This is a genomic window from Rhizobium sp. P38BS-XIX (assembly GCF_012641435.1).
Classification (GTDB): Bacteria; Pseudomonadota; Alphaproteobacteria; order Rhizobiales; family Rhizobiaceae; genus Rhizobium.
This window is the reverse complement of record NZ_JABAIJ010000007.1, coordinates 227857-283599: the sequence shown is the minus strand read 5'-3', so window position 1 is coordinate 283599 and position 55743 is coordinate 227857. Positions and strand designations below refer to the sequence as shown.

General features: G+C 60.4%; 58 protein-coding genes, 1 other RNA gene and 1 pseudogene (1 of these 60 only partly in view). 35 read left to right on the top strand and 25 right to left on the bottom strand.

From position 1 onward, the window contains the following. The first annotated feature begins 113 nt into the window (after positions 1-113). Positions 114-1913: a chloride channel protein gene (locus HGP17_RS22970; RefSeq protein ID WP_168812765.1), complete on the top strand. Its 1800-nt coding sequence runs from the start codon at positions 114-116 to the stop codon at positions 1911-1913. 86 nt (positions 1914-1999) lie between these two features. On the opposite strand, the gene ssrS is transcribed toward HGP17_RS22970, so the two are convergent. From ssrS to HGP17_RS22955, 3 genes are all read right to left on the bottom strand, one after another. Next, positions 2000-2158: non-coding RNA, 6S RNA (gene ssrS / locus HGP17_RS22965), on the bottom strand. Positions 2159-2224: 66 nt separating this feature from the next. Further along, positions 2225-2602 carry a cell division protein ZapA gene (locus HGP17_RS22960; protein ID WP_168812764.1) on the bottom strand — a complete coding sequence of 126 codons (378 nt, stop codon included), beginning with the start codon at positions 2600-2602 and terminating at the stop codon, positions 2225-2227. 46 nt (positions 2603-2648) lie between these two features. Beyond that, entirely contained in the window at positions 2649-2924 is a 276-nt protein-coding gene (locus HGP17_RS22955) for a DUF4164 domain-containing protein (RefSeq protein ID WP_168812763.1), read from the bottom strand. A 401-nt stretch (positions 2925-3325) separates the two neighbouring features. On the opposite strand from HGP17_RS22955, the gene tkt reads away from it, so the two are divergent. The 6 genes from tkt (at position 3326) to HGP17_RS22925 (ending at position 11506) form a co-directional block, all read left to right on the top strand. After that, positions 3326-5308, top strand: coding sequence for a transketolase (gene tkt, locus HGP17_RS22950; RefSeq protein ID WP_168812762.1), 1983 nt, complete (start codon positions 3326-3328; stop codon positions 5306-5308). 65 nt (positions 5309-5373) lie between these two features. Next, positions 5374-6384 (top strand): type I glyceraldehyde-3-phosphate dehydrogenase, encoded by a 1011-nt coding sequence (gene gap, locus HGP17_RS22945; protein WP_168812761.1) that lies wholly within the window; start codon positions 5374-5376, stop codon positions 6382-6384. A gap of 2 nt (positions 6385-6386) precedes the next feature. Then, the gene (locus HGP17_RS22940; RefSeq protein WP_168812760.1) at positions 6387-6971 is read left to right on the top strand and encodes a putative glycolipid-binding domain-containing protein; all 585 of its coding nucleotides are present in this window, start codon (positions 6387-6389) and stop codon (positions 6969-6971) included. Positions 6972-7291: 320 nt separating this feature from the next. After that, the gene (locus HGP17_RS22935) at positions 7292-9142 is read left to right on the top strand and encodes a potassium/proton antiporter (RefSeq protein WP_168812759.1); all 1851 of its coding nucleotides are present in this window, start codon (positions 7292-7294) and stop codon (positions 9140-9142) included. A 71-nt stretch (positions 9143-9213) separates the two neighbouring features. After that, entirely contained in the window at positions 9214-10416 is a 1203-nt protein-coding gene (locus HGP17_RS22930) for a phosphoglycerate kinase (RefSeq protein ID WP_168812758.1), read from the top strand. 172 nt (positions 10417-10588) lie between these two features. Then, positions 10589-11506 (top strand): PhzF family phenazine biosynthesis protein, encoded by a 918-nt coding sequence (locus tag HGP17_RS22925; protein WP_168812757.1) that lies wholly within the window; start codon positions 10589-10591, stop codon positions 11504-11506. A gap of 37 nt (positions 11507-11543) precedes the next feature. On the opposite strand, the gene HGP17_RS22920 is transcribed toward HGP17_RS22925, so the two are convergent. Then, on the bottom strand, positions 11544-11705 hold the full coding sequence (locus tag HGP17_RS22920; protein ID WP_168812756.1) for a hypothetical protein: 162 nt from the start codon (positions 11703-11705) through the stop codon (positions 11544-11546). 226 nt (positions 11706-11931) lie between these two features. Here HGP17_RS22920 and HGP17_RS22915 point away from each other — a divergent pair, with 226 nt between their 5' ends. The 4 genes from HGP17_RS22915 (at position 11932) to HGP17_RS22900 (ending at position 16511) form a co-directional block, all read left to right on the top strand. After that, positions 11932-13206, top strand: a complete 1275-nt coding sequence (locus HGP17_RS22915) for an MFS transporter (RefSeq protein ID WP_168812755.1) — start codon at positions 11932-11934, stop codon at positions 13204-13206. A 30-nt stretch (positions 13207-13236) separates the two neighbouring features. After that, entirely contained in the window at positions 13237-13428 is a 192-nt protein-coding gene (locus HGP17_RS22910) for a DUF1192 domain-containing protein (protein ID WP_168812754.1), read from the top strand. A gap of 371 nt (positions 13429-13799) precedes the next feature. Continuing rightward, entirely contained in the window at positions 13800-14315 is a 516-nt protein-coding gene (locus HGP17_RS22905; protein ID WP_168812753.1) for a DUF1465 family protein, read from the top strand. Between the two features lie 258 nt (positions 14316-14573). Next, entirely contained in the window at positions 14574-16511 is a 1938-nt protein-coding gene (locus tag HGP17_RS22900) for a TetM/TetW/TetO/TetS family tetracycline resistance ribosomal protection protein (protein ID WP_168812752.1), read from the top strand. Positions 16512-16639: 128 nt separating this feature from the next. Here the strand turns inward: HGP17_RS22900 and rpmE are convergent, their stop codons facing one another. Then, positions 16640-16861, bottom strand: a complete 222-nt coding sequence (gene rpmE, locus HGP17_RS22895) for a 50S ribosomal protein L31 (protein ID WP_168812751.1) — start codon at positions 16859-16861, stop codon at positions 16640-16642. A 192-nt stretch (positions 16862-17053) separates the two neighbouring features. Here rpmE and HGP17_RS22890 point away from each other — a divergent pair, with 192 nt between their 5' ends. The 4 genes from HGP17_RS22890 (at position 17054) to HGP17_RS22875 (ending at position 20987) form a co-directional block, all read left to right on the top strand. Continuing rightward, positions 17054-18853 carry an ABC transporter transmembrane domain-containing protein gene (locus HGP17_RS22890; RefSeq protein ID WP_168812750.1) on the top strand — a complete coding sequence of 600 codons (1800 nt, stop codon included), beginning with the start codon at positions 17054-17056 and terminating at the stop codon, positions 18851-18853. Positions 18854-18962: 109 nt separating this feature from the next. After that, positions 18963-19151 carry a YegP family protein gene (locus tag HGP17_RS22885; protein ID WP_168812749.1) on the top strand — a complete coding sequence of 63 codons (189 nt, stop codon included), beginning with the start codon at positions 18963-18965 and terminating at the stop codon, positions 19149-19151. Between the two features lie 244 nt (positions 19152-19395). Then, positions 19396-19734 carry a YciI family protein gene (locus HGP17_RS22880; protein ID WP_168812748.1) on the top strand — a complete coding sequence of 113 codons (339 nt, stop codon included), beginning with the start codon at positions 19396-19398 and terminating at the stop codon, positions 19732-19734. A 5-nt stretch (positions 19735-19739) separates the two neighbouring features. After that, positions 19740-20987: a DUF6596 domain-containing protein gene (locus HGP17_RS22875; protein ID WP_168812747.1), complete on the top strand. Its 1248-nt coding sequence runs from the start codon at positions 19740-19742 to the stop codon at positions 20985-20987. A 4-nt stretch (positions 20988-20991) separates the two neighbouring features. Here HGP17_RS22875 and HGP17_RS22870 read toward each other — a convergent pair whose 3' ends face one another. The 5 genes from HGP17_RS22870 to HGP17_RS22850 form a co-directional block, all read right to left on the bottom strand. Next, the gene (locus tag HGP17_RS22870; RefSeq protein WP_168812746.1) at positions 20992-22023 is read right to left on the bottom strand and encodes a peptidoglycan -binding protein; all 1032 of its coding nucleotides are present in this window, start codon (positions 22021-22023) and stop codon (positions 20992-20994) included. A gap of 3 nt (positions 22024-22026) precedes the next feature. Continuing rightward, positions 22027-23070 carry a flagellar motor protein MotA gene (locus HGP17_RS22865; protein WP_168812745.1) on the bottom strand — a complete coding sequence of 348 codons (1044 nt, stop codon included), beginning with the start codon at positions 23068-23070 and terminating at the stop codon, positions 22027-22029. Between the two features lie 135 nt (positions 23071-23205). Next, positions 23206-24006, bottom strand: coding sequence for an inositol monophosphatase family protein (locus tag HGP17_RS22860; protein WP_168812744.1), 801 nt, complete (start codon positions 24004-24006; stop codon positions 23206-23208). A gap of 192 nt (positions 24007-24198) precedes the next feature. Then, entirely contained in the window at positions 24199-25425 is a 1227-nt protein-coding gene (locus tag HGP17_RS22855) for a tetratricopeptide repeat protein (RefSeq protein WP_168812743.1), read from the bottom strand. A 9-nt stretch (positions 25426-25434) separates the two neighbouring features. After that, on the bottom strand, positions 25435-26088 hold the full coding sequence (locus HGP17_RS22850; RefSeq protein ID WP_168812893.1) for a thiamine phosphate synthase: 654 nt from the start codon (positions 26086-26088) through the stop codon (positions 25435-25437). Between the two features lie 220 nt (positions 26089-26308). Between HGP17_RS22850 and HGP17_RS22845 the strand changes: the two genes are divergently transcribed. Then, a complete protein-coding gene (locus HGP17_RS22845; protein WP_168812742.1) occupies positions 26309-26569 on the top strand; it encodes a metalloregulator ArsR/SmtB family transcription factor in 261 nt (86 codons plus the stop codon). Positions 26570-26755: 186 nt separating this feature from the next. On the opposite strand, the gene HGP17_RS22840 is transcribed toward HGP17_RS22845, so the two are convergent. Further along, entirely contained in the window at positions 26756-26929 is a 174-nt protein-coding gene (locus tag HGP17_RS22840) for a DUF465 domain-containing protein (protein ID WP_168812741.1), read from the bottom strand. A 231-nt stretch (positions 26930-27160) separates the two neighbouring features. On the opposite strand from HGP17_RS22840, the gene HGP17_RS22835 reads away from it, so the two are divergent. From HGP17_RS22835 to HGP17_RS22810, 6 genes are all read left to right on the top strand, one after another. Further along, complete coding sequence (locus HGP17_RS22835; protein ID WP_015341042.1) at positions 27161-27364, top strand: DUF465 domain-containing protein; 204 nt, start codon at positions 27161-27163, stop codon at positions 27362-27364. A 19-nt stretch (positions 27365-27383) separates the two neighbouring features. Beyond that, positions 27384-27878 carry a 5-(carboxyamino)imidazole ribonucleotide mutase gene (gene purE / locus HGP17_RS22830; protein ID WP_168812892.1) on the top strand — a complete coding sequence of 165 codons (495 nt, stop codon included), beginning with the start codon at positions 27384-27386 and terminating at the stop codon, positions 27876-27878. After that, on the top strand, positions 27875-28933 hold the full coding sequence (locus HGP17_RS22825; RefSeq protein WP_168812740.1) for a 5-(carboxyamino)imidazole ribonucleotide synthase: 1059 nt from the start codon (positions 27875-27877) through the stop codon (positions 28931-28933). Before purE ends, HGP17_RS22825 begins: the two co-directional genes overlap by 4 nt. A 153-nt stretch (positions 28934-29086) precedes the next feature. Further along, positions 29087-29212, top strand: coding sequence for a type B 50S ribosomal protein L36 (gene ykgO / locus HGP17_RS22820; protein WP_003582204.1), 126 nt, complete (start codon positions 29087-29089; stop codon positions 29210-29212). 91 nt (positions 29213-29303) lie between these two features. Further along, positions 29304-29936 carry a hypothetical protein gene (locus tag HGP17_RS22815; protein WP_168812739.1) on the top strand — a complete coding sequence of 211 codons (633 nt, stop codon included), beginning with the start codon at positions 29304-29306 and terminating at the stop codon, positions 29934-29936. A gap of 106 nt (positions 29937-30042) precedes the next feature. Then, positions 30043-31092 (top strand): alpha/beta hydrolase, encoded by a 1050-nt coding sequence (locus HGP17_RS22810; protein WP_168812738.1) that lies wholly within the window; start codon positions 30043-30045, stop codon positions 31090-31092. Here the strand turns inward: HGP17_RS22810 and HGP17_RS22805 are convergent. Continuing rightward, complete coding sequence (locus HGP17_RS22805; RefSeq protein WP_168812737.1) at positions 31071-32012, bottom strand: LysR substrate-binding domain-containing protein; 942 nt, start codon at positions 32010-32012, stop codon at positions 31071-31073. The two genes, HGP17_RS22810 and HGP17_RS22805, sit on opposite strands and share 22 nt — an antisense overlap. Before the next feature lie 110 nt (positions 32013-32122). Here HGP17_RS22805 and HGP17_RS22800 point away from each other — a divergent pair, with 110 nt between their 5' ends. From HGP17_RS22800 to HGP17_RS22785, 4 genes are all read left to right on the top strand, one after another. Next, positions 32123-32515, top strand: coding sequence for a tautomerase family protein (locus tag HGP17_RS22800; RefSeq protein ID WP_168812736.1), 393 nt, complete (start codon positions 32123-32125; stop codon positions 32513-32515). Between the two features lie 5 nt (positions 32516-32520). Further along, on the top strand, positions 32521-32916 hold the full coding sequence (locus HGP17_RS22795) for a cupin domain-containing protein (RefSeq protein WP_168812735.1): 396 nt from the start codon (positions 32521-32523) through the stop codon (positions 32914-32916). A 4-nt stretch (positions 32917-32920) separates the two neighbouring features. Further along, on the top strand, positions 32921-33493 hold the full coding sequence (locus HGP17_RS22790; protein WP_168812734.1) for a DUF4865 family protein: 573 nt from the start codon (positions 32921-32923) through the stop codon (positions 33491-33493). A gap of 89 nt (positions 33494-33582) precedes the next feature. Next, positions 33583-34563 (top strand): threonine/serine dehydratase, encoded by a 981-nt coding sequence (locus HGP17_RS22785; RefSeq protein ID WP_168812733.1) that lies wholly within the window; start codon positions 33583-33585, stop codon positions 34561-34563. Here HGP17_RS22785 and HGP17_RS22780 read toward each other — a convergent pair. From HGP17_RS22780 to HGP17_RS22765, 4 genes are all read right to left on the bottom strand, one after another. Next, the gene (locus HGP17_RS22780; protein ID WP_168812732.1) at positions 34556-35191 is read right to left on the bottom strand and encodes a LysE family translocator; all 636 of its coding nucleotides are present in this window, start codon (positions 35189-35191) and stop codon (positions 34556-34558) included. The two genes, HGP17_RS22785 and HGP17_RS22780, sit on opposite strands and share 8 nt — an antisense overlap. A gap of 100 nt (positions 35192-35291) precedes the next feature. Beyond that, positions 35292-36173, bottom strand: a complete 882-nt coding sequence (locus HGP17_RS22775; protein WP_168812731.1) for an NAD(P)-dependent oxidoreductase — start codon at positions 36171-36173, stop codon at positions 35292-35294. A 132-nt stretch (positions 36174-36305) separates the two neighbouring features. After that, complete coding sequence (pyk, locus tag HGP17_RS22770) at positions 36306-37745, bottom strand: pyruvate kinase (RefSeq protein WP_168812730.1); 1440 nt, start codon at positions 37743-37745, stop codon at positions 36306-36308. Further along, the gene (locus tag HGP17_RS22765; RefSeq protein ID WP_168812891.1) at positions 37745-38233 is read right to left on the bottom strand and encodes a DUF1036 domain-containing protein; all 489 of its coding nucleotides are present in this window, start codon (positions 38231-38233) and stop codon (positions 37745-37747) included. The genes pyk and HGP17_RS22765 overlap by 1 nt, the downstream gene beginning before the upstream one ends. A 163-nt stretch (positions 38234-38396) precedes the next feature. Here HGP17_RS22765 and HGP17_RS22760 point away from each other — a divergent pair. The 3 genes and pseudogenes from HGP17_RS22760 to HGP17_RS22750 all read left to right on the top strand — a co-directional run bounded on the left by HGP17_RS22760 (position 38397) and on the right by HGP17_RS22750 (position 39988). Continuing rightward, positions 38397-39231: pseudogene (locus HGP17_RS22760) on the top strand (N-formylglutamate amidohydrolase). 28 nt (positions 39232-39259) lie between these two features. Further along, positions 39260-39565 (top strand): DUF1244 domain-containing protein, encoded by a 306-nt coding sequence (locus tag HGP17_RS22755; protein ID WP_168812728.1) that lies wholly within the window; start codon positions 39260-39262, stop codon positions 39563-39565. 171 nt (positions 39566-39736) lie between these two features. Continuing rightward, positions 39737-39988 carry a DUF2312 domain-containing protein gene (locus tag HGP17_RS22750; protein WP_015341059.1) on the top strand — a complete coding sequence of 84 codons (252 nt, stop codon included), beginning with the start codon at positions 39737-39739 and terminating at the stop codon, positions 39986-39988. A gap of 67 nt (positions 39989-40055) precedes the next feature. Here HGP17_RS22750 and HGP17_RS22745 read toward each other — a convergent pair whose 3' ends face one another. The 4 genes from HGP17_RS22745 to HGP17_RS22730 form a co-directional block, all read right to left on the bottom strand. After that, positions 40056-41108, bottom strand: coding sequence for a nitronate monooxygenase (locus HGP17_RS22745; protein WP_168812727.1), 1053 nt, complete (start codon positions 41106-41108; stop codon positions 40056-40058). 66 nt (positions 41109-41174) lie between these two features. Next, complete coding sequence (locus tag HGP17_RS22740) at positions 41175-42101, bottom strand: NAD(P)-dependent oxidoreductase (protein WP_246704176.1); 927 nt, start codon at positions 42099-42101, stop codon at positions 41175-41177. A gap of 130 nt (positions 42102-42231) precedes the next feature. After that, complete coding sequence (locus tag HGP17_RS22735; protein ID WP_168812725.1) at positions 42232-43329, bottom strand: branched-chain amino acid aminotransferase; 1098 nt, start codon at positions 43327-43329, stop codon at positions 42232-42234. Between the two features lie 192 nt (positions 43330-43521). Beyond that, positions 43522-44784 (bottom strand): NAD(P)/FAD-dependent oxidoreductase, encoded by a 1263-nt coding sequence (locus HGP17_RS22730; RefSeq protein ID WP_168812724.1) that lies wholly within the window; start codon positions 44782-44784, stop codon positions 43522-43524. A gap of 212 nt (positions 44785-44996) precedes the next feature. Here HGP17_RS22730 and HGP17_RS22725 point away from each other — a divergent pair, with 212 nt between their 5' ends. The 5 genes from HGP17_RS22725 to copC all read left to right on the top strand — a co-directional run bounded on the left by HGP17_RS22725 (position 44997) and on the right by copC (position 48628). Next, positions 44997-45401 (top strand): hypothetical protein, encoded by a 405-nt coding sequence (locus HGP17_RS22725; RefSeq protein ID WP_168812723.1) that lies wholly within the window; start codon positions 44997-44999, stop codon positions 45399-45401. A 169-nt stretch (positions 45402-45570) separates the two neighbouring features. Further along, on the top strand, positions 45571-46938 hold the full coding sequence (locus HGP17_RS22720; protein WP_168812722.1) for a PepSY domain-containing protein: 1368 nt from the start codon (positions 45571-45573) through the stop codon (positions 46936-46938). A 55-nt stretch (positions 46939-46993) separates the two neighbouring features. Continuing rightward, a complete protein-coding gene (locus HGP17_RS22715; protein WP_168812721.1) occupies positions 46994-47491 on the top strand; it encodes a copper chaperone PCu(A)C in 498 nt (165 codons plus the stop codon). A gap of 49 nt (positions 47492-47540) precedes the next feature. Then, positions 47541-48134, top strand: coding sequence for an SCO family protein (locus HGP17_RS22710; RefSeq protein WP_168812890.1), 594 nt, complete (start codon positions 47541-47543; stop codon positions 48132-48134). Positions 48135-48259: 125 nt separating this feature from the next. Continuing rightward, positions 48260-48628, top strand: coding sequence for a copper homeostasis periplasmic binding protein CopC (gene copC, locus HGP17_RS22705; RefSeq protein ID WP_168812720.1), 369 nt, complete (start codon positions 48260-48262; stop codon positions 48626-48628). A gap of 75 nt (positions 48629-48703) precedes the next feature. On the opposite strand, the gene HGP17_RS22700 is transcribed toward copC, so the two are convergent. The 5 genes from HGP17_RS22700 to HGP17_RS22680 form a co-directional block, all read right to left on the bottom strand. Next, entirely contained in the window at positions 48704-49405 is a 702-nt protein-coding gene (locus HGP17_RS22700) for a polysaccharide deacetylase family protein (protein WP_168812719.1), read from the bottom strand. Between the two features lie 10 nt (positions 49406-49415). Next, positions 49416-50183: a glycosyltransferase family 25 protein gene (locus tag HGP17_RS22695; RefSeq protein ID WP_246704175.1), complete on the bottom strand. Its 768-nt coding sequence runs from the start codon at positions 50181-50183 to the stop codon at positions 49416-49418. A 200-nt stretch (positions 50184-50383) separates the two neighbouring features. Then, positions 50384-51019, bottom strand: coding sequence for a hypothetical protein (locus tag HGP17_RS22690; protein ID WP_168812717.1), 636 nt, complete (start codon positions 51017-51019; stop codon positions 50384-50386). A 158-nt stretch (positions 51020-51177) separates the two neighbouring features. Further along, positions 51178-53127 (bottom strand): DUF882 domain-containing protein, encoded by a 1950-nt coding sequence (locus tag HGP17_RS22685; RefSeq protein ID WP_168812716.1) that lies wholly within the window; start codon positions 53125-53127, stop codon positions 51178-51180. Between the two features lie 175 nt (positions 53128-53302). After that, the gene (locus tag HGP17_RS22680) at positions 53303-54883 is read right to left on the bottom strand and encodes a sigma-54 dependent transcriptional regulator (RefSeq protein WP_168812715.1); all 1581 of its coding nucleotides are present in this window, start codon (positions 54881-54883) and stop codon (positions 53303-53305) included. 218 nt (positions 54884-55101) lie between these two features. On the opposite strand from HGP17_RS22680, the gene HGP17_RS22675 reads away from it, so the two are divergent. Continuing rightward, positions 55102-55743, top strand: partial view of a M3 family oligoendopeptidase gene (locus tag HGP17_RS22675; RefSeq protein WP_168812714.1) — the 5' end (the start) only. 1206 nt of this gene lie beyond the right edge of the window; only the first 642 of its 1848 coding nucleotides appear in the window; its start codon is at positions 55102-55104; the stop codon falls past the right edge of the window.

Genomic DNA, 55743 nt, shown 5'->3' with positions numbered 1-55743 from the left:
TTATCGCTGTCATCGATGTCGGTTGATTTATATCGCATTACGATATATTTGCCATCTCGACGCCGAAAACAGTCAAATGACAAGGCGCACACGCTTACCACAGAAGGTCGCCAATGCAGGACACCCCCAACCCACAAAGTCACAGCCATGATTTCTCCGGCGGAGCGTCTCGAAAGGACAACGGCGATTTCACCACCGACAAACGCGTCCTACTGCTGATGGCCATGGCCCTTGTGGTCGGCACGGGCGGCGCCTTTGCCGCATGGGTGCTGATCAATCTCATCGCTCTGGTCAGCAACGCCATCTGGTTGTTCAAGATCAGCACCGAGCCGCTCTCCTTCGCAGTCGTAGCGCGCTCGCCATGGATGGTGGCGGCCCCCATTCTCGGTGGTCTCGTCATCGGCTTCATGGCCCGCTACGGCTCCGAAAAAATCCGCGGCCACGGCATTCCCGAAGCCATCGAGGCGATCCTCATCGGCGGCAGCCGCATGTCGCCGAAAGTCGCCGTGCTGAAGCCCCTGTCCTCGGCCATCTCGATCGGCTCGGGCGGCCCTTTCGGTGCGGAAGGCCCGATCATCATGACCGGCGGCGCTATCGGCTCGCTCTTTGCCCAGCTCTTCCACATGAGTGCAGCCGAACGCAAAACCCTGCTGGTCGCCGGCGCCGCAGCCGGCATGACGGCCGTGTTCGGGACGCCGATTGCGGCAGTGATGCTCGCCGTCGAATTGCTGCTGTTCGAATGGAAGCCGCGCAGCTTTATCCCCGTCGCGGTCGCAGCCTGCGTCTCCGTCGTATGGCGCCCGCTTCTGATCGGCAGCGGCGCACTATTTCCCGTGCATTTCGAAAGCACGCTCTCGTGGTGGGGCATCCTGCTCGCCGTCGGGCTTGGTATCATCTCCGGCCTGCAATCGGGCCTGCTGACGACGCTGCTCTATCGCATCGAGGACGCGTTCGAAAAACTGCCGATCCACTGGATGTGGTGGCCGGCCCTCGGCGGCCTCGTCGTCGGCCTTGGCGGCCTGATCGAACCTCGCGCGCTCGGCGTCGGTTACGATATCATCGCCGACCTGTTGCATAGCCGTGTTGCCTTCGGTGCTGTCTTGGCAATCCTGTTGGTCAAGGCGGGCATCTGGCTGGTCGCCCTGTCCTCGGGCACTTCGGGTGGTGTGCTTGCACCGCTGCTGATTCTCGGCGGCGCTCTCGGCTGGCTGGTCGGGCTCGTCCTACCCGGCGATCCCGGCTTCTGGGCTCTCCTGGGCATGGCCGCGATGATGGGCGGCACGATGCGCGCGCCGCTGACCGGCACCTTCTTCGCGGTCGAGCTGACGGGAGACATGGGCGCGATCGTGCCATTGCTCGCCGCCACTGTCGCGGCCTACGCCGTCACTGTGCTGCTGCTGCGCCGCTCGATCCTGACCGAAAAGATCGCCCGACGCGGCCAGCATATCACCCGCGAATACGGCATCGATCCCTTCGAGCTCACCCGCGCCGCCGATATCATGATCGCCAAGGTCGACACCCTGCCGGGCGACATGCGCCTCTCGGAAGCCTTGGCGCTTATGACTGAACGGATGGACGCACATCGCTTCTATCCCGTCGTCGAAGGCAACGGACGCCTGGTCGGCATGATATCCCGCGCCGATGCACTGCGTTGGCAGAGCAATTCCGACCTGATGGATCAGACGCTCTATGATGTCATTTCGGACACGGCCATTCCGGTCGCCCATCCGGAAGATACCGTCGGTCGCGTGGCTGACATCATGATCCAGGGCGATACTGGGCGTGTTCCCGTGGTCGAGGTGCAAAGCGGGCGGCTCGTCGGCCTGATTGCCCGCAAGGACCTGCTGCGCCTGCGCAGCGCGATCAATCGCTCCGAGCTGGAACGGGGCGCCTACCTGCGCACGAAAGGTTGAGGGAGGAGGAATGGCGTCAGCGCGGCAAAGAACCGCGCGGCGCCTTCCTCGCAGAAGGCAAAAAGCAACAATCGGGAGAGATGTGAGAGCGATCCACGGCGACCGATGGATGTTTACGATCCTGGGTGCCTACAAACGTAGGTGGGCACCGTGTGTCCAGGTCCAAGGACCTAGCCAGGGACAGCTCCCTTTGGATCGAGTATGGCCCCAGGGATTGTGGTTCCTGTCGGGAAGCGCAGACCGCTTGAACTATATAAGTCGGATTTTGCCGCCGCACCAGAGGGCGTCAGCCGGCATCCGCAGAAATAAACTTATGCCTGCTCCGGGGTTGGCCGGGCGATCAGCTTCTCGGTGATCCCGTGAATGCGCATCGTCACCTCGTCGATGACGCTGGCCAGCGTCTCCTCGGCACGCGCATTGGCCGCAACCGTTGTGTCGCGAGTGCTCGTCAGAGCCTCCAGTTCCGCTTCGAGCGAGGCGACCCGGCGCGTCAGTTCCGACACCTCGTCCATGATCATGATGCCGGACATGACGGTCAACCGGAGATCACCGATCTCGCCGAACTGGCTCTTGAGATGCAGCACATACTGGTCGAAACGATTGGCGAGATCCGTCAGATGATCTTCCTGCCCTTCTTCGCAGGCCATCCGGTAGGCTTTGCCGTCGATCGTTACCGTTACTTGTGCCATTCGACTTTCCGATCATTGCCGGCCGCGACGGCTGCCTCCCGAGGGATCAGCGGTCCAGCACGGCTCTTATGGTTTCCATCGCCGTGACGAGCCGACGCGACACCTCGCGATTGACTTCCTCGAGCCGGTTCGCACGGAATTCGGCCTGATCAAGTTCCTGAGCCAAGCGCGAGCGATCGGCATGAACCCGCCGGACTTCGCCTTCTATGTCGCTATGCGCACGTTCGCGCTCGAACCGTCCGTCAACCGCGCTCTCCAAAGTCGAAAGCGCCTGGCGCAACTGAGCAAGCGACGCGTCCACCGTTTTGCCTGAAGGTGTCATGGCCCTCGATACTCCGCGCAAGGCCCGAATCAAAACATCCGGCCACTTGTCTGATTTCGCAACAATATTCAACTTGGCAACTGCACGTCAATAAAGGCAGGCCTGCGGCAGGTAGCCTATTCTGTGGATGAAGCTTGCCTTTCCCCGCCTTTACAGTGTTGTCGCATGATTGTCGTCTTTTGTAAAAGTGAACGGGCAAATGTTAAAAAATTGCCGCAGCAGGCCCCGATTGGCCTGTCGATTTGTTGACTTGCTCGCCCCAACTGCTATGTCTCAGCCGCCTGAGGCGACGTTGAAAATGGAGTTCGGAGAACCGTCTCCATCTAGACTGCCTTTCAACCGATGGCTCTCCCTCCCAAGCGTGGCCATCCCCCCGAACCCGGAACACTGCGGAAAAACCCATGATCTCTCGCGAACAACACGACCGGATGGCAAATGCGATCCGTTTCCTTGCCATGGATGCTGTCGAGAAGGCCAATTCCGGTCACCCCGGTCTGCCGATGGGGATGGCTGATGTCGCCACCGTTCTCTTTAGCAAATATCTGCGCTTCGACCCGAAGAACCCGCTCTGGCCTGACCGCGACCGTTTCGTCCTGTCCGCCGGCCACGGCTCGATGCTGCTTTACTCGGTTCTCTACCTGACCGGCTATCCGGACATGACGGTCGATGAGCTCACGCGCTTCCGCCAGCTCGGCTCCAAGACCGCCGGCCATCCGGAATACGGCCATGCCACCGGCATCGAAACCACCACCGGCCCGCTGGGTCAGGGCATTGCCAATGCCGTCGGCATGGCTATCGCCGAGCGCAAGCTGCGCGAGGAATTCGGCGCCGAACTGCAGGATCACTACACCTACGCCATGTGCGGCGACGGCTGCCTCATGGAAGGCATCAGCCATGAAGCCATCGCGCTGGCCGGCCACCTCAAGCTCAACAAGCTGATCCTCTTCTGGGACAACAACTCCATCACCATCGATGGCGCCGTCTCGCTTTCGGACTCCACCGACCAGGTCGCGCGCTTCAAGGCCGTTCACTGGAACACCATCGAAGTCGACGGTCACGACCAGGCAGCCATCAGCGCCGCCATCGAAGCCGCTCACAAGTCCGACCGCCCGACGCTCATCGCCTGCAAGACGATCATCGGCTTTGGCGCTCCGAACAAGCAGGGCACGCACAAGGTCCACGGTTCGCCGCTCGGCGCCGAGGAAATCGCCGCAACCCGCGTTGCGCTGAACTGGCCCTACGAGCCCTTCGTCATCCCGAACGACATCCTCGGTGAATGGCGCGCCGCCGGCGAACGCTCCATCGCCACGCGCGAAGCCTGGGAAGGCCGCCTCGCCGGTGCGGACGCTGCAAAGAAGGCTGAGTTTACCCGCCGCTTCGATCACAAGCTGCCGGCCGGCTTCGACGCCGCCATCAGCGACTACAAGAAGAAGCTTGCTGAAACCAAGCCGACCGTCGCTACCCGCAAGGCATCGGAAGATGCGCTCGAAGTCATCAACGGCTTCCTGCCGGAAACGCTCGGCGGCTCCGCCGACCTGACTCCGTCGAACAACACCAAGACCAGCCAGATGAAGTCGATCACCCCGACCGATTTCTCCGGCCGTTACATGCACTGGGGCATCCGCGAACACGGCATGGCTGCTGCCATGAACGGTATCGCGCTGCACGGCGGTCTCATCCCCTACTCGGGCGGCTTCCTTATCTTCTCGGATTATTGCCGTCCGCCGCTGCGCCTCGCCGCTCTGATGGGCATCCGCGCCATCCACGTCCTGACGCACGATTCCATCGGCGTCGGCGAAGACGGCCCGACCCACCAGCCGGTCGAACAGGTTGCCAGCCTGCGCGCCATCCCGAACTTCCAGCTCTTCCGCCCGGCAGACGCCACCGAAACGGCTGAGTGCTGGCAGATCGCCATCAAGACGACCAATCGTCCGTCCGGCCTTGCTCTGACCCGTCAGAACCTGCTGGCCGCCCGTACGGAATACAGCGAAAAGAACCTTTGCGAACTCGGCGCCTACACGCTGGCTGGCAATGCCGACGCCAAGGTGACGATCTTCGCTGCCGGTTCGGAAGTCGAACTCGCTGTCGCAGCCCGCACGGCTCTTGAAGGCAAGGGCATCTCCACGCGCGTCGTCTCCGTTCCCTGCACCGAACTCTTCTTCGAGCAGCCGGACGCCTACCGCAAGGAAATCATCGGCAACTCGCCCGTCAAGGTCGCTGTCGAAGCCGGCGTTCGCGAAGGCTGGGATGCGTTCATCGGTCCGGAAGGCGCCTTCATCGGCATGAAGAGCTTCGGCGCTTCGGCTCCGTACAAGGACGTCTACAAGCATTTCGGCATCACGACGGAAGCCGTCGTTGCCGCTGCTGAGGCAAAGCTTTCCTGAGGGCGCTGACAAGCGCTCTCAAATCCAATAGATAGAACACCCTGAATGAAAGGGAGTGACATTCAATGACTGTAAAAGTTGCCATCAACGGCTTCGGCCGCATCGGTCGTAACGTTCTGCGCGCGATCGTCGAATCCGGCCGCACCGACATCGAAGTCGTTGCCATCAACGATCTCGGCCCGGTCGAAACCAACGCCCACCTGCTGCGCTACGATTCCATCCACGGCAAGTTCCCGGCCGATGTGAAGGTCGAGGGTGACACGATCATCGTTGGCGGCGGCAAGCCGATCAAGGTCACGGCGATCAAGGATCCGGCAACGCTGCCGCACCGCGATCTCGGCGTTGATATCGCCATGGAATGCACGGGCATCTTCACCGCCCGCGACAAGGCCGCCGCTCACCTGACGGCCGGCGCCAAGCGCGTCATCGTTTCGGCTCCCGCCGACGGTGCGGACCTCACCGTCGTTTTCGGCGTCAATCACGACCAGCTCACCAAGGAGCACCTGGTCATCTCCAACGCGTCCTGCACCACGAACTGCCTGGTGCCGGTCGTGAAGGTTCTCGATGACGCCGTCGGTATCGACCATGGCTTCATGACGACCATCCACTCCTACACCGGTGACCAGCCGACGCTCGACACCATGCACAAGGACCTGTACCGCGCCCGCGCTGCAGCCCTGTCCATGATCCCGACGTCCACAGGCGCCGCCAAGGCCGTCGGCCTCGTCATGCCGCACCTCAAGGGCAAACTCGACGGCACGTCGATCCGCGTCCCGACCCCGAACGTTTCGGTCGTCGACTTCAAGTTCGTGTCCAAGAAGGCAACCACGGTCGGCGAAATCAACGAAGCCATCAAGGCTGCATCGAACGGCAAGCTGAAGGGCATCCTCGGCTACACCGACGAGCCGCTGGTTTCCCGCGACTTCAACCATGACAGCCACTCGTCGATCTTCGCGACCGACCAGACCAAGGTCATGGAAGGCAACTTCGTGCGCGTTCTGTCCTGGTACGACAACGAATGGGGCTTCTCGAGCCGCATGTCGGACACGGCAGTCGCCTTCGCAAAGCTGATCTGATCATGGCCTTCCGCCCGCTCCTTCCGACGACAGTCCGCTGGCGTCCCATGGAAGGAGACGGGCTGGAGCACCTGACGATCGCTCCCATCCACAATGCCGGCGCCGCGGCCATCCGCGCCGCCGGCATTATCATTGGTGGCCGCGGCGGCATTCCCTATGGGGTCACCTACCGGATCGACTGCACCGCCGATTGGGCGGTTATCGCCTTCTCTGTCGAAACCACCGATGGCCGCCGCCTGGCGCTGACCTCGGACGGAAACGGGCATTGGCGCAGCGAAGACGACAAGCCCCTGCCGCAGTTCGATGGCTGCATCGATATCGATCTCTACGGCTCGCCCTTCACCAACAGCCTGCCGATCCGCCGGCTTGAGATGACACCCGAAAGCGGGACAGCGCGGCTCTCCATGCTTTATATCCCGTTCGATACGTTCAAACCGGTGCGCGACGGCCAGCTCTATACCTGCATCGTGCCTGGGAAACTGTATCGCTACGCCGCCGAGGACCGGGATTTCACCGTGGATCTTCCTGTCGATGATGATGGTTTGGTGATCGACTACCCGATCTATTTCAGGCGCGCTGCCGTCTGAACGGCCGGGCTGGCGCGCTCGCGCATCCTCTTAAAAACATTTCGATTTCTTTCGGCGCTGCCCTGCTATGGTCCAGATTTACCTATAAATTTTTAATCAGGAAGTTTCCAAGGGCATTTCCAGACCGCCTCGCCGTTCTGGCAAGGCGCATCACACCATGACGGGACAATCGTCGGAGCAGGATTCGATCTTGGAACCACCTCCGAGCGATATCTGCATTTGCCAATCTCCTTGGCGCAGCGGCATGATGGGAAGCACGGGGATTTCCGATATTCCGGGCTTTTGGCCCCAGAAGCGGCGCACGGAAAAGGGAAGACAAGGTGGAGGCATTTTACGTCATCGTGCTCGTCAGCACGGTTCTCATTCTCATCGCGGCTTTCTCCAGCCTGATTGCCTTCCGTTTTGGCGCTCCTCTCCTATTGCTTTTCCTGATGATCGGCCTTGCCGCCGGCACGGATGGACTGGGCATCGAATTCTCCAACAATTACCTTGCCTACATCCTCGGCTCGCTGGCGCTTGCCGTCATCCTCTTCGACTCGGGTTATGGCACCCCCATTCAGGCATTCAAGCTTGCGGCGGCGCCGGCCTTGACCATCGCCTCCATCGGCGTCGTCGTCACGGCGGGGCTATTTGGCCTTGCCGCCACCTGGTTGCTCGGCTTCACATGGCTGCAAGGGTTGCTTCTGGGTTCGATCGTCGCCTCGACGGATGCGGCAGCCGTCTTCTTCCTGCTCCGCATCGGCGGCATCAATATTCGTGACAAGGTGCGCTCGACCCTGGAGGTCGAATCCGGCACCAACGACCCCATGGCGATTTTCCTAACGCTCGCCCTCGTCGAGCTGCTGGCAAGTGGCGAAGGCTATGCCGGCATCAACCTTGCCATGCTCGCGACCTTCGTCCAGCAGATGGGGCTTGGCGTCATCCTCGGCCTGCTCGGCGGCATGATGATCGTTCTCATCGTCAGCCGCCTGGAGACCGATCGCGGCCTGACGCCCATCTTCGTGCTGGCACTGGCGCTACTCGTCTTCTCGTTTACCGGCGCCGTCGGCGGAAGTGGCTTCCTCGCGGTCTATGTTGCGGGCATCTATGCCGGCAATCGCAAGATGCCGGCCTCTGCCTCCATCAAGCGCTTCCAGGACGGCATGACCTGGCTCGCCCAGATCATCATGTTCCTCGTTCTCGGCCTGCTCGCCACGCCATCGCAATTCCCGGCGATCGCCATTCCGGCGGTCGCGCTCGCGCTGTTCCTGATTTTCGTCGCCCGCCCGATCGCCGTCTGGCTCTGCCTGCTCCCCTTCGACTACACCCAGCGCGAGACGGGCTTCGTCGCCTGGGTCGGCCTTCGCGGTGCAGTCTCCATTCTGCTCGCCATCATGCCGATCCTTGGCGGCCTGCAGTCGGGCCAGATCTATTTCAATGTCGCCTTCATTGTCGTGCTGGTGTCCCTGCTCGTTCAGGGTTGGACCATCAAACCAATGGCGCGGCGACTTGGCCTCATCGTTCCCCCGCGCATGGGCGCGATCGACAAGGTGGAGGTCGACCTGCCAGGCACGGTCAATCACGAGCTCCTCTCCTATCGCGTCGTGAAGGACAGCCCGGTGCTGCGCGGCGAACGCATCCCGCGCTGGGCCATGCCTTCGCTGGTCGTGCGCGACGGCAAATCGATGCGCTATCAATATGCCGGGCGCCTGCGTGAAAACGATGTCGTCTATCTCTTCATTTCGCCGCACTACTCCAGGCTGCTCGACCGCCTTTTCGCCAGCCGCGCGCCTGTCGATCCGGATGATGCCGAGTTCTTCGGCGCTTTCTCGATCTCGCCCTTGCGCCCTGCTGCGGATCTCGATGCGGCTTACGGCCCCGGCCTGCTCAGCGAACAGGAAAAAGGCCTGACCATCGCCGAACTGATGCGCCATCGCCTGGGCGGCAAGGCCGACTATGCCGATCGCGTTCGTCTCGGTGAGATCATCCTGATTGTCCGCGATCTCGATGAGAACGATCACATCGAGTCCGTCGGCATGTCGCTCGAAGCGGTGGAGCCGCCGGTTCTCATGCCGATCTTCATCAATCTTCACGATATCTTCAAGAGCATCCGCAGCCACATGCAGAAGCGCCGAGACCGCTCGGAAGAGGTGGTTTCAAACGATTCAAGTCCGGGTAAAAACGACGCTTGAACGCCTTGCGTCTCTGATCATCCGTAGTATGGTCTGCGCGATTTTCGCCACCAACAATATTGGATCCTCCCATGGCAACCTTCAAAACCCTTGACGATCTCAACGACATCACCGGCAAGCGCATCCTCGTGCGTGTTGACCTCAACGTGCCGGTCAAGGACGGTAAAGTCACCGACGCGACCCGTATCGAACGTGTCGCTCCGACGATTCTCGAATTGTCCGAAAAAGGTGCCAAGGTCATCCTGCTTGCTCACTTCGGCCGCCCGAAAGATGGCCCCTCGCCGGACCTCTCGCTCGGCCTGATCATTCCGGCCGTGGAAGAAGTGCTGGATCATGCCGTTCTCTTCGCCTCAGACAGCATCGGCGCCCCGGCAGCAGACGCCGTTGCCAAGATGAACAACGGCGATATCCTGCTGCTTGAAAACACCCGCTTCCACAAGGAAGAGGAAAAGAACGACGCCACCTTCACCAAGGCGCTGGCCGCCAATGGCGATATCTACGTCAACGACGCTTTCTCGGCCGCTCATCGCGCCCACTCCTCCACCGAGGGCCTCGCGCATCTTCTGCCTGCCTATGCCGGCCGCACGATGCAGGCTGAACTCGAAGCCCTGGAAAAGGGCCTTGGCAACCCGGTCCGTCCGGTCGTCGCCATCGTCGGCGGCGCCAAGGTTTCCACCAAGATCGATCTGCTGACGAACCTCGTCAAGAAGGTCGATGCGCTTGTCATCGGCGGCGGCATGGCCAACACCTTCCTTGCCGCGCGTGGCACGAACGTCGGAAAGTCGCTTTGCGAGCATGATCTCGCCGAAACCGCCAAGCAGATCATGATCGAGGCTGCAGCCTCCGGCTGCGCGATCGTCCTGCCGGAAGACGGCGTCATCGCCCGCGAATTCAAGGCTGGCGCCGCCAACGAGGTCGTCGCCATTGAAGCCATCCCTGCCGATGCCATGGTGCTCGACGTCGGGCCGAAGTCCGTCGAAGCTGTCAACAGCTGGATCGGCCGTGCAACGACGCTCGTCTGGAACGGCCCGCTCGGCGCTTTCGAAATTACGCCCTTCGACGCGGCGACCGTCGCCGTTGCCAAGTACGCCGCCGAATGCACCAAGGCCGGCAAGCTGACGTCGGTCGCCGGTGGCGGTGACACGGTGTCCGCACTCAACCATGCCGGCGTCGCCGACGACTTCACCTACGTTTCGACGGCAGGCGGTGCATTCCTCGAATGGATGGAAGGCAAGGTCCTTCCGGGCGTCGCCGTTCTGCAGGCCAACAAGTAAGCCAACCCTTTGGCGTGAATGATCAAAGCCGCGAGAGCTCAGCTTTCGCGGCTTTTGCGTGAGCACCGGCATGCAACCACGATGAACTTGTCACCCGCACAAGTTCCCACTTCCGATCGTGACGACGCGACGGCTAAATCCCCTTGCAATTCCATCGAAGATTGGGGTCATCATGAATACCGTCGCTTATGTTACCGTCGATGTCTTCACCTCGGAACGCTACGTCGGCAATCCGCTTGCGGTCATCCCCGACGCTCGCGGCCTCAGCAGCGACGCCATGCAGAGGATCGCCGCCGAGTTCGGATATTCGGAAACCACCTTCGTGCTGCCGCCGGAAAACCCCGATCATACGGCCCGGGTTCGCATCTTCACGCCGACGGCCGAAATCCCATTCGCCGGCCATCCCAATGTCGGCACGGCATTCGTGCTTGGACAGCAACGAGACAATTTCGGCAAGCCGGTCGGCGAAAGGCTGATCTTCGAGGAAGATGCCGGGCTGGTGGAGGTTGTACTGACACGCAAGGGCGATGACATCTCGTCCGCAAGCATCCGCGCGCCCGGCAAGCTCACCGTCGGAGGCACAATCGCCGATGATCTGATTGTCCGCTGCGTTCAGATCGATCCGCATTCGATCCGCAAGACAACTCACGCTCCGGGCTTTGCCTCCGTCGGCCTGCCATTCGCGTTTGCGGAACTGGATGGTCTCGAAACACTCGGCAAGGCATGGCCGAATGCAGCCGTCTTTGCTGAAGCAGCCCTTCGCCACAAAGAAGACAAGACCGGCTTTTCGCTCTTTCTTTATGTGCGCTCCGCCGACAACCCCTGGCATTTCCGCGCCCGCATGTTCGCGCCGCTCGACAACGTAACGGAAGATCCGGCGACCGGCAGCGCGTCGGCCGCTCTTGGCGCCTATCTGACATCCCTGCTGCCAGCGTCGGATGCGGAGGTCAAAATCACTATCGAACAGGGTGTGGAGATGGGCAGGCGCAGCGTCATTGGCATCGATGTCCGGAAATCATCCGGCGTGGTAAATGAAGTGTTACTGTCCGGCAGCAGCGTCCGGGTCATGCACGGCGAGATCCTGCTTTAAGCAGGTCGCGAGACCTGAACTCGGGCCTGAAAACGCCCTAAAACGCCTCGTTGATGATCAGCGCCACCGTCCAGATCGCAAAAGCGAAGATCGCGATCTTCCAGAAATCGGCCCGGCGCCTCAGTCCCGGCAAGCCCAATGGCTTGATGAGATGCACTGCCATGGCGAGCAGGAGCAGCAACGCTATGGCTTTTGTCACGCTATTTTTCCCTGTTTATGCAAGTGTGAGAGCAGCCGCGACCAAAAACCGCTGCACAGCTTTCGTGATCATGCTCTAAATGTCATAGGACGGACATTTTTCCGCGCCAACAGACTGTTTCTACAGGCCGATAGCGGCAATCCGGGACACAATCAATAGCGAAAACAGGCAGGGCGGGATCCTGCTGTATAGGTTCCTTAAGTGGATCCGCATGAAGGTGGGGAGCATGAAAAGAAACATTTTGCCCGTACTCGCTCTGCTGTTCGGCACGCTTTTCCTGTTTACGGGAAACGGCCTGCATAGCCTGCTGCTGCCGGTACGCGGTACGGCGGAAGGTTATGCGACGACGACGCTCGGCCTGCTCGGCACGACATGGGCCACCGGCTTCGTGCTCGGCTGCCTGACCGCGCCGAAACTGGTCAGACGCATCGGCCATGTGCGTGCCTTTTCGGGCTTCATATCCGTCATCGCCATCATCGCGCTTCTGACCGGCATCATCGTCGACCCGATCTGGTGGGTGGCGCTGCGCGCCGTTACCGGCTTCTGCACGGCCGGCACGTCGATGATCATCGAAAGCTGGCTGAACGAGCGTGCCACCAACGAGAGCCGCGGTGCGATCTTCTCACTTTATATCGGCATCACGCTGATCGGCGCCGTCGCCGGGCAGATGATGGTGCCGTTTGCCGACATTCACACCCCTATCCTCTTCATGATGTGCGGCATCTGCTACTGCGTCGCCATGCTGCCGACGACGCTGTCGACTGCCGCATCACCGCAGCCGCTGAAAGCCGTCAGCCTCGATCTGAAGGCGCTCTACCGCAACTCGCCTGTCGCCTCGATCGGCATCCTGCTCGTCGGTATTGCCAATGGTGCCTACGGCACGCTCGGTGCCGTCTTCGGCGCCAAGGCCGGCCTTTCCCAGAGCGATATCGCGCTGATGATGAGCATGACCATCTTTGCCGGCGCCGTCATGCAGTTGCCGGCCGGACGCCTGTCGGATCGCATCGACCGCCGTTATGTGCTCGCCGGCATGGCCGCAGTTGCGGCGCTCGACGGCCTGCTGCTGTTCCTGCTGCAGCCCGGCAGCCCCTATTTCCTGATCGGCATGGTGGTGATCTATGGCGCGGTCGCCAATACGCTCTATCCGATCGCCGTCGCCCATGCCAACGACTTCGCCGCACCGGAGGACTTCGTTAAGGTGTCGGGCGGTCTGCTGCTGCTTTACGGCATCGGCACGATCATCGGCCCCACCCTCGGCGGACCTGTCATGTCCTCGGTCGGCCCCTATTCTCTTTTCTTCCTGACGGCCATCGCGCATGTGTTGATCACCGCCTATTCAATCTTCCGCAGCCGTCGCCGCGCCGCAAAACCGGCGGGAGATCGCGACTCCTATACGACCATGCCTTCGGCCAATGCTCAGATGATCACCCCCGAGAGCATGTCGCTGGCGCGCAGTGAGGCTTCAAAAAAGGAAGATATATCTGTAAATTACGGCACCTGATCCCCTCGAGGAGGGAAAGGAGGAGCCGAAATGAGCATATTTGACGATGATCGCCCGCAAAAGCCTTCCGCGCATGAGATCGGCAGCGACCTGTCGCTGCTATCCGTCGAAGAGCTGAAGAATCGCGTGGACTTGCTCAAGAGCGAGATTGCGAGGCTGGAAGAGGAAATCGCCGCCAAGGCGTCAGGCCGCAAGGCGGCGGAAAGCCTTTTTCGCTTCTGACGCGGCCTCTATCGAAAGGTCAAGCGGTCTGACAAGCTTAAGATTGAGACATGCTCAACAAAATATTAAGCTTTACGACATATTACTATGAGCATCCAGATTCGCTCTGGACTCAGACAATTCCTCCACTTGGCGAATTGGTCTGATTTTTCTCCCTGTTTTACCTTGAGAGCCGCTTTTGCGGCTCTTCTTTTTTGCCATGTATCGTCATTTCCGACGAAACTGTGGAGATTAACCCTTTCTTAAGAATCGCCTTGCGAATTTCAGTTAAAAACACCATCTTAAAGTCATAAAAGCGGATGCCGAAAGCTCTTAGGGACTTGACCGGCTTTTCCTGAACAAAAGTGTTGCGTGAAGCAGGGATTTATTCGATGTCGGAACTTGGGTTGAACACGATCAGCTTTGCTGGCCATGCCGCATCGTCGGCACAGTTCAGGGCACTTTATTCTGAAGGTATGTCGCTGGTCGAAGAAACCGCCGGCTACCTCGACGGTCAGGGCCGCGCAGCTTCCAAGGTTCTCCCGCGCATGGCATCCGTGCTGTACGCAGCCGAGTCCATGCGACTGACGACCCGCCTCATGCAGATGGCCTCCTGGCTGCTGCTGCAGCGCGCCGTGAACAACGGCGAGATGTCCCGCGATCAGGTGCTTGCGGAAAAGAACAAGGTTCGCCTCGACGGCTTCAATGTCGATCGCGCCGCTCCCGGCTGGAACGACCTGCCCGAATCCTTCCGCGACCTGGTCGAACGTTCGCTGCGCCTGCAGAACCGCGTCGCCCTGCTGGATCGCGAGATTTACCGCCCGATGGAGGCCGCGATCGTTCCCGACAACCAGAACAGCGTCAAGGCTCAGCTCACCCTGCTTCAGACGGCTTTCGGCAACAGCTAAGCCAGGAACTGCATCGCGCAAGGTTTCAACCGGTCGTGTCCTGCACGGCCGGTTTTGCTTTATGGGGCCGGCAGATCCTCGTTCACATCCAAACGGCGACATGCTTGACGAGTTTCGCCGGAAACTTGTAGAAGTACGGATGTGAGCCACCGGATATCCCGACGCTCACGCTCCGATATGAAATACGCGTGGAGGTCCCAATGCGCCGACTCACTTCTCACGAAAATCAAATCCGAAATTCTGAGAAGTTGATGGATCATGCGCACATTGAATTTGGGCATCCTGGCCCACGTAGATGCAGGCAAAACTAGCCTTACGGAGAGACTCCTTTTTGATCTCGGCGTCATCGCCAAACTCGGCAGCGTCGATAGCGGCAACACACAGACCGACAGCCTCGAACTCGAGCGACAGCGCGGCATCACCATCGCGGCTGCGGTTGTATCGTTTACAATCAACGATCTGATCGTAAACCTCATCGACACGCCCGGACATCCGGACTTCATCGCCGAGGTCGAGCGGGTGCTGCAATTGCTTGACGCCGCCGTGGTGGTGGTCTCGGCCGTCGAAGGCATCCAGCCGCAAACCCGCATTCTGGTGCGGGCGCTGCGGCAATTGGGTGTCCCATTTCTGTTCTTCGTCAATAAGGTCGATCGCCTCGGCGCCCGCTATGAGGAACTCCTCGACGACTTTGCTAGCCAACTATCGGTCAATCCCGTCGCCATGTCCGTGGTTGCTCATGCCGGCAGCAGGCATGCCGAGGTCGATGCCATCGATATCGCGAGGGAACCGCAATTGTCGGCCTTTTGCGAAGCCCTTGCGGCCGGCGATGACGGCATCATGAGCGATTATGTCCTGTCACCAGGCCGGCTTGATCGCCCAAGACTTGAGACGGTCCTCGCCGATCAGGTCGCAAAGGGTTTGGTGCATCCTGCCTTTGCCGGGGTCGCCATGAGCGGCGCTGGCGTCGCACAGTTGATCTGCGCGATCGAAAGCTTGCTCCCCAGCCGCTGCCCGGATCCGAAAGGGCCGATCGGCGGCAGGATCTTCAAGATCGAGCGAGGTTGGGGCGGAGAGAAGCTTGCCTACGTCAACGTGACCTCGGGCACGATTGCGCTCAAGGATCATCTCGATCTGCCGAAGGGCACGGCAAAGGCAAACGGCATCCAGCTTTTCACCGAAGGGCGGATCGAGAAAGTTACCCATGTCGGCGCCGGGCATATCGCGAAAATTGGCGGCCTCACCGGTGCGCGGATCGGCGACGGCATCGGCGGCGAAAGCTCATCGCATGGCAGGCTGCACTTCTCACCCCCTACCCTCGAGACACGCGTTCGTGCGATGCGACCGGCCGAGAACGCGGCTCTTTGGCTGGCCCTGAGCCAGCTGGCCGATCAGGACCCGCTGATCAATCTGCGCACCAATGAAGATGCGAGCGAAATACATGTCTCGCTGTACGGCGAAGTGCAAAAGGAGGTCATCCAGGCAACATTGGCCAGCGACTTCGGTCTGGATGCCGTGTTCGACGAGAGCACCATCATCTATGCCGAACGGCTCGTCGGCACCGGAAGCGCGATTGAAATCATCTTCAGGGAGCCAAATCCGTTCCTTGCTACGGTCGGATTGCGCGTCGACCCGAGACCGCACGGGAGCGGCAACAGTTTTGCCCTGGAGGTCGATGTCGGACAAATGCCCGCAAGCTTCTATCGAGCCGTCGAGGAAACGGTTGTCGAAACGCTCAAGGAGGGGATTTTCGGCTGGCAGATCATTGACTGCCACGTCGCCATGACAGCAGCGCGGCAAACGTCACCGGCGACGACGGCTGCCGATTTCCGCAATCTGACGCCGTTGGTGCTGGCAGCAGCGCTCATCGGCGCGCAAACCGTCGTATGCGAACCGTTCGACCACTTCCAGCTTGAAGCTTCGGCATCGGCGCTAAGCGGGATCCTCGCCCTCTTGGCAAAATCCGGCGCATCGACAAAGGAAACCATGATCGCCAATGGCACGGCCAGGCTCGAGGGCACGGTAGCGACAGCCCTGGTCCAGGGCATTCAGAGGCAACTTCCGGGATTGTCGAGCGGAACTGGCGTCTTCACACACGCCTTCGATCACTATGCCCCGATTACAGGAGCAGCAACGATACGCCAGCGATCCGGCGCCAATCCGTTCGATCGGGCCGACTATCTTCAGCGGATACGCTGAACATGAAACAGCGCCAAGATCGGCGGCGGACAGACAAAGACATCCGCCGTCGACTGCAACCGCATTTTATTGCAACAAAAAAGCCCGGCAAAACCGGGCTTTTCCCAAAACAACTGATCGCGAGGCGATTAGATGCCCAGACCGCCGAAGCGCTTGTTGAACTTCGAAACGCGGCCGGCACGGTCCATCAACTGCTGGTTGCCGCCTGTCCAAGCCGGATGGGACTTGCTGTCGATTTCGAGGTTCATGACAGCGCCTTCAGAACCCCAGGTCGAGCGGGTTTCATATTCGGTGCCGTCGGTCATGACTACCTTGATGACGTGGTAGTCGGGATGGATGTTCGCCTTCATAACAATCTTCCTGTCATGGCAGGGTCCATTTGTCGCAAGGCATTGCGGCAACCGAACCGATTGAATAAATGAAGCCGCAGTCCGGTTAGGCCACGGCTTCCAATTAAGATGGCGTGCCTATACATGAAGGCGAAAGGGATAACAAGGGGCGAAAACGTCGAGTCCCTTGCTGATATGGGGATTGGAGACGACTTGTCGGAAATTGGCCAGGCAGATGCGAAAACAAACAGGTCCATCCGACCCCTTGGACGACTGACACCCTATTTGAGGCGCTATCGCGGAATGGTAACCGGCGCGATCATCGCGCTCGTGATTGCCGCCGTCACCTCGCTCGCCCTGCCGATTGCCGTGCGCCGCATGATCGACCACGGCTTCGACGAGGCCGACCGCGGTCTGATCGACAGCTATTTCATTGCGATCATGGCCATGGCGCTGGTTTTGGCGGCCGCGAGCGCTTTGCGCTATTACTTCGTCATCACGATCGGCGAGCGCATCGTCTCCGACATGCGTCGCGAAGTCTTCGATCACGTCACCCGCCTTTCGCCATCCTTTTTCGACGTCAACCAATCCGGCGAGATCGTTTCGCGCCTGACCGCCGATACGACGCAGATCAAATCGGCGGTTGGCGCTACGGCCTCCGTCGCATTGCGCAATCTGATCCTCTGTTTCGGCGCCATGGTGATGATGATCTTCACCAGCCCCAAGCTTTCGAGCATCGTGCTGATCGCCATCCCGGTCATCGTCTTGCCGCTTGTCAGTTTCGGCCGCTCCGTTCGCAAGCGCTCTCGCGCCGCGCAGGATACGCTTGCCAACGCATCGGCGTATGCCAACGAGACCATAGCGGCCAACCGCACCATACAGGCCTATAACGGTGAGAACGCCGCCTCCCGTCAGTATGGCGCTGCCGTCGAGGATGCCTATCAGGCGGCGCGCGCAGCGATCAAATCGCGCTCGCTGTTGACGGGCTTTGCAATCGCCATGGTTTTCGGCAGCATCGTTGCCGTTCTGTGGGTAGGCGCGCAAAACGTCCTCGCCGGCACGATGTCGGCCGGCACGCTCGGTCAGTTCCTGCTCTATTCGGTCATCGCCGGCTCTTCTCTCGGCTCCCTGTCGGAAGTGTGGGGCGAGCTGTCGCAAGCGGCGGGCGCGGCTGACAGGCTGGGCGAGTTGCTCGCCGAAGTTTCCCCCATCTCGATCCCGGCCGATCCCCAACCCCTGCCCCAGCCGCAAGGGCGCGTAGATTTCTCCGACGTTCATTTCTTCTACCCCTCGCGCCCCGGCAGATCGGCATTGCACGGACTGTCCTTCTCCGTCATTCCCGGCGAGACCGTCGCGATCGTCGGCGCCTCGGGAGCCGGCAAGAGCACCATCTTTTCCTTGCTGCTGCGCTTCTACGATCCACAACAGGGCAGCGTCGCCGTTGACGGCCTGGATGCCCGCCGCGTCCTGCCGGATGCCTTGCGCGAACGCATTGCCATTGTCCCCCAGGAAACGACGATCTTCGCAAGCTCCATTCACGACAACATTGCCTTTGGCCGTCCTGGTGCCTCCCGCGAGGAAGTGCGCGCCGCAGCCATGGCTGCGCAGGCGGACGAGTTCATTTCACGTCTGGAGCAGGGTTATGACACGCAGGTCGGCGAACGCGGCGTCACGCTCTCCGGCGGCCAGCGCCAGCGCATCGCCATTGCCCGCGCTATCCTCAAGAACGCGCCGATCCTTCTCCTCGACGAAGCGACATCGGCGCTCGACGCCGAAAGCGAAACCCTTGTGCAGAAAGCACTCGAGGGCCTCATGGAGACCCGCACCACGCTCGTGATCGCCCATCGTCTGGCAACCGTTCTGAAAGCCGATCGCATCCTCGTGGTGGATCAGGGCCGTATTGTCGAGGAAGGCACGCATCAAAGCCTGATCCGTCACGGCGGCATCTATGCGAAGCTTGCGCGCCTGCAATTCGACGCTGGCATTGAAGAACGCATGCTCGCCGTCAAGTAACGCCTACCGGGTTAGACCTGCTCTCCTACAACCGTCTGGAAATAGCTTCGAAGTTGGGCTAGATTTTCAGCGTTATCCCGCGCTGACGCGATTCTAGGAGACCGGAAACATGTATAAATTTGAAGTCTACAAGGACAAGGCCGGAGAATTCCGCTTCCGCTTCAAAGCCTCGAACGGCGAAACCATGTTCGGGTCCGAAGGTTACAAGGCAAAGGCCTCTGCCATGCACGCGATCGAATCGATCAAGGCTCACGTCGGTGGCGCCGTCATCGACGACCAGACCACCGCGACGGCCTGAGACTTCGCGTCAGGCTTTTACTGTGAAGACCGGCCGGTCGCCTTCAGGCGTGCCGGCCGTTTTGTTTTGCTTGGCCAACAATTGCGAAATCTCGCGGCGTCTGTCGAATTGGATGCAGCTCGCGGCTCATTGTACTGAAGCGGCAAGACGCCGTTTCGCCAAAGCCGTCGTATAGTCCGGAATTCAGGCATCGGATGCAGCGTGGCTTAGGTCATCGTCAAACAGCAAGTGGGAGAACCGTCTCATGCAATATGCTCTGATTATCCGCGAATCCGCCGGGGATTTTAAGCGCCGCGAGGATCCAACCTACAGGAATGGCTGGACCGCCTATACGCAGGCGCTGATCCAGGCCGGCATCATGACCGGCGGTGCCGGATTGACTGCGCCTGAAACGGCAACCGTCGTGCGCCGCCGTGGCGACGAGCACGATGTTCAGGACGGCCCGTTTCCCGAAGGCAAGGAACAGCTCGGCGGCATCTACCTGATCGATGTCCCGGATCTCGATGCCGCGCTGGAATGGGCCGTGCGGGTGCCGATCTCCCATGAGGGTTCGGTAGAGGTACGGCCGCGATTGCAGATGTAGCCGCCATGGTACTGGACGCCCGACGCGCTGCCGAACAGGCGGCGCGTCAATCCTACGGCAAGCTGATTGCCTTTCTCGCCGTGCGCTTCCGGGATATGCCGGCGGCCGAGGATGCCTTGTCGGACGCGATTGCCGCAGCGCTGACGACCTGGCCGGAGCGCGGCATTCCAGACAATCCAGAAGCATGGCTGCTGGTCGCAGCGAGGCGCAACCTCCTGCGCCGGGCCAGGCACGAAAATGTGAAAGCCCTGGCGCGTGACCGGCTCGTCATGGCCTTCGAGGAAGCCGAGGAGCACATGAATGCCGGCAACCCTACCTTCCCGGACGAGCGGCTGAAGCTCCTTTTCGTTTGCACCCATCCGGCTCTGGACCGATCAGCCCATACACCGCTGATGCTGCAAACCGTGCTTGCCATTGACGCGGCAACCATCGCCAGAGCCTTCCTCGTCTCGCCGCAGGCCATGAGCCAGCGGCTCGTCAGGGCAAAAATCAAGATCCGTGACGCTCATATCCCCTTTGTCATTCCGGACCGGTCTGCCTTGCCGGATCGATTGGAAAGCGTGCTCTCGGCAATCTATGCCGCTTACGGCCTCGGTTGGGATGGAGCCGAAGGTGAAATCGGCAAACAGGGCTCGCTTGCGGATGAAGCCATCTGGCTCGGACGGGCGCTGCACGCCACTCTGCCCCAGGAGCCGGAAGCAATGGGCCTTTTGTCGCTCATGCTCTACAGCCAATCACGCCAGGGCGCTCGCCGCGGTGCGAGCGGAGAGTACGTCCCCCTCGACGAGCAGAACCACATGCTATGGGACGCCGAAATGATTGCCGAGGCCGATGACCTACTACGGCAGGCGGGTGTCTATGGCCGCTTTGGCCCGTTTCAATGCCAGGCGGCCATTCAGTCCGTCCATGCCGAGCGACGCCGCTCCGGTAGCACCGACTGGCAGGCGCTTGCCAAGCTTTACGAGGCGCTTCTGATGATGAAGCCGACGACCGGAGCGCGCGTCAGCCAGGTCGCAGTGATCGCAAGGGTCCGTGGTGCCGGTGCCGGGCTGGACTTGCTGAACCGGATGGCGGAACGCGATATCCTCAACTACCAGCCTTATTGGGCCGTTCGCGCCCATCTGCTGGCCGAAGCGGGTGAGCTGGAAAAGGCGGTAAACGCTTATCGCTCGGCGATCGGCTTAAGCAGCAACGAGACGGTGCGGCAATTTCTACAACAACGTCTCGACCGCATTTCGCCGAAAAACGATTGAGCGACTACTTCTCGGTCAATTTCAGCTCGATGCGTCGATTGGTGGCGCGAGCCTCCGGCGTATCGCCAGGCGCAATCGGCTGGAACTCGCCAAAGCCGGCGGCCACGAGCCTGTCGGCCGGAACGCCCTGGGAGATCAGGAACTTGACGACGGCGATGGCGCGGGCCGAAGAGAGCGCCCAGTTGTCCGCATAGCGGCCATTGCCCGAGAGCGGCACGTTGTCGGTGTGACCGTCGACGCGCAACACCCAATTGATCTCGGGCGGAATTTCCTTGGCGACATCGATCAGTGCTGCTGCAAGCTTGGTCATCTCAGCCTGACCGGCCGGATTAAGGTCGGCAGCACCCGACGGGAACAGCACTTCGGACTGGAACACGAAACGGTCGCCGACGATACGGATGTTGTCGCGGTCGGAGAGAATTTCACGCAGGCGTCCGAAGAAGTCGGAGCGATAACGGTTCAGCTCCTGCACACGCTGCGCCAGCGCCACATTCAGCCGCCGTCCGAGATCGGCGATCTTGACCTGCGATGACTGGTCCTTGGATTCGGATGCCTGGAGCGCTGCCTCCACGGCCGCGATCTGGCTGCGCAGAGCGGCAATCTGCTGGTTGAGAAGATCGACCTGGCTCAAAGCCCGGGCGCTGGCCTGCTTCTGCTCATCGAGTTGCTGCGTAAGCTCGCCGGCTTTCGCCTCCGCCGCCTGACTGTTACCGGATCCGGCAGAGAGCAAGGCCTGCAAACGGGAGCGCTCGCCTTCTACCGAAGAAAGCGAGGCCTGAAGATTGGCGACCGTATCCTCGAGATCCTGCTTGCCGTTCTTTTCCAGGGCCAGCTGCTCGACCAGATCGTTGATGCGGCTGTTGAGACGGTTCAACACCTCGTCACGCCCGGAAATCTCGCGGCTTAGAATAAACTGACCGACGACAAACACCGTCAGCAGGAACATGATGGCCATCAAAAGCGTCGAAAGCGCATCGACGAAGCCGGGCCAATAGTCGACACTTCGCTGATGACGTCGGTTGCGGGCGAGCGCCATGGCTTACTTGCTCCCGGTCTTCTCGATGTGACCGATGCGGTCGGCAAGACGATCGAGCGTGCGGCGCATCGATTTCGCTTCCTCCTGCTGCGCCTCAATCCAGTCGCGCAGCATCTGCTGCTCGTTGCGCATATTCTTGACCAGGCCCTGAATGCCTTCGGCAAGGTTGGCCATAGCCGTCACGGAGCGCTGACCACCGCCTTCGTCGGCAATCTTGCGCAGATAGTCCGATAGCGCCCGCACATCTTCCGAAGACGCGCCGGCGGCGTTCTCGATGACCGGGGCAAGATCGGAGCCGACATCGGTCACGGAGGAAAGCCAGTTTTCAAGCTCGGTATAGAACCGGTTCTGCGCGCGGCCAGCCTGCAGATCAAGGAAGCCGAGGATCAGCGAGCCGGACAGACCGAGCAGCGAGGACGAAAACGCCGTGCCCATGCCGACCAGCGGGCCGGAGAGACCGGACTTCAAGGCGCTGAGAATATCGCCGCTGTCGCCGGTGCCGGCATCGAGACCCTGGATAACGTCGTTGATCGAGCCGATCGTGCCGATCAGGCCCCAGAAGGTGCCGAGAAGACCGAGGAAGACGAGAAGGCCGATAAGGTAGCGCGATGTATCGCGCGACTCATCGAGGCGAGTCGCGATCGAATCAAGAATGGAGCGGAGCGTCGCCGTGGAAAGCTGCATGGCGCGGCGGTTGCCGAGCAGTGCGCGCATCGGCGCCAGAAGCCGCGGGTTGCGGCCGACCTTGTCGGCATTGCCGACGGCGCGAAAGTGATTGAACCAACGAACCTCCGGCCTCAGCATCAACACATGGTTGAAGACCAGGATGATGCCGACCACGAGAACGCCGACGATCAGGCCGTTAAGGCCGGGATTGTGCAGGAAGGCGACCTGAGCCTGCCGGAACAGGATCGCCACGATGAAGCCGACAATGACGAGGAACAGGATCATCGTCCAGAGGAAGGCCATCGGGCTTGAGAGCTTGTAGGTATAATTTCCCGATACGTTGTCGGTCGATCCCAGATCCGACAGATTTACATTTTCCATCACGCGCTCCGCCACCGCATTTTCCGCAGGCGGAGACTAGAGCAACATTGTGCCGAATTGAAGAGACGGAAAGCACAAAACAGCCTGTTGGCAACAGACTGTTTTGTCATTCGAAAAAGCGAACGGGGGAATGGTTTACTTCGTCGGGATCGGACGTCTAACCACTTCGGCGAGCGCCTTCTGGATGTGCTCGTTGCCGCAGATGATCGAATTGGTGCCGAGCATATCGTTGCCGCCGTTGAAATCCGAGACGAAACCGCCGGCTTCGCGGATCAGCAGAATGCCGGCTGCGATGTCCCACGGGGAAAGACCGGTCTCCCAGAAACCGTCGAATCGCCCGGCGGCGACATAGGCGAGATCGAGCGATGCGGAGCCGAGACGGCGCATGCCGGCAACTTCGCCCATGACGTGGCGCAGTTCGACAAGAAACTTCCCATGGTTGCCGCGACCGAGATGCGGAACGCCGCAACCAATGACGCTATCCGACAACGTGCGGCGCGACGCAACGCGCAGGCGACGATCGTTGAGGAATGCGCCACCGCCACGCTCGGTGGTGTAGAGTTCGTCAGTCGCGGGATTGAAGACGACGCCGGCGACGATCTCGCCGTTGCGCTCAAGCGCGATCGAGACGGCGAACATCGGAATACCGTGCAGGAAGTTCGTGGTGCCATCGAGCGGATCGACGATCCAGCGATGCGCGCCGTCGGTGCCTTTTACCTCTTCGTCTTCCTCGCCGAGGAAGCCGTAGGTCGGACGGGCCTTCATCAGTTCGTCGCGAATGATCTTCTGAGCCTTGAGGTCGGCCTGGCTGACGAAATCGCCCGGCCCCTTCACGGAAACCTGCAGGTTCTGCACTTCGCCGAAATCGCGGCTGAGCGACTTGCCTGCCTTGAGGGCAGCCTGAACCATGACATTGAGAAGAGCAGAACGGGCCATCGGGTTTCCTTGGGTAATACAGAAGGTGCTGACCGGGCCTGAATTCAGACCCCGGCGGAGCGGTAGCGTCAGCGCACATAAAAGATTGGCGGCCTCAAGACCATAAAATCGGGCGAATTTCAAGTGGCGAGGCGCGAAGGGCGATAAACTGACGTCGCGCCGCGCTCGATACACGCGATTCGAGGCCTGTTCTTACTGCGCTCGCCGATATTTATTGGCAGCATCGATCGCCGCCTTCTGCTGATAATCCTCGATGCCCTGATAGAAATCCTCAAGCTCGGGATCTTTCAGGCCCGCGCGACGGGAAATGACATACCAGGTCGCGGCGGCGACCGGATCCTGCTTCGTGCCGATGGCATTGATGTAGAGATGAGCGAGCTTGTTCTGGGCAACGACATTGCCGCGATAGGCTGCCACCCGCATCCAGTTGAAACCGTTTTCAAGGTCCTGCTTGCCGCCGGTGCCGTTGATCAGCCAGATGCCCATATCGAGCTGAGCGGTATCGTAGCCCGCATTGGCGGCACGCGACAACCATTCCCGTGCCCGCGATTTCTTCTCCGGCGGCAGGTCAGGCAGGTTGAGATAGAGCTGTGCCACCGCATACTGGGCGTCGGCAATGCCCTGTTCGGCAGACTTTTCGTAATAGGGAAGCGCCAGCTTCAGACCCTTCGGCCCCGGGTTTTCGGCCGTCAGCATCTGCGCCACGTTGAATTCGGCGGAAGCCTGGCCGGCCTCTGCCGCCTTCTTCATCCATTCATCCGCCTTCTTCTGATCGCGGGGCACGTCACGCCCCTCTATCAAAATCAGCGCATATTTGAACATCGAGGTCGGATCGCCGCCTTCCGCCGCCTTGCTGTACCAGAACGCCGCATCCTTGGTATCGCGCTTGACGCCGAGGCCCTGGCTCATCAGCTCGGCAATCAGCGTCTGCGCGGCGGGATCACCTAGCTGCGCGCGCGGCAGGGCTCGCTGAAACGCAGTCAGATAATAGCCGCGCTGAAAAGCGCCATAAGCGTCGTCCACCTTGCCCTTGAATGGCTTCTCCGGCGGCAGGTCAGGCAGTTTCGCGCCCATACGCTCGAAAACGCCGACACCCGCCGATGGCTTGACATCGCTGTCAGCGCGAGGCTCGACACTCGGCTGGATCTTCTCGTTTTTAAAGGTGCCAGCATCCGCACCCAAAGGCCGCGTCACAACACTCCGCTTCGGAAGCGGTGTCGTATCATCGGGAACCGTCGTCGAATCGTCGGGCTGACTGTCGTCGGCGGGCCGAGCGCCCTTTTCAGCTGGCGCGGAGACGCCGGGCAACGAGTTGTCGCCACCCGTCGATTGCGCGACAGCCAGCAACGGGCATGCCGCAAGCCCTATTGCGAGCGCGGCAGCAAAGGATTGATGGCGGAATCGAGGCTTCAACGACATGAATCGCTATCAATCCTCAAACCGTGGCGCTTTTTCGTCCAGAATCGCATTCACCTCGGCGACCACGGACGCAGCGTTTGCAGGCTCGGCAAAAACCGCCGCGCGCAGCGCCACGAACTCGGCGCCCGTCAAAGCCACTTCCAACGCCGACTTGGCATCCGTGCCGCCCATAACGATGCACGGAATCTCGATCATCGAGGCCCACCATTCGCCCAGTGCAAGGTTCTTCGGGTGCGCTTCCGGCTTGATATCGCCGTCCAGCTTGCCGAAGAAAATATAGTCCGGTCGAAGTTCACCAACCTCCAGGGCGCTATGCCGCTCCGTGGCGCTGCCGCCGCCGACGATCAGTTTCGGAACGAATTTCTCAACCGCGTCGGAAAATTCCGAAAGATTACCGGTGATATGCAATCCATCGGCCTTGGCGCGTCCGGCCACGCGGCTGTCGCCTGCGATCAGGGCCGCGGCGCCAACGGACTGAATGATCGGCACCAGTTTTTCCGCATGCTTCTGGAAGGTGCCGTCATCAAGGCTGTGCTGAGGAATAATGACTGAGGCCACATCGCCGCCCCTCAGAGCATCGGCAACGACCTTTGCTTGCTCCTCGATATCGGCGATATCGGGAACGATGAGAACGAGGCGGCAACGATCTTCAGGCACGGTCATACGAGCTTCCATGGTTTCGGTCTCCATCGTCAGCGATGACGCACCGGTTCGATATTTGTGAGTAAATCCGTTAGTCCGCTCTGACAAGGGGCAGTTGCCGAAACTGCCCTCGCGAGGATGAGGCATGTCCCATTGTGAGACCATCTTTGGACAGGCGGCAATATATCATGCAGCGCACAATTAACTTGCCGCACTCTGACGTTTGACGTAGCCTTTTCCCATGTCGACCATGGACCCCTTCGCAGCCATCGCGGATCCGAACCGGCGCCATCTGCTGGAAGAGTTGCGACGCGCCCCCAAAACGGTCAATGAACTCGCGCAGGGCCTGCCGATCAGCCGCCCGGCTGTTTCGCAGCATCTCAAGGCCTTGCTCGACAGCAATCTCGTTTCCGTGACCAACGAAGGCACGAAACGCATTTACGCTGTCAACAGCCGCGGCTTCGACAAGCTGAATTTATGGCTGGATCAATTCTGGAATTGAGATGAGAACCGGCGCTCCTGCACCGCGCCTTTCCTGAGGGAAAGTTGCGCCAACTTCGACTGCTAACGCTCTGAAGCTGGCGCATCCGTTGTTTAACGGAAATGCTCATCGACCCTGTCAAGGCAACAGCCTAAAGACCTTTTCATGCCCGCCAGGATCGATGGCTTTTGATCTTTGGATTATTCGTCAGTGAACAGACGAACGAAGACGTTGGATTTCGTCCTTGACGCGAAGTTTCCTGCGTTTGATTTCAGCAATCGCGGTATCATTGATAGAGGGAGATGTCTGTGCAACATGCAGCTCCTCCTCGAGAGCAACATGTTTCTTTTCGAGCGATTCAAGATGAGCTTGAACTGTCATATGACCCTTCCTTCCTCTTTGAGAGCCCTGACCATCCATTCGCCAGCGCTCTAGGTGTCAACCCTCCCAGTGTGCCATAAGAACCGACCCTTGTCGAAGGCGAAAACGTGGCCTATAGGCGGCAAATTCGTGATGAAGGAAAACTTCCCGTTATCGTTATTTGGTGATAGGAGCTTGCGGGATTCAAAAGGCGGAGCGAAGACGATTCCGCAAGACGCTGGGGAAATGGGTATGGCCGATCAGGAGCAGGCGGAAATCAGGCTGATCGTGGCGCGGTTGCGTCAGGAACACGAGGATTATGATGCCGCGATCAATGCCATGATCGAGACGGGCTGCGACGCCCTTCGCATCCAGCGCATGAAAAAGAAGAAGCTCGTCATCAAGGACAAGCTGACCAAGCTGGAAGACCAGATCATCCCCGATATCATTGCCTGAGGAGCACACCGGAACGATGATGACCGAAAGACCGCCTGTCGCCATCATCATGGGAAGCCAGTCCGACTGGGAGACCATGAAGAATGCCGCGGATACTTTGGAAGCGCTTGAGATCACCTATGATGCGCGCATCATTTCCGCACACCGCACGCCGGACAGGTTGGTGAATTTCGCCAAGGGCGCAAGGGAAGAAGGCTTCAAGGTCATTATCGCTGGCGCCGGCGGCGCGGCACATCTGCCGGGCATGGCCGCATCGATGACACCTCTGCCTGTGTTCGGGGTCCCCGTGCAGTCGCGGGCCCTTTCGGGGCAGGACAGCCTGCTCTCCATCGTGCAGATGCCCGCAGGCATTCCGGTCGGCACGCTTGCGATCGGCAAGGCCGGCGCCGTCAATGCCGCTCTTCTCGCCGCCGCAGTCCTCGCGCTTGGCGACGAAGAGATCGCCGATCGGCTCGACGAGTGGCGCGCGCGCCAGAGCGCTGCCGTCGCCGAATATCCGATGGACGACCTATGAGCGCGAAAACGATCGGCATCATCGGCGGCGGTCAGCTTGGCCGCATGCTGGCCATGGCAGCCGCGCGGCTCAATTTCCGGACTGTTGTCCTTGAGCCCCAGGAGGATTGCCCGGCAGCGCAGGTCGCCAACGAGCAGATCGTCGCCTCCTATGACGACCCGTCTGCCCTTGCTGAGCTGGCCAGGCGCTGCGACGTCGTCACCTATGAATTCGAAAACGTGCCGGTGTCGGCCGCCGAAGAGCTTGCCTCGCAGGTAACCGTCTATCCTCCGCCGAAGGCATTGGAAATGGCGCAGGATCGGCTGATCGAGAAGCAGTTCATCAACGGCTGCGGAATCCCCACTGCGCGGTTCCACGCCGTCGACAGCCAGGCGGACCTTGACAAGGCGCTCATCGATTTCGACGGCCAGGGCGTATTGAAGACGCGCCGTCTCGGGTATGACGGAAAAGGCCAGCGTGTTTATCGCTCGGCTACTGACAGCGCCACAGACGGATATGTCGCGTTGGGCAATGTGCCGCTGATTCTCGAAAGTTTCGTGTCCTTCGAGCGCGAAGTGTCGATCATCGCCGCGCGCAGCCCCGATGGCACGGTCGCCTGCTACGATCCGGCGGAGAATATTCACATCAACGGCATCCTGCATACATCGACCGTGCCCGCGAGCATTTCGGAGCAGACGGCCAATGATGCCATGGAAGCTGCGGAAAAGATTTTGACGGCGCTCGGCTATGTCGGCGTCATCGGCATCGAATTCTTCGTGCTCGCCGATGGCAGCCTGATCGCCAATGAAATGGCGCCGCGCGTCCACAACTCCGGCCACTGGACGGAGGCCGCCTGCGTCATCTCGCAATTCGAGCAGCATATCCGCGCCGTCGCCGGCTTGCCGCTCGGAAATCCCCTGCGTCATTCGGATTGTGTCATGACCAATCTGATCGGGGATGATATCGAGGCTCTGCCGGAATGGCTGCGCCGCGACGACACGCTGGTGCATCTCTATGGCAAGACCGAAGCACGGCCAGGCCGCAAGATGGGGCACGTTACCCAGCTTCTCCACTGAGACTGGTGGGAAAATGGCCCTGACATGGTTGACAGGGCCCAGGTGACAGGGTATTTGCTCCCCACCCTAAAGAGCGCGCCCTGAGCGCGCTTTTGATTGTTAAAAGACCCGGGCGAATGTGACATTCCCCCTCAGAGATCGCGGATCAGAAAAATGAAGATCAAGAATTCGCTCAAGTCGCTCAAGGCGCGCCATCGTGACAACCGTCTCGTCCGCCGCAAGGGCCGTATCTACATCATCAACAAGCTGAACCCGCGCTACAAGGCTCGTCAGGGCTGATATCGCGCGCAGCTCCGATCGCATGGATCGGCGCTCAGTTTTAGTTGGTCGCATCAAATTTGGTTTTGATCTTCGACATTGGCGGGCTACTATGCCCGCCATGCGCGTTTTAGCTTTGTCATATTTTGCCCTACCGATTCTGGTTGCCTTGAGTGTCGTTGCGCCGCAAGTCGCGATGGCGGATGATGCGAACAGCATTGTCAAGCAACAAGAGCCTGGCGATTCCTCTGGCAGCCTTTCGCCCAAGCAGCAGCTCGACAATCTGTTTACCGCGCTGAAGCGTCAGCGCGATCCCGATCAGGCAAACCTGATTGCGGAGCAGATCAACAGCCAGCTCAGCGATTCCGGCAGCGCCACGATCAATCTCCTGATGCAATGGGCCGACAAGGCCATTCAGGAGAAGCACAATGCCGCTGCCATGGATTATCTGGACCAGGTGATTTCCCTGAAGCCAGATTATCCGGAAGGCTGGAACCGGCGTGCCACGCTTAATTACGCCATCGGCGACTACCGCAAATCGATGGAGGACATCAACCAGGTCCTGCGCATCGAGCCGCGCCATTTCGGCGCGCTGGCCGGAATGGCCGCCATCCTGACCGACCGTGGCAACGATCAGCTTGCGATGAAGGCCTGGGAACGTTTCCTGGACATCTATCCTGCAAACCGCTCGGCGCAGGAAGAAGAAGGCAAGCTTTTGGAGAAGGTCGCCGGCAGCCGCACCTGATCAACCTGCTTCAATCCAGTTGAAGCAGGGAACCCTCAATAGAGGGGGATGAAAAGCGGCAATATCGCACTAGATTAGCGCTTTACGATATTTACTCCGTGCTGCAATGATTGATCTTCTGTTCGCCCTCATCCTCCTGGTACTTGTCGCCGCTGCCGCTTTTTCGATCTACAAGACCGGCGCGATCGAGCGCGCCTATCCCAATATCGGCGAGCTGACCGATATCGGTGGTTACCGCATCAACGCGCTGCACCTGCCACGCCCGGCAACATCAGATCTTCCACCGCTCGTTTTTATCCACGGCGCGAGCGGCAATCTGCGCGATCAGTTCGAGGCATTTGCCGGACCTTTGAGCGGCCGCGCCGAAATGCTGTTCGTCGACCGGCCCGGTCATGGCTACTCCGAACGTGGGACCACGGAAAACGCTTTCCCCTCCGGCCAGGCCGACGCGATCGCAAAGCTCATGGACAAGCGCGGCATCGAGAGTGCCATCATTATCGGGCACTCCTTTGGCGGCGCGATCGCTGCTGCCTTCGGCATGAGGCACCCTGAAAAAACCGAGGGGTTGCTCTTTCTCTCACCGGCGACTCACCCGTGGACCGGCGGCGTCGACTGGTATTATACCCTCGCGGCCATGCCGGTTCTGGGATGGCTCTTCACACATCTGCTCGTCATGCCGATCGGGTTGCGGAGGGTCGAGCGCAGCACGCTCAGCATCTTCCACCCGAACAAGCGGCCAGCCGACTACATAGCGAAGACGGCGCCGGAACTGGTGCTGCGGCCGCACACTTTCCGCAACAACGCCGCCGATGTGGTAAATTTGCTTGCCTACGTCTCGGCGCAAGCGCCGCGCTATCGCGAGATCACGGCTCCTACCATCATCATCACCGGCGACAGCGATGATATCGTACTGGAAGAACTGCATTCCCGTGGTCTGGCGCGGGATATCGCCGGCGCCGAACTCGTGACCATCCACAACCTTGGTCACAAGCCGGATTATGTCACGACCGATGTGGTGATCGCCGCGATGGAGCGACTGGCAGGAGAGCCGCGCGACTTGCAGATGCTTGCCGCCAGCGCCGAAATCCGCATCGCCGACCTTGGAAGTGCTGTGTCACAGCCGGTCTCGACGTCTCACGCCGTGACGACGTCGTAAGCCGGTGCATCCTCGAACGTCCGACCCTGCGGAATGCCATCGACGGTTTGCCGCACGGCCTGCAGGATGATCGAGGCAAGCCTCGCCGTTGCCGGGCTTCCCTCTGCCTCGGCGCGATGAAGCACCAGATCGAGTGTCGGCAGGGCAGGCAAACCCGCTTCTCCTGGCGTCAATTGCCGCACCTTGTCGGGCAGGCCGATGGGCGTTCGGATCGCAAGCCCGAGGCCCGCAGCAGTCGCCGCCCATAGACCGCCCAAACTCGGGCTGACGAACGAGATACGCCAGCCGATGCCGGAACGATCAAGTATCCTTGTCGCGATCGTTCGCAGGAGACAGGGCGCCTCGAGCGAGGCCATCGGCAAGGCTTCCCCGCTGTCGGCGTGCCAATGCACCGCGCCATTTGCCGGCCCGACCCAGCACATCGGAACTTCGGCAACGCGCTCGCAATAGGCGGTGCGAAAGCCATCGCTCCAGGCCAGCGCCAGATCCAGCTTGCCGGACGTGATACGCTCCACAAGCTCGGCATTGCGAACAACGCGAGCCTCGATGCGCACTTTGGGATGCGCACGCGCAAAACGACCGAGTACCTCCGGCAAAAGCGTCTCGCCGAAATCCTCCTGCAGGCCCAGGCGCACCCAGCCCTCCAGTTCGGTCCCATGCAGCGCCGTGGCCGCTTCGTCGTTCAACTCCAGCAGCCGACGCGCATAACCGAGCATCGTCTCACCGGCCTCGGTGAGCGCCAATCCGCGACCGGACTTGCGGAAGATCGGCGTGCCGGCCTGCTCCTCCAGCTTCTTGAGCTGGGCACTGATCGCAGAGGTCGAACGACCGAGCCTGTCGGCTGCCTTGGCATAACTGCCCAGGTCCATTCCGGTGACGAAGCTGCGCAGTACATCAAGATCGAAGATAATTTTCCGCACGGATAACCATCCACATTTTTTGAACTATTGATCCAGAATTATCTGATTTTCAGGATGATTATCGGCTGGCATTCTGTCCTCGTCAAGTCAAACACGAACAGGAGCATGCAATGCCATTCACCCGGATCACACTGTTGCACGGCAAGTCGCCTGAATACCTGAAGGCCCTGTCGGACAATTTCCACCGCGCTCTGGTCGAAACCTTTGACGTTCCGCCGACCGATCGCTTTCAGGCCATTCATCAGCTGGAGCCGCATGAGCTCGTCTTCGATCGCACCTATTTCACGAGCACCCCGCGCTCGGATGATTATGTCTTTTTCGATGTGACGATCGGCAAGCCCCGTAGCACCGAGGTCAAGAAGGCTTTCTATCGCCGCGCCGTCGAGCTTCTTGCCGATGCGCCCGGTCTGCGCCCCGAAGACGTCATGATCACCATCACGACGGCAGCCCGCGAAGACTGGTCCTTCGCCGATGGTCGTGCGCAAATGATCGAGCAGGCCTGAGAGCGATGCCTCAGACCACATCTTTACAATCGCCGGGCATCCATCGCGCCGGAGCCAATACGCAGCAATCGCCGGCCGGCATCGCCACCGCGTCCTTCTGGGTTGAACCGCTCGTCGAAAACAACGACGACGGCGGCCTCAACGCGATGCGCTGCGTTCTCGAGCCCGGCGTCATGACACGCTGGCACACGCATCCGCACGGACAGATCCTCTACGTTCTGTCCGGCGTCGGACTTGCCGAACGTTTCGGCGGATCGGCCGAGGAGTTGCGGGCGGGCGATTGCATCAGCTTTGCGCCGAACGAACGTCATCGGCATGGCGCGACGGCGGAAAGCACCTTTTCCTATATCAGCATCCAGGCGGCGCAGGACGGCAGCGTCGCAACGTGGATCGAGGAGTGACCCCATGATCGCCATGCAGTATAATTTCCCCCTGCCCGCGGATTACGACATGGCGATCATCGACCGCCGCATCCGCGACAAGGGTCCGTTGCTCGACAATCTCCCAGGCTTGAAGGTCAAGGCCTATCTGACGGCCAGAAAAGGCGACCCGGTGACGGGGAGCAGCCAGAACCTCTATGCGCCATTCTACGTCTGGCATGATGAGGAGGGCCTCAGCGACTTCGTCTGCGGTCCCGGCTTTGCCGCGCTGACTGAAAACTTTGGTCGCCCCCAGGTCAACACATGGGTCGCCTGGCATGCCGAGACATCGGCGGATATCCGCAGCGCCAAATTCGCAGCGCGCGAGGTCGTCGCGATCGATATCAACGCATCGTTGACCGAGCTTCGCGCTAAGGAAAGCGATGCCGCCGCCAAAGCCATATCTCGCGGCGACGCGCTCGCCTCCATCGTCGCATTCGAACCGACCCATTGGACCTTCGTGCGTTTTCGTCTCTTGGCCGAGGCGCCGGAAGATCCCACACGTTCCGGCCTTCAGATCTACAATGTCGGGCATCTTTCACTGCCCGGCCCGGCCTGAAGTGTCATGGAGACAATCTCCTTGTTTTAAAGGTGCCACGCGCGCTTTATGGATGGAAAGTCTTTCTGAATCAAAAGAGTGATCCCTCCATGGTCGATATCGCAATGATCGAAGCCGCCCGCGCTCGCCTCGGCGGTCGGGCGCGCCGCACGCCGCTTCTCTCCTCCCCTTTTCTTGATGAGATTGCCGGGCGTCGTCTGTTCGTGAAGGCCGAGTGCCTGCAGCATTCCGGTTCCTTCAAGTTTCGCGGCGGCTGGTCGGCGGTTTCGGCATTGGAACCGGATGTGCGTGCCAAGGGCGTCATCGCCTTCTCGTCCGGCAACCATGCGCAGGGCGTGGCTTTGGCCGCAAAGCTGCACGGCATCCCCTCGGTCATCGTCATGCCGACGGACGCGCCGAAGCTGAAAGTCGCCAACACGCGTGCCTTCGGCGCGGAGGTCGTGCTCTACGACCGCGGGAAGGAAGATCGCGATGAAATCGGCGCGCGCCTTTCCAAAGAGCGCGGCCTGACGCTGATCAAGCCATTCGACGAACCACAGGTGATTGCCGGCCAGGGAACAACGGGCCTCGAAATCGCCGAGCAGGCTGCCGAGGAAGGCATTGAATCCGCGAGCGTGCTCGTGCCCTGTGGTGGCGGCGGCCTTTCTTCGGGTATCGCACTTGCGCTGGAATCCCGCGCGCCGGGCCTTAAAGTGCGCCCATGCGAGCCCAAGGATTTCGACGACGCCACACGCTCTCTTGCCTCCGGCAAGATCGAACGCAATGCTGCCCTGCAGGGCTCGATCTGCGACGCCATCATCACGCCGCAACCGGGTAACATCACCTTCCCGATCATGAAGCGCCTCTGCGGCCCCGGTCTCGTCGTTTCCGACGAGGAGGCACAGAAGGCCATGGCGCTTGCCTTCAGTCGATTGAAGATCGTCGTCGAGCCGGGTGGCGCCGTTGCCTTGGCTGCAGCGCTCTTCCAAGGAAAGGACATCGACGGCGATAGCGTGATCGTCGTTACCTCGGGCGGCAATGTCGACCAGGACGTCTTTGAGGCGGCTCTGACCCGCAGTTCATTCAATTGACGGCGCGGCGGTAAAACGCCAACGAGCCGGCAAGAGCCAAAAGCGCGCCGCCACAGGCGCGCTCGAGCCATTTGGCGCCTTCCGATTTCAGCACACGAACGGCCTGCGAACCGAAGACCGCATAACCAAGCATGATCATGAAATCGAGCGAAGCGAAGATCGCGCCGAGAACGACATATTGTTGCAGCTGCGGCGCGGCCGGTTCGAGGAACTGCGGCAAGAAAGCCGAAAAGAAAAGATAGCCCTTGGGATTGGTGACCGCGACCATGAAGCTCTTGAGGCCGATGGAAAAGGCGGTTCCTTGGGGCTGATTTCCGCTCGCCTGCAAGACGCTGTCGATCGTCCCCTTCGACCGCAGCATCATGATGCCCAGAAAAGCGAGATAGGCAGCGCCCACCCATTTGAGCGCCGAGAACCAGAATTCGGAAGCGGCCAGCAGCGCGCCGAGACCGATGGCAACCGCGCTGATCAGAACCGCATCGGAAAGGACCGCACCCACCATGCCCGGCAAGGCGCGCCTGACGCCAAAGCGCGAGCCATTCGTCAACGCCAACAGCACGGTTGGCCCGGGCGTTGCGATACCGATGAAGGAAACGGCCGCGAAGGCAAGCAGCGTGGTCAGATGCATTAGTCCCTCCCCTTGAGGCAGGAAAGCTTGCATGCAATCAAGGCTTTGGCAAGCAGCGTTGCCGATGCCAAAGCCCACGGAACTCATCGCGGCCGGCAGATTAATCCGCCAACCCGGCATCCTTCGCGGCCAGCGCGCCGACGGCCGACCAATCGAGTTCGTCGCCTCCATGCGCCAACAGGGTCAAGAACCTGTCACGCAGCAGGCTTGCCAACGGCAACGGCACGTTAAGCGCCTCGCCGGCGGCCAGCGCCAGCCGAATGTCCTTCTGGCCGAGCGGCGCGGTGAAACCGGCCGGCTTGAACTTGCGATCGGCAATCAGGCCGCCATAGGTCTTGTAGATTGGCGCGCTGAACAGCGTCGACGTCAGCAGCTCGAGATAGGCATGACGGTCGACGCCGCCCTTCTCCACCAGCGCCATCGCCTCACCGAGCGACTCGATGACGGCGGCGATCAGGAAATTGCCGCTGAGCTTGACGAGATTGGCGGCTTTCGGCTCCTCGCCGACCACGAAGGTGCGCTGACCGATAGCGTCGAAAAGTGGCGTGACCGATTGGACGGCATCCGGCGCACCGGCCGCGACCACGAATAGCTTTGCCGCAGCTGCTGCTTCCGGCCGGCCAAAGACCGGTGCTGCCACGAAACGCTGACCCAGGTCCGCGTGCTCCTTGGCAAGCCTCTCCGAGGTGGCGACGCTAATCGTGCTGGCGGAAATATGAACCGCGCCGTTCCCGAGGCTCGCAAGGACACCACCATCGCTGTGCACGACGGCAGACAGCGCATCGTCATGGGCAAGCATGGTGAAAACGGCGTCGCCGACACAGGCTTCCGCCACGGTGACAGCCACTTTCGCGCCTTCGCCGGCAAGAGCGTCCGCCTTGTCGCGCGAACGATTGTAGACAGTCACCTCATGCCCCGCCTTGATGAGATTGACGGCCATGGCGCTGCCCATCTGACCCAATCCGATAAATCCGACCTTCATTGGCATGTCTCCTTCTCGATGCGCCTGCCTGGGGGGAGCGGTCGCAGGCATTTCCGCTACAACAAAAAACCCGCCGTCTTTCGACAGCGGGTTTCGAATATATCAGGTGCTGCCGTACTCAGATGTCGGCAATCACACGCCGGACTGGCCGTCCGAACCGATATAGGCAATGCGCAGCATGTTGGTTGCACCCGGCGTGCCGAGCGGAACACCAGCCGAAATGATGATGCGATCACCCGGCTTGCCGAAGCCTTCTTCGGCAACGATACGGCAGGCATTGTTGACCATGTCGTCAAGGTCGGTCGCATCGTGCGTGACCACACAGTGCAAGCCCCAGACAACGGACAGACGGCGTGCGGTCTGGATGATCGGCGACAGCGCCAGGATCGGAACCTGCGGACGCTCGCGAGAAGCGCGCATGCCCGTCGTGCCCGACGAGGTGTAGCAGACGATCGCAGCGAGCTTCAGGGTTTCGGCGATCTGGCGAGCGGCGAGCGAAATCGCATCTGCACCGGTTGCTTCCGGAAGGGCGCGCTGGGCGTAGATGATGCCCGGATAATGCGGTTCACGCTCGATCGTGCCGGCGATGGAGGCCATCATCGAAACGGCTTCGACCGGATAGTCGCCCGAAGCGGATTCGGCCGACAGCATGACGGCATCGGCGCCTTCGAAGACGGCGGTGGCGACGTCGGACACTTCGGCGCGGGTCGGAACCGGCGCGGAGATCATCGATTCCAGCATCTGCGTGGCAACGACAACCGGCTTGCCGGAGCGGCGGCAGGCGCGGATCAGCTGCTTCTGAATGCCGGGAACGGATTCCAGCGGCATCTCGACGCCAAGGTCACCGCGGGCAACCATCAACGCGTCGGAAAGCTCGATGATCTCTTCGATGCGCTCGACAGCTTGCGGCTTTTCGATCTTCGACATCAGGCCGACGCGGCCATGGGAAATCTTGCGAACTTCCGTCAAATCTTCGGGACGCTGGATGAAGGACAGAGCCACCCAGTCGACTTCGTTGGTCGCGAGAACGGCATCGAGATCGACGCGGTCCTTCTCCGTGAGGGCGCCGACGCCAAGCAGTGTGTCGGGGAGGCTGACGCCCTTGCGATCGGAAATCTTTGTGCCCGAAATAACGGTCGTGACGATGCTCTTGCCGTCGCACTTTTCAGCACGCAGGGCGAGCTTGCCGTCATCGATCAGAAGACGATGGCCAGGCTGAACCGATTCCAGGATTTCCGGGTGCGGCAGGTAAACGCGGGTGTTGTCGCCAGGGATATCCTGGTTGTCGAGGGTGAAGGTCTGGCCAGGCTTGAGATCGACCTTGGTTTCAGCAAACTTGCCGACGCGCAGCTTGGGACCCTGCAAGTCGGCGAGGATGCCGATCGGCCGACCACAGCGGCTTTCAACGGCGCGGATGCGCTGGATCAGCGTGCGCATCACATCATGGCTGGCGTGGCTCATGTTAATGCGGAACAGGTCTGCGCCGGCCTCATGAAGCTTCTGAATCATCTCCTCCGAAGAGGAGGCCGGACCGAGCGTTGCGAGGATTTTGACTTTTCTGTTTCGTCTCATCAATTCTGGCTTTCTTGGCTGCCCGGGGTATCGGAAAGCTGAACCATCCAGCTCGCCTGACGCCCCGTGTCGTATTCCTTGAATCCCATCTTCTGATAGCCACGAGCGTAGCAATCCTTCACGCCTGGGATTTTGAATTCATTTTCCGCCACGCACATTTCGACGTCACCCGTCCAGCGACCGCCGCGGGCCGCATCCTCTGCGTAGAGATAATAATAACGGGATTGAAGCGGCCCCTCGATCAATGTTGCGCAGGTATTGGCGGGAATCTGCCACCAGCCTTCGGTCACCCAGCCTTCCTTGGCGCGATAGCCTATGGCCACGCCCACAAGGTTTTGAGTGCCGTTACACGTTCGGAAATCCGCGTGAGCCGCCTTCGGCATGAACAAAAACGGCGCTGCCACAACAAGAATAAGAAATGCGATTCGGGTGAGCGGATTTGACCGCTTAACGAAACGTGGTGCGACTTGGCTGGACACGGCTTCCAATTGGCTCCCAGTTATTCGTCTTTGCGTCTTCTTGCGCCGCCATCCCATGAATGTCAACGCAACTCTAATCGATTATATTTTCTTCACGGGATGGTGACGGCGTCTAACGCCGCTCTTTGCCCGATCGAAGCTGCGAACCTTGCACCTTCCATCCGCGCATGCAATCAAACAAAGAGTTGAAAATTCAATAATCGACAATCCATATGACCGACTTCAGATCTTTCGAGACCATATCCGGCAATCATGACAAAGGGATGGTCATCCTCGGCGACCACGCCATGCGGCTCCTGCCGGAGCGCTATGGCAGCCTGGGCCTGCCGGAAACTGCTTTTTCGCGGCATATCGCCTATGACATCGGCATCGAGAGCCTCTGCCGGCATCTTTGCCGGAAGCTGGGCGTTCCCGGCGTCTTGGGTGGCTTTTCCCGCCTGCTGATCGATCCGAACCGCGGCGAGGACGACCCCACGCTGATTATGAAGATCTCCGATGGCGCGATCATTCCGGGCAATCATCCGATCACGGACGACGAGTGGAACTACCGCATCGAGACCTTCCATCGGCCCTACCACCGCGCCGTCGACGAGATGATCGCTTCGGTGGCCGCAGCGACAGGTAAGGCACCGCTGGTGCTGTCGATGCATTCTTTCACGCCGGCCTGGAAAGGTGTCGCCAGACCTTGGCACGCAAGCGTGCTCTGGGACAGCGACGAGCGCGCCGTCGTGCCGCTTCTTGCAAAACTGGGTGTGGATACCGATTTGGTGATCGGTGACAACGAGCCTTACGACGGCGCCTTGCGCAACGACACCATGTACCGCCATTGCATGATGAATGGCATCGCGCATGCGCTGATCGAGGTTAGACAGGACCTGATCGGCGACGAGGCAGGCGTCATCGAATGGGCCGATCGGCTGGCGCCGATCTTCGCCGATATCAATGCCGATCCGATGATGCACGAATATAAGCGCTATCCGTCACGAACCGGCCCCTATGAAGGCTGATCCGGAGAGCGAATTAAGGAGAAACGAGATGACCGCACTTAGCAAGCAACAGCAGACGGAGCTTGAGGCCGCCGCATTCCGCCATCTCCTGGCGCATCTGCGCGAGCGCAACGACGTGCAGAACATCGACATGATGAACCTTGCCGGTTTCTGCCGCAACTGCTTGTCCAACTGGTATCGCGAGGCGGCAGAGGAGGCTGGCCTTGAAGTCAGCAAGGACGAATCCCGCGAGATCGTCTACGGCATGCCCTACGAGGAATGGAAAAACCTGCATCAGAAGGAAGCTTCGCCTGTGCAAAAAGCCGCTTTCGAGCAGAACAAGCCGAAAGATTAACGCTCCCTTCACCAATCCGGCTTGACCTTGCGCGCCATTCGCGGCACGTCAACTGCCCGATCGAACTTGAAATCCCGCGCTGGTCCTGAAGCGAGGTGCCATATCGGTGATCCACCGATCTCACCTGCGACCGGCGGCAAGCGACCCTTTGAGACCCTTTAGGAGAAGTGCATGGAAGAAAACAGCGTCGAGAACGTGGCCGCCGCGGAACTGCGTCAATTCATCGAGCGCATCGAGCGTCTTGAGGAAGAAAAGGCTGCAATTGGCTCGGACATCAAGGATGTCATGGGGGAAGCCAAGGGCCGTGGCTACGACACCAAGGCGATCCGTACCATTATCCGCCTTCGCAAGAAGGACGCGAATGAGCGTCTGGAAGAGGAATCCATCCTGCAGACCTATATGGCCGCGCTTGGCATGGAATAATCTCGACGGATATTGTCCTGTCGACATGAATTGGAGCCGGCTTGCCGGCTCCTTTGCGTTTGAGAGATCAAGCTTCGAAGAGACGTTCGATCAGAGCGGCAGTGCTTCCCTGCCAAAGCTCGCCCTTGCCGGTTCCGGCCCAGAGCGAGAGAAAATCCGGTGATCCCTTCGCAGTGGATGCGCCGCGCATGTCTCGCGTGAACTTGTTTTGCGCCGGGAAAGGAAGAATGGCGTCCGCCTTCCCTTCCATCTCATCCATGAAGCGATTTTCGATCCCGCGGGCGAAGCGGCCAGAGAACGCCCGCGTCGTCCGCGTCTTGCGCTCCGGTGCTTCCAGAAGTTTCTTGCGATAGGGCGCGGATGTCCCGGCTTCGGTTGAGACCAGGAAAGCCGTGCCCATTTGCACGGCCTGCGCGCCAGCCTGCAACGCCGCGCGGACATCGGCCGCCGTCATGATCCCGCCGGCTGCGATCAGCGGCACGCCAAGCTTGCCGGCACACTGCGCCAGAAGTTCGCGAAGACCGATTTTCGGATCGTCTGCATGCGCATCGAAAATGCCGCGATGGCCGCCGGCCTCAAAGCCTTGCAGAGTGACGGCATCGACGCCGCTATCTTCAAGCGCCTTCGCCTCTTCAAAGGTCGTTGCCGTTCCGATCAACGGAATATCCGCCTTCTTTGCAGCACTGACATGATCCGAAGACAACAGCCCGAAGACGAAGCTGAAGCAGGCCGGCTTGAGACGCAACACGGCCTCGAACTGGCTATCGAAATCCTCCTCGTAGGGCGGAGCGAGCTGCGGTGCCGGCAACTCAAGCTCGGTGCGGTATCGTGCCGTTGCCTGCGTCGCCCGGGCAAGCGGCTCCTGCGCGACCTCGGGTATGGAATGAGGAATGAAGAGGTTGATCGAAAATGGTTTATCGGTGCGGTCGCGCACCGCGTTCACAAAGGTTTCGATCGCAGTGGCGGAAGAGTAGGCGCCTCCCATGGCGCCGAGCGCTCCAGCAGTCGAGGCAGCCGCGACGAGATCGACCGACGAAGGTCCTCCGGCCATAGGAGCGACGATCAGCGGATACTTCAATCCGAGTTTTTGAAAAAGATTGCTGTCCGTAGCGGCAGACATGCTTATCTTCCTTTCAGAAATGCCTGTCAAAATCTCAATTCTACATAGGCTTCGCGCGATCCATTGCTAGGAGCGGCCAAGCGTCGCGGTTCGGCCTTCGATCGCCGTCAGAACCGAGGACATATCGAGCCGGCCATTGCCAAGCTCGACGCTCTCTCCATAAAGCGCGCGGCAAAGATCGAGGATCGGCGAGGCCATGCCGGCAGCACGCGCGGCAGCGGCGATCAGATTGGTGCTGTTGAGCGCATCCGCCGTCGCCGCCTGGACGGAAAAATCCCGCTCGACGAGCTTCGGGATTTTCACCCGCGTCAGATCACTGGCCATGGGGCCGGAGCCGATCGCCGCCTGGAAGGTGGCGAGATCCAGCCCGTTCCGATCGGCAAAGTGCGCGGCCTCTGCCAACCCGGCCAACGTGGTGCAGAGATAGAGATTGACGGCAAGCTTCATCAGCAACGCGTTGCCGACTGGCCCGCAGAGGATCGTTTCGCGGCACATCGGCGCAAACAACGGCCGCACATGCGCAACGATATCCGCGTCGCCGCCGAGAAGTCCGACAAGCTGTGCAGTCTCTGCCGGCTTGCGCGAGCCCGACACCGGCGCCTCGACATAGTGACCGCCGGCTGCCGCAATCTCCGCGGCCAGGCCACGCGAGTAATCTGGCGGGTTCGATCCCATCGAGACGACGATGTGTCCGGAAACCAGCGTCTCGAAGCCCGGTGTCCCGCGCTGCAGGATCATATCCAGCACCGCCTCGTTCACCAGCATCAAAAGCACGATCCGCGTTCGCCCGAAAACATCCTCGACGCTATCGGCGACTTGGGCACCAGCCTCGCGCAGCGGATCGGCCGCCGCTGACGACCGGTTCCAGACGACGAGCCTCGTGCCGGACCTTGCAAGATTGAGGGCCATCGGCTGGCCCATGACGCCGAGACCGACAAAGCCGATCTCCTCGCCCGGCTCGATGCCGGGACGGTCGCTGACGTTGGTCATCATAACAACTCCGATGTTTCGGGTGACTATGCGATCTCTTGTGTCAGAGCCCGGCGGGAAGACCCGTTTGCCATCCCCGCCGGTTATCGATCTCGTTGCGGTCAAAGGTTGACCGGATGATCGGCCTTAAGCCTTAGAACAGACGATCGAGCCATTCCTGCTTGTCAGGCGCGCGGCCGAACTGAATGTCGGTCAGCGCGGCCTTTAGACGAAGCGTGGTCGGGCCGGCATTGCCGTCGCCGATGGTGAAGCCGTATTCCCGGCCCTTCAGCTTGCCGATCGGGGTGACGACAGCTGCCGTCCCGCAGGCGAAGGCTTCGCTCAGGCGGCCGCTCTCGACATCGGCCTGCCACTGCTGGATGGAATAGGGCTCTTCACGAACGGTAAGGCCCATATCCCGGCCCAGCTTGATCAGCGAGTCGCGTGTGATACCCGGCAGGATGGTGCCAGTGAGCGGCGGCGTCTGCAGCGAACCGTCGTTGAACACGAAGAAGATATTCATGCCGCCGAGCTCTTCGATCCAGCGCTTCTCGACGGCGTCGAGGAAGACGACCTGCTCGCAACCTTCACGCTGACCTTCGGCAAGCGCGGAAAGGCTTGCGGCATAGTTGCCGCCGCACTTGGCAGCACCGGTGCCGCCAGGAGCCGCGCGCGTGAAGTTCTCGGAAAGCCACAGCGTGACGGCCGAAGCGGCGCTCTTGAAATAGGACGCGACGGGAGACGCAACGACGCAATAGAGGTAGTCGGTCGCCGGACGTGTTCCGAGCGCGACTTCCGAGCCGATCATGAACGGACGCAGATAGAGCGACGCACCCTCGGCAGTCGGGATCCACTTGCGATCGATCTTCACGAGCTCGCGGACGGACTCCACAAAGAGCGCTTCCGGTAGGGGCGGCATGGCCAAGCGCTCTGCCGAATTGTGGAAGCGTCGTGCATTCGCGTCCGGGCGGAACAGCGCGGCACCGCCATCAGGCAGATGATAGGCTTTCATACCCTCGAAGATTTCCTGGGCGTAGTGAAGCACCACGGTTGCCGGGTCGAGAGCTAGCGCCTTGCGCGCCTCGATCTTGGGGCTATGCCAGCCGCGATCCTGCGAATAGCGGATCGTCACCATATGATCGGTGAAGACACGACCGAAACCCGGATTCTGCATCAAGGCTTCCCGTTCGCTATCCGTCGCGGGCGTGGGGTTTTTGTGAATGTCGAACGTCGTTGCGTCGCCGTTACTCATGGCTCCTCCAAATGCTTTTTCCATCGCGGCTTTCGCCGCCCTTCTCCCGCAGGAGAATCTAAACCAAATCGGGTGGTGTTTGATTGCGTTTACGCCTGTTGCGACGCAAGTTTAAGAGCGCTTTTCACAAATTTTCGAGGCGAATCGTTATTTTTCGTTGTCGCGGGACCTATTCCGGCAACAAGGCCCGGTTCAGAGCGCTTTTGCCACCGATTGCGCCGCCACGGCTCCGGTCTCGTAAGCCCCATGCGCCGTCGAATATCGGGCACGCGAACAAGCCTCGCCCGCAAAGAACAGCCGGTCATTGCAGGGGGCGGCCAACACACCCCGCAAATCGGAAGCTCCTGGCGTGGCATAGGAATAGGAGCCGCCGACAAATGGCTCGCTTGCCCAGCCCGACATGGCAAGGGGCGACAGCGTTGTGGCGATGTCAGCGCCAAGGACATGCTGCAATTGCTCCACCGAAAAGGCGAAGGCAGCGTCCAGTCCCTGCCGTTCGAGATCGAGTGCGAGATCGCCGGCAAAATAGGCTTCGATGACGGGCGCGCCGAACGGCCGCAACTGATAGGCGCCGGTGCGGCGATCCAGCCGCGATCCCATAGCGTGGGTATCCGTTGGCAACAGCTCCGGTCTTTCCACTCGAATGAAAAACTTGTTCGCCAAGCCGAGGGGCAAACGCGCCGCCGCTTCGATCTTGTCGGGAAGCGGTGGCCAGAATTGAATGCGCTCGGCGGCAAGTACATTGGTCGAGACGGCAATGATCACGGCCCGCGCCTTCAGCTCGCCGAAGGTTGTTGAAAGCAGGATATGGTCGGCAGGGCTATGGTCGATGCGGGTCACTTCGACATCGAGGACTGTGGGCACGGACTGGCCATAGGTTGCGACAAGCGTTCCGTAGCCTTCCCGCACGCGCCAGTCCGGCCCAGCACCTGGATCATACCGGCCGAGATCGATCACCGAAGACTTCGGCAGTTCCGCCCCGGTCACGAAAGCGGCGACGGCATGAATACGCTCGCGCCATGGGTCAGAGGGCGCGACGATGGCGCCGAGATCGGTATCGACGACGCCGTCATAAGCATCGGCACGCTCGAAGAAATCCGCTGTGGCGGCGGCGGCCGCCTTTGCGTCCGGATCCGCCGCCTCGAGTTGGCGGCCACCATCGCTCCAGGGCGCGGGCGTGCGATCGACCGTCAGGCCGATCTTTTCGGCAACTCCCGTCCACTCATTGGTGCGGGCACCATGCAGCCAGCCGCAACCAAGATCGAGCGCGACGCCATCGGCGCCAAGCGGATGAATGGTTCGCGCCCGGCCGCCGACCCGACTGGAGGCCTCAAGCAGCACGATCGAGAGATCCGGCCGAAGCGATTGCAGCTGCCGGGCAGCCGCGACACCGGCGGCACCGGCACCGATCACGGCAACGTCGATCTCGCCACCCCTCCAGGATTCGATGGGCATTTCATTTCCTTTTCGTGCAAGCCGCCGAACACATGCCGACGACAGGACGATGAACAATACAGACACGGCCGAACCGCCAGCTCGGCCTTTCCAACGAATCTGTATCTGACCTTCGCTCGGTATGTAAACGGTGCTGCTGTGCGCAGACCAAATTGACGCATTGAGCTGCGTCGACGAATGTCGTAATTGCTTTGGAAAATACGGGGACAATCGTGCGGAAGCGACTCTTTGGGACAACGCAGTGGATCGTGCGCATTCTATGCGCCGTCGCATTGCTGTCCGTTGGCTTTGCCCACACGCCCGCCGTGGCCAGCGCTGCGGAACTGACAACCCTTGAGCTTGCCCAATACCGTCTGCCGGACGGCACTCTGCCCGTCATCTGCGTCACCGAACGGACGCCTGATGGTAAGGAGCACGGCAAGACCTTTATGCCGGGATGCGAGGCTTGCCGAATTTCGGCGGCCATTCTGCTTCCCACGCCGTCGACCGATATTTTCGAACATCTAGCCTTTGTTCGCGAGGATATCGTCGTCGTCAGAAGCGAGGCGTATCATCGCCAGCTTTATCCGCCGAATAGCGGACCACGTGCTCCCCCTGCTCTTCCGATTCTTGCCTGAGCCTGCGTCGCGGCCGATGCCGTGACGCTCGTCGTCAACGGCGGCCGCACCACGAGACCTGATCGTGCCGGCTGCGGGTGAGAAGCCTCCTTGCTGATATCACACCTGCAGACCGCGCAATCTTTCGAACGGGATCGTTCCGTGCCGCCGGATCTTCGGAGAGATCCTCATGTCTGCTTTCACTGCGGCCGAACCTGCCGCGACAACAACGGATCAGATCTCGCTCTATCGAGCGATCTGGCGCTGGCATTTCTTCGCCGGCCTGCTTGTCATTCCCTTTCTGCTCAACCTGGCGGTTACCGGATCCATCTATCTGTTCAAGGATCAGATCGCCGACATCTTCTACTCCCACCGCAATATCGTCGCCGATACCGGCGCGATGCTGCCGCCGCAAAAGATCGTCGATGCGGCGCTTTCGGCAATGCCGGGAACCACCGCAACTTCCTACCGTGAGCCGGCGGCCGGAAATCGATCCGCCCTGGTGACGGTGTCCAAAGGTGCTCAATCGACGCTGGTCTACGTCAATCCACATGACGGCGAGGTGCTTGGCTCGGTCGGCTCGAAGGAAGAGTTCAGCTGGGTGGTCAAGCGCATCCACAGCCTCGAATATTTCGGAACATGGACCAACCGCATCGTCGAGATTGTCGGCGGTTTCGCTCTTATGCTCGTCGTCACCGGCATTTATCTATGGTGGCCAAGGCGCCAGACGGGCGGCGTGCTGACAGTACGCGGCACGCCCTCGCGCCGCGTCTTCTGGCGCGATCTTCATGCCGTGACCGGCGCCGTCGCAGGGATCGTCATCTTCTTCCTGGCTTTTAGCGGTATGCCCTGGTCGGGTTACTGGGGTGCGAATGTCAACGCGTGGCTGACATCTCATGATCTCGGATATCCCGCCGCGCTTTGGGACGAGGTTCCGAAATCCACGAGACTCACGCAGGATGTCGTCAATCGGCCTGGCTGGATCGTGGAGAACGCGCCTGTGCCCCTGTCCGATGCGGCGACCATGTCGCCACCGATCGGCCTCGACAAGGCCGTCGAGATCGCCAGGCAACTCGGCATGGCTCCAGGCTTCAGCGTCGCGCTGCCTTCGGACCCAACGGGCGTTTTCACAGCCTCGATCTTCCCCAAAGATCTTTCTCAGGAGCGTACGGTTCATATCGACCAGTATTCCGGCAAACCGCTGATCGATCTTTCCTTCGATCAATATCCGGCGCTCGGTCGTGCGATCGAATGGGGGATCAATGTCCATCAGGGACAGGAATGGGGCCTCTTCAACCAGCTGCTGATGCTGACAACCTGCATGGCCATCATTCTCAGCTGTGTTAGCGCCGTCATGATGTGGTGGAAACGCCGGCCGGCCGGACGCCTCGGTATACCGCCGATGCCGCAACAAAAATCCGTTTACGTCGGACTGTGGCTGATCGCGATCGTCTTCGGCCTTGCCTTTCCGCTGACGGGCGCGGCCGTCCTTGCGATGCTGATTCTGGACCAGACGCTCATTCGCTTCACACCACCGCTGAAACGCTTCTTTTCATGAAAGGCCGCGCGGCAAGGCCTGCCGCGCCGCATCCCGATCCCAAAGGACAACGATCATGAACCGATTTATCAGATCTTTCCTCACAGCAAGCCTATGCCTTGCCGCGCCCAGCCTGGCTTTCGCCGCCGATCTGACGTTTGGAAATCTCAAGATCGCCGCTCCCTACGTGCGGGCCATGGTGCCAGGCGCGGAGGTCGGAGGCGGCTATTTGACCATAACGAACACAGGCCAGGCCGACGACCGATTGATGGCAGGCAGCTCGCCGAGAGCGGTCAAGGTCGAGGTCCATGAGATGAAAATGGACAACGACATCATGGTGATGCGCAAGCTTGAAAGCGGCCTCGCAATCCCCGCCGGGCAGACAGTTCAACTGAAACCCGGCAGCTATCACCTCATGTTCATGGACGTTGTCCAACCGTTCAAGGAAGGCGAGACGATCAGGGCGAAGCTGACTTTCGAAAAGGCCGGCTCGGTCGATGTCGACTTTCCCGTGGGTTCGGCGGTCGCCAGCAAGGCAATGAGCGGAGGCGATCATGCCAACGCAGCTGAATGAGCGGCGCGGCCAAGGCCGAACCTCCCTTCACTCCCGGCAGGAGAAGCCGATGTTCAGCAAGGAATGGTCGATCCCGGCGATCTTGACGGTCTTTCTGCTCGGCGTCTGCGGTTTGATCGCGTATTTCACCTGGAGCCTGCTGCCGCCGGCACAAGCGGCGCAAAACCAGATCGGCACTTCGTTCAATCTCATCGACGATCATGGTCAGCCGATTACGGCGGCGGCACTGAAGGGACACCCGTCACTGGTCTATTTCGGCTATACGCATTGCCCGGACGTTTGCCCGACCACGTTGTTCGAGATGGCGGGCTGGCTGAAGACGCTTGGGCCGGATGGCGACAAGCTGAAGGCCTATTTCTTCTCCGTGGATCCCGAGCGGGACACGCCGGAGGTCATGCACAAATACACCAGCAATTTCACCGATCGCATCACCGGCGTTACCGGTAGCCCAGACGAAATGCGCCAAGCGATCAAGGACTGGCGCATTTACGCCAAGAAGGTGCCCGCCGCCGATGGTGAATACACGATGGATCACACCGCCTCCGTCCTTCTCGTCGATGCCGACAGCAATCTGCGCAGCCTGATTGCCTATGGCGAAGACAAGGACATCGCCCTGCAAAAGATACGCAATCTTCTGAAATGAGCGGCCGCCGGCCGCCCGAACCATTCCCCATCGGCAGCAATCCGAGCGGGATTATCCCGGCGATACAGTCGCCATCCAACCTGCCGCAGGCCCCCTGCGGCTCCAGATCAAGAAGGAAGACCCATATGCCTCGGATGAAGACGCTGCTACTCGCCACCGCCGTTGCCAGCCTGACCCTTGCGGGCCAGGCCCTGGCGCACGCACACCTGAAGTCCTCCACGCCCGCGGCCGACAGCGCCGTTAAAGAATCCCCCGCCGAACTCGATCTGACCTTCACAGAAGGCCTGAGCCTGAAATTCAGCGGCGTGACCGTTTCGGGACCGGACAAGAAGGTCGTGAAGACTGGAAATGCCTCGCTGATGGACAGCGACAAGACCCTGATGGTGCCGGTCAGCGACAAGCTTGCACCCGGCAAATACACCGTCGAATGGCACGCGCTCTCCACCGATGGCCACAAGACCAACGGCGCCTACAGCTTCACTGTCGCACCTTGATCGACAGCGTGCCGGAGCGGTCGATAGCCCGCTCCGGCAAATGCGCTGTGCTGAAAGCAATATCGATTTCGTCGGTTATCCGAAGGTGCATTTCTTGATGAAGTGCAGCCATGTGTCGTTGCGCCGGATCGTTGCGCGCGGCAGACCAAAGAGATCGTTCGTCGGCCGGGCCCTGCCCCGCCGCGTCGTTGTCGCCGCGCTGTAGCCGGCCTCATAGGCAAGCACCCTGTCGAGCGGCGTCTCGTCACCGTAGGGAAAGCAGAACGACGACACGCCCTCGTCGATCATGTCCTCAAGCAGCCCGCGCGAATTGGAAATCTGACGGCGCGCCTGCTCCATCGGCAATTGCGGGAGGTGAACATGATCGAGAGTATGCGAGCCGACTTCGTGTCCGAGACTGCACCAGCGACGCAATTGTTCCAATGACATGCAGGCCGCAGGCGCAACGCCGATCGGAACGTCCCAGATATTGCTGCCGCCGATCTGATTGACGACGACGAAGTTCGTCGCCGTGAAGCCGAATTCCTGCAACACCGGCAAGGCATTTTCGTAGACGTTCAGATAGCTGTCGTCGAAGGTGATGGCAGCGACCTTGCCGGTCTTGGCACCGGAGATGTACGGCAGCGCCTCGCGCAGGGACAGCCCCTGAATGCCGAGCCTCTTCAGCCATTCCATCTGCCGATGGAACGCCTGCGGATGAACGACCATGCTTCTGAACGGCGCGCTGCTCGAAGGCGGCACCGCAATCTGATGATATGCGAGGATTGGAACGGCCAAGTTGATCGTCTCAGATGGAGCAACGCGAAAGCAAGGCGATCTTCGCACGATAAAGCGGCCGCAGGACTTCCCTCGCCAGCCTTTCCATCAGGGACTTCTCGCCCTTGATGGTGCTGCCGCCGAGCTGCGACGAGATTTCGTGAACGCCGCCGGGCAGAACGGCCAGTGGCGAAACATGGGTAAGCCAGCTCATCTGCACGGTGGTGTCAACGGGTCGGTCAAAGGAGGCGGTCGCCGCAAGCAGGCGAATGGCGGCATCGCGGCTGACGAGCTGGGCCACCATGCCAAGCCCGATGCGGGTCGGCTGAATGACATTGACGTCGCCTTGCGTGAGAACGCACTTGCCATGCTCCTTGCCCATACGGAAAGGAAAGCGAATGAATGCACCGGGCTTGAGGCAAGCCTTCGCAGCCGCAAAAGCTGCATGAAACGAATCATCGAGCTCGACATCGTCTTCGAAAATCAGCCCAGCATCGATGCCTTGCTCGACGATGGCGGCCCATGCCTTGCGATGCGACAGGAAGCAGGCGATCTCGCCGATGCTCATCTCAAACGGATAGGACGGCTTGTGAAGCCGGCGACGATACACCCGATCTATCTCGGCATCCGTCAGGCAGCTGCCATCGACTGCATCCACGATTTCACTGGGGATCGGCAGCTTGGCCATCAGCCTCTCGACCTGCGGCATGCGATCGCGCGCACGATCGAGATGGACGACGAAACCACGGATGACGGGTTGAACAGGTGCATTCAGGCTGGCGCCGATCGAGCCCGCCATGTGATCGAATCCGAATCCCGTATGCGATCTCCCAAGCGGCAAAGCCGAAGACGGGCTGAATTCGTGAGTCTGCATGAATGGATACCTCAGTGTTGTGCGAGCAGGCTCTAGCAACCCTGAATGAAAGCGAGCTTAGGCAGACCTGAGGCGAAACTGAAAACTGAAACTTTCAAGGGTGTTATCCATGGACTCGCGAGCGCTCAGGCAAGCATGCCGATGCGACCGCTCGCGACCTTTTCCTCGACCCAGCGGCGTTCATCCATCCAGGCATGGCGTTTCCACCCCTCCCAGCTGAACCCGCAGAGCTTCACGTCCCACTCATCGGCAGGCAGCATGGACAGAACGTACCGAATGCCGAAGAAGCCTGTGCTCGGAAAAACCTGGCTCATCCGGCCCTCGGTCACGCCGAGCTCGGCACAGCCGTCGACGTAGAATTGCGGCGGCATGATGCGGATTTCCTTGCCGGCACCGCCCACCAGTTCGATCGTCCGCAGCGTCCAGTCGCTCTTCCGGCCTTTCAGGCGCGACAGAAAATTCGGCTTTGGATGATATTTGCGGATGATATCGGGGTGATAGGCAAGCACCACCTCCTTCGCCGCCTTGAACGTAGGGCTGGTGAGGAAACCCGGATCCGTCAATCGGCGCTGCATAGGCTTGCTGGAAGCTGCCAGCATCAAGACATCCGTGCGCGATCCGCTCATGCCGATCGAGGCTTTGGGCTCGTTGAAGCGCATTGCGAAATCGGCGTTGTCGACAATCTCCGAGAGATCACGCTCAAGCTTGCCATTGCCAATGATGATTGCCGACTTCCGGTTCAAACTTCGATATCCCGCCATTCAAGCCTATCGGCCTAATGGCGCAGCATGAAGCGAAACTGAGCGGAGGGATGGCGAGGAATAAAAAACTGGCGGCGACCTAATCCATTGGTGTCGCGCTCAAATGAAAAGGAGCCCAAACGGGCTCCTCCAAATGCGTCTGGACCTGGTGGCGCAGTCTATTCGACCGAATTGAACTTCTTGACCTGCAGGAAGTTCACCGCCGTACCGCTGAAGCGCTCCGGATCGATCGATGCGGTCTGCATCTTGAAGCCATCGGTGTAGACGGCAGTCGGCTGGGCACGAAGCGCCGGGCTTACGAAACGCGGAGCCTTGACCGGACGATTGACGATCTCGACACGGGCCTTGGCGATTGCCCACTGTGAAATCATCTTATCCGTCAGCGTCGGCGCAGTCGTTATCGTTGCGCGACCCGCATCGGCGTCGACAGCGTCCTGCTTGTTCGGACGGCCGCCCTTCGTTGCGATACCGGCTGCGATCGGCCGTTCCTGCGGCGCTACCGCATCGAAACTGTCGTTGAAGCGACGGCTTCCGGCCTTGATCTCACTGCGCGTCGGCGCAAGCGCTGCGACCTGCATCGGCATCTGCTGAGCCGGGCGCTGCTGCGGCAGCACGGAGGCAATCGCCTGCACGGCATCATTGCCGGCTACGACGCCGTTATTTGCCGGCGGCAACTGATCCTTGGAGGCGGCATTGTTCGGCGCCGGCGTCACGGCAACCGCAGTGCCCGCATCCGGCCGATCAGGCCGGCTCTGTTCCAGAGCGGCGACGACCGAAGGTGAAAGCCCACCAGCATCGGCCTCATCATCGATCGCTTCCTGATCGGCATCAGCGGAGGCCAGAAGATTTTCCGCGACTTCAGGACGTTGCGCCGGCACGGGCACGGCAGCAAGCTGACCCTTCATGTCGGCTTCGGCCGAAGCCACTTCGGCATCGCCGGGCGACCGACGGTCGAGCAACGACGGAACCGGAACGTGATAGGAGCGAAGATCCGCATATTGCGGCTGATCACCGGTATCGGGCATGGCAGCGGCAAGAGCTTCCTGCGCAGCGTTACGCGGCTGTGATACCAGGGCGGATGCTACGTCGCTGCCTGCAGCCTGATTGCCGAAAGCCGGACGTACCTGCGGCACGGGCGCGTTTATGCTCGCGACCTGAACCTGGGCGGGCGCGGCAGCTGCCGGGCTATCGTCACCATCGTCACTGGCAGCAGGGGCCGGCTGGCCCTTCCGCGAGGCGGAAGCGACAGCCACCGGTGCCGACGAACCTTCGTCCGCATTATCCTCTTCTTCATCCGCACCGCCACCACCGAACAGGCGAGCAAAGAAACCGCGACGAGGCGATGAAGAGCTGGCGATCTGAATATCGGACGACATGCGCCGCTTGTAATCGGCGACAGCTTCCTGATAGCCGGGCAGCGGACGGCCATCGGCGGGAATATGCATGGTCTTGCCGTCCGGGAAGAGACGAACGAGATCCTGGCGATCCATGCGCGGCCAAGCGCGCACGCCGCCGACGTCCATGTGCACGAAAGGCGAGCCGGAAGTCGGATAGAAGCCTACGCCGCCCTCCTGAAGCTTCATGCCGATTTCGCGCAGCTTCGCGAGCTTGACGTCCGGAATGTAGAAATCCATCGCGTTGCCGAGCATGTGCTGGCTCTTCTTGGCAACGCCGGTATGAGCGGAACGGGTGCGCAGCATCTCGTTGGTGCCGGGCGAGCGGAAGCCGCAGATCACGTTGATGAATTCGTGCGATCCGCTCTCGCGGTAAACTTCCCAGATGAGGTCGAACAGGCGCGGATTCATCTTGGTCGGCTGATTCTTGCGCCAGTCGCGCAGAATGCGGTTCAGCTTTTCCAGGCCGTCCGGATCGAACTTGCCATTGCGCTTGTAGGTGATGACGGCCTTTTCGCCGGTGTGGACGTAATAGATCTTCAGGCTACGGGTTTCCCCGCCGGCCTGCGAGGGAGTGCCAACGAAAACAGGTGTAGAAACGGCCAAAGCAAGGAGGCCAACGGCTGCTACCTTGGCCACCTTGCTAAATATGTCAGAGCACGCAGAATGCCAGCTCAAGCTATTAGGCTTGGTATTTACACTCAAATTCGGCAATTCGATCCCCGTCCGACAGACTTTGTCGCATCGTGTTCCAAATGGCTGTCAATTGCGGTGACATGATGACAAAAATGCCACACATGGTCGCCCTCTTCATACATGGTGAACGATGCACTAACAAGTGCTTTACGACGGGTAACAAAATATGCTTGCCTAAACGTTAAGCATTCACTCATGCAGCGCTTTTCAGCGGGTCATCCGGGTCTATACCATAATCTTTCAACTTTCGATAGAGAGTGGAGCGTCCGATGCCGAGCTTTCTGGCCACCTGGCTCATTTGCCCGCGATAGAATTTCAGGGCGAATCGGATCAACTCTTCCTCGACATCCGCCAGTTTACGCACATCGCCAGCCGTATTCGTGCTTACGATGACATTGTCGGATGAGCCGGCCAAAGCATCGCCGGCGGCAAGCGGAGAGGTTGCAGCCGTCTCGGACGACATGGTCCGCGTCGCCCGGTCTGCCCTCTCGAACGCCATGGCATCAGCGGCATGAGCGTGGGAATTATCCACAATTAACGTCGGCTGCTCTCCGGCGAAATAACCCGGAAGCTGTGCCGCGATCTGCGGAAAATCCGTATCCAGCAGCTCAGGCCCCTCGGACAACACGACGGCGCGGAAGACCGCGTTTTCGAGCTGGCGGATATTGCCCGGCCAGTCATAGGCCGTCAGCAGCGCCAGCGCGCCGTTGCTGATGCCGAGCGGATGGTCAAGCTTCTGCTCCAGCGCGAACCGATCGGCAAAGGCACGGGCCAGATGCGGAATATCTTCCTTGCGGCGACGGAGCGCCGGCATGGTGATCGGAAAGACGTTGAGGCGGTAGTAGAGATCCTCGCGGAAGCGCCCGGCCTTGACCTCTTCGATCAGGTCCTTGTTGGTCGCCGAAATCAACCGGACATTGACTTTTTGCGCGACGCGCGCGCCGACAGTTTCGATTTCGCCCTGCTGCACGGCGCGCAAAAGCTTGACCTGGACGTCCAGCGGCAGATCGCCGATTTCGTCGAGGAACAGCGTGCCGCCGTCGGCTTCCATGAACTTGCCGATGTGACGCTCGGCCGCACCCGTGAATGCGCCCTTCTCATGCCCGAAGAGGATACTTTCGACCAGATTGTGCGGGATGGCGCCACAGTTGACCGTAACAAACGGCTTTCCGGAACGGTCGCTGCCGGCCTGAATGGCGCGAGCCACGAGCTCTTTGCCCACGCCTGATTCGCCTTCCAGCACGACTGGAATGTTCGATTGCGCCGCGCGATGGGCAAGATCGATCACCCGCATCATCGCCGGGCTTGCCGAGACGATGTCATCGAAGGTGATGGCGCTGGAACGCGACTTGCGGCCGGCACGCGCCTTCGCCTCACGCTGGTCGAGCTTGAGCGCGTTGGCGATCGACGCCGCGATGCGCTCCGGCGATACGGGCTTGACGACGAAATCGAAGGCGCCGGCCCGCATGGCCTGCACCACGGTGTCGATACCGCCCTGCCCCGTCTGCACGATCACGGGCAGATCGATGCCCATGTCGCTCAGCGCACCCAGAAATTCGATGCCGTTCATCTCCGGCATCATGAGATCGAGCACGATCACATTGATCTGCTCGCTGTTGCGCTTCAGGGTCTCAAGGCCAAGACGGCCATTCTCCGCCAGATGGGCCACGTGTCCGTGCCGCTCGATGGCATTTTTTAGCAGACGGCGCTGAATCGGATCATCCTCAACAACGAGAATCTGCGCGCCCCCTTTGGCGCTATTATAAACGGTCATTGGTGCCTCACTTCATGCGAAACCTGACACGACAGTCGCAGAAAGGCTTGAACATGAAGTTTTGCCAAATCATCGCATTTTAATCATTATGACGAATGTAATATCGCTTATGTTTCAACCGCCCGCGCCGGCAAATCAGCCCTTGCCGCAGGCTTTCCAGCCGAATAGACACGAACGGTCCGGATATTCCGAAATAAAAAGCAGAGGAAATATCGCCTATGAGCCCGACCTCGCTCCGCCACCCCCTTAATTTCTCCGCAAACCAGGCCGCCGGCCAGACGCTTGGCGATCTGCCCGCCTGGAAGCTCAGCGATCTCTATGCCTCGGCCACGGCGCCCGCCTTCGTTGGAGACATGGAGAAGGCCGGCAAGATGTCGGTCGCCTTCGAGGAAAAGTGGAAGGGCAAGCTCGGCGATGCGGCGACAAAGACCGGAGAAGCCGGTATCGGCGCTGCTCTGAAGGAATATGAGGCGCTGGACGATATCATGGGCCGCCTCGGCTCTTTCGCCGGCCTGACCTACTTCTCCAACACCACCGATCCCGCCAACGGCAAGCTCTATGGCGATGTCCAGGCGAAGCTGACCGATCATGCATCGCACCTGTTGTTCTTCCCGCTGGAGCTGAACCGCATCGATGATGCCGTCATGGACGCGTGCATGGCGAACGATCCGGCCGCCGGCCACTATCGCCCCTGGATCGTCGACCTGCGCAAGGACAAGCCGCATCAGCTCGACGACAAGCTCGAGCAGTTGTTCCTAGAAAAGTCCATGACGAGCGCGGCCGCCTTCAACCGGCTGTTCGACGAGACCATGGCCGAGCTGCGCTTCGAGATCGACGGCGAAAAGCTGCCGCTGGAAGTC

Excerpts from the sequence above, each read along its gene's own strand:
- HGP17_RS22775 (WP_168812731.1), bottom strand. The coding sequence starts at position 36,173 with ATGAAGGTCGGATTTATCGGATTGGGTCAGATGGGCAGCGCCATGGCC.
- HGP17_RS22875 (WP_168812747.1), top strand. The coding sequence starts at position 19,740 with ATGGTACTGGACGCCCGACGCGCTGCCGAACAGGCGGCGCGTCAATCC.
- copC (WP_168812720.1), top strand. The coding sequence starts at position 48,260 with ATGCCTCGGATGAAGACGCTGCTACTCGCCACCGCCGTTGCCAGCCTG.
- ykgO (WP_003582204.1), top strand. The coding sequence starts at position 29,087 with ATGAAGATCAAGAATTCGCTCAAGTCGCTCAAGGCGCGCCATCGTGAC.
- HGP17_RS22795 (WP_168812735.1), top strand. The coding sequence starts at position 32,521 with ATGCCTCAGACCACATCTTTACAATCGCCGGGCATCCATCGCGCCGGA.
- HGP17_RS22740 (WP_246704176.1), bottom strand. The coding sequence starts at position 42,101 with ATGATGACCAACGTCAGCGACCGTCCCGGCATCGAGCCGGGCGAGGAG.
- HGP17_RS22800 (WP_168812736.1), top strand. The coding sequence starts at position 32,123 with ATGCCATTCACCCGGATCACACTGTTGCACGGCAAGTCGCCTGAATAC.
- HGP17_RS22970 (WP_168812765.1), top strand. The coding sequence starts at position 114 with ATGCAGGACACCCCCAACCCACAAAGTCACAGCCATGATTTCTCCGGC.
- HGP17_RS22810 (WP_168812738.1), top strand. The coding sequence starts at position 30,043 with ATGATTGATCTTCTGTTCGCCCTCATCCTCCTGGTACTTGTCGCCGCT.
- pyk (WP_168812730.1), bottom strand. The coding sequence starts at position 37,745 with ATGAGACGAAACAGAAAAGTCAAAATCCTCGCAACGCTCGGTCCGGCC.
- HGP17_RS22880 (WP_168812748.1), top strand. The coding sequence starts at position 19,396 with ATGCAATATGCTCTGATTATCCGCGAATCCGCCGGGGATTTTAAGCGC.
- HGP17_RS22885 (WP_168812749.1), top strand. The coding sequence starts at position 18,963 with ATGTATAAATTTGAAGTCTACAAGGACAAGGCCGGAGAATTCCGCTTC.
- HGP17_RS22960 (WP_168812764.1), bottom strand. The coding sequence starts at position 2,602 with ATGGCACAAGTAACGGTAACGATCGACGGCAAAGCCTACCGGATGGCC.
- HGP17_RS22745 (WP_168812727.1), bottom strand. The coding sequence starts at position 41,108 with ATGTCTGCCGCTACGGACAGCAATCTTTTTCAAAAACTCGGATTGAAG.
- HGP17_RS22710 (WP_168812890.1), top strand. The coding sequence starts at position 47,541 with ATGTTCAGCAAGGAATGGTCGATCCCGGCGATCTTGACGGTCTTTCTG.
- rpmE (WP_168812751.1), bottom strand. The coding sequence starts at position 16,861 with ATGAAGGCGAACATCCATCCCGACTACCACGTCATCAAGGTAGTCATG.
- HGP17_RS22720 (WP_168812722.1), top strand. The coding sequence starts at position 45,571 with ATGTCTGCTTTCACTGCGGCCGAACCTGCCGCGACAACAACGGATCAG.
- HGP17_RS22930 (WP_168812758.1), top strand. The coding sequence starts at position 9,214 with ATGGCAACCTTCAAAACCCTTGACGATCTCAACGACATCACCGGCAAG.
- HGP17_RS22955 (WP_168812763.1), bottom strand. The coding sequence starts at position 2,924 with ATGACACCTTCAGGCAAAACGGTGGACGCGTCGCTTGCTCAGTTGCGC.
- HGP17_RS22855 (WP_168812743.1), bottom strand. The coding sequence starts at position 25,425 with ATGTCGTTGAAGCCTCGATTCCGCCATCAATCCTTTGCTGCCGCGCTC.
- HGP17_RS22730 (WP_168812724.1), bottom strand. The coding sequence starts at position 44,784 with ATGCCCATCGAATCCTGGAGGGGTGGCGAGATCGACGTTGCCGTGATC.
- HGP17_RS22825 (WP_168812740.1), top strand. The coding sequence starts at position 27,875 with ATGAGCGCGAAAACGATCGGCATCATCGGCGGCGGTCAGCTTGGCCGC.
- tkt (WP_168812762.1), top strand. The coding sequence starts at position 3,326 with ATGATCTCTCGCGAACAACACGACCGGATGGCAAATGCGATCCGTTTC.
- HGP17_RS22785 (WP_168812733.1), top strand. The coding sequence starts at position 33,583 with ATGGTCGATATCGCAATGATCGAAGCCGCCCGCGCTCGCCTCGGCGGT.
- HGP17_RS22715 (WP_168812721.1), top strand. The coding sequence starts at position 46,994 with ATGAACCGATTTATCAGATCTTTCCTCACAGCAAGCCTATGCCTTGCC.
- HGP17_RS22900 (WP_168812752.1), top strand. The coding sequence starts at position 14,574 with ATGCGCACATTGAATTTGGGCATCCTGGCCCACGTAGATGCAGGCAAA.
- HGP17_RS22780 (WP_168812732.1), bottom strand. The coding sequence starts at position 35,191 with ATGCATCTGACCACGCTGCTTGCCTTCGCGGCCGTTTCCTTCATCGGT.
- HGP17_RS22750 (WP_015341059.1), top strand. The coding sequence starts at position 39,737 with ATGGAAGAAAACAGCGTCGAGAACGTGGCCGCCGCGGAACTGCGTCAA.
- HGP17_RS22910 (WP_168812754.1), top strand. The coding sequence starts at position 13,237 with ATGAGCATATTTGACGATGATCGCCCGCAAAAGCCTTCCGCGCATGAG.
- HGP17_RS22755 (WP_168812728.1), top strand. The coding sequence starts at position 39,260 with ATGACCGCACTTAGCAAGCAACAGCAGACGGAGCTTGAGGCCGCCGCA.
- HGP17_RS22915 (WP_168812755.1), top strand. The coding sequence starts at position 11,932 with ATGAAAAGAAACATTTTGCCCGTACTCGCTCTGCTGTTCGGCACGCTT.
- HGP17_RS22835 (WP_015341042.1), top strand. The coding sequence starts at position 27,161 with ATGGCCGATCAGGAGCAGGCGGAAATCAGGCTGATCGTGGCGCGGTTG.
- gap (WP_168812761.1), top strand. The coding sequence starts at position 5,374 with ATGACTGTAAAAGTTGCCATCAACGGCTTCGGCCGCATCGGTCGTAAC.
- HGP17_RS22735 (WP_168812725.1), bottom strand. The coding sequence starts at position 43,329 with ATGAGTAACGGCGACGCAACGACGTTCGACATTCACAAAAACCCCACG.
- HGP17_RS22790 (WP_168812734.1), top strand. The coding sequence starts at position 32,921 with ATGATCGCCATGCAGTATAATTTCCCCCTGCCCGCGGATTACGACATG.
- HGP17_RS22815 (WP_168812739.1), top strand. The coding sequence starts at position 29,304 with ATGCCCGCCATGCGCGTTTTAGCTTTGTCATATTTTGCCCTACCGATT.
- HGP17_RS22860 (WP_168812744.1), bottom strand. The coding sequence starts at position 24,006 with ATGGCCCGTTCTGCTCTTCTCAATGTCATGGTTCAGGCTGCCCTCAAG.
- HGP17_RS22925 (WP_168812757.1), top strand. The coding sequence starts at position 10,589 with ATGAATACCGTCGCTTATGTTACCGTCGATGTCTTCACCTCGGAACGC.
- HGP17_RS22865 (WP_168812745.1), bottom strand. The coding sequence starts at position 23,070 with ATGGAAAATGTAAATCTGTCGGATCTGGGATCGACCGACAACGTATCG.
- HGP17_RS22680 (WP_168812715.1), bottom strand. The coding sequence starts at position 54,883 with ATGACCGTTTATAATAGCGCCAAAGGGGGCGCGCAGATTCTCGTTGTT.
- HGP17_RS22690 (WP_168812717.1), bottom strand. The coding sequence starts at position 51,019 with ATGGCGGGATATCGAAGTTTGAACCGGAAGTCGGCAATCATCATTGGC.
- HGP17_RS22840 (WP_168812741.1), bottom strand. The coding sequence starts at position 26,929 with ATGACAGTTCAAGCTCATCTTGAATCGCTCGAAAAGAAACATGTTGCT.
- HGP17_RS22845 (WP_168812742.1), top strand. The coding sequence starts at position 26,309 with ATGTCGACCATGGACCCCTTCGCAGCCATCGCGGATCCGAACCGGCGC.
- purE (WP_168812892.1), top strand. The coding sequence starts at position 27,384 with ATGACCGAAAGACCGCCTGTCGCCATCATCATGGGAAGCCAGTCCGAC.
- HGP17_RS22850 (WP_168812893.1), bottom strand. The coding sequence starts at position 26,088 with ATGACCGTGCCTGAAGATCGTTGCCGCCTCGTTCTCATCGTTCCCGAT.
- HGP17_RS22905 (WP_168812753.1), top strand. The coding sequence starts at position 13,800 with ATGTCGGAACTTGGGTTGAACACGATCAGCTTTGCTGGCCATGCCGCA.
- HGP17_RS22870 (WP_168812746.1), bottom strand. The coding sequence starts at position 22,023 with ATGGCGCTCGCCCGCAACCGACGTCATCAGCGAAGTGTCGACTATTGG.
- HGP17_RS22695 (WP_246704175.1), bottom strand. The coding sequence starts at position 50,183 with ATGGCGGGCTCGATCGGCGCCAGCCTGAATGCACCTGTTCAACCCGTC.
- HGP17_RS22940 (WP_168812760.1), top strand. The coding sequence starts at position 6,387 with ATGGCCTTCCGCCCGCTCCTTCCGACGACAGTCCGCTGGCGTCCCATG.